Here is a 57,671-nt window from a genome sequence, read left to right as displayed (position 1 = left end):
TTTGGCTAGCAATACAGGTGGTCAAACAATGCGTTCAAACAATGTTGTCGAATAATGTAGCCAAAAAAAGCGTTCAACACAACATCGATAACAAGCTAAGCCGCAGCATACTTAAGCATTACATCAATAAATCATATACAGAAAAATATATTTATTTCACCTTATAAATCAATCACAAGTGAACACACTCACAATATTTCAGTCACTAATCTACACTTTACTTTGAAAGATATTGAGCCTCATCACGGTCAATACTAATAACTCCTAACAAGTGTGATAGCTGCAGCAAATCAATCTTGAGAGGAGTTTACAAGAATAAGCAGTCAATATAATAATCACAATGGTAAGGAATACATCATGAATACCAAAATTCAAACTAGCCTATCTGGCGCAGCATTAGCACTAGCAATGGCCAGTTTATCGGGTCAGGCAATGGCAGCAGAAACAGCACCAATGGCTGCTGGCGAAACTGATCTAGTTCATTGTTACGGCGTTAACGCTTGTAAAGGTCACAATGACTGTAAAACGGCTGACAATGCCTGTGGCGGTATGGCGAGTTGTAAAGGTACGGGTTTTGTTGGCATGCCAGCTAAAGCTTGTGCTGATGTTGGCGGTACGCAAAAAGATGATTGGGTAGGCAAGGTGACTAAAGCAGACTTAGTCCATTGTTACGGCGTTAACGTGTGTAAAGGCCATAACGATTGTAAAGGCGCAGACAACGCGTGTGGCGGCATGGCTAGCTGTAAAGGCACTGGTTTTGTTAGCACGACTGCAAAATCATGTGGCGACATTGGCGGTAAAGCAAGCTAAGTCGGTTTAGTCTGGTGGCTCTGTCCCGTATTATCCTTTCAGGGCCATCAACTTTTTAGAAACTACCAATTCAATGCTAAGCCAATATTAACTTAATGTTTGCCCCACTCAAGTTCGAAACAGTTGCATTTAAATAGGATATCCCATGCCAGATACGCGCATTACAGAAGACTTTCTCGGATTTGGCTTAGGCTTACGCACTGATCACTTCGAGCATATTTTACAGCATCAACCAGACATTGATTGGTTTGAAGTGCTGTCAGAAAACTACTTAGTTGCTGGCGGTAAACCGCGTTACTATCTTGAAGCGATTGCTGAACAATATCCTGTGGTAATGCATGGTGTGTCGATGTCAATTGGCAGCACCGACCCATTAGATATGGACTACCTTAAGGCATTAAAAAAGCTCAGCAATGACATTCAACCCAAATGGATATCTGATCATATTTGCTGGACCTCTATTCACGGTGTCAACAGCCACGACTTATTACCGCTGCCTTATACCGAAGAAACCGTTAACCATGTGGCACAGCGCGTTAAACAAGTACAAGACGTACTCGGTCGTCGTATTTTATTAGAAAATGTGTCGAGTTATTTGTCTTACCAAGACTCAACCATGGATGAATGGGATTTTTTAAGCCAAGTGGCTGAAGCGGCAGATTGCTTGATTTTACTCGACATCAATAATATTTATGTCAGCGCCCGTAATCATCATTTTAACCCTCTCGATTACCTTAAAAAAATCGATCCTCGCCGAGTACAACAATTTCATTTGGCCGGCCACACAGATTATGGCGACTATGTTATTGATACCCACGACCACGATATTCCGCCATCCGTATGGACCTTGTACCAAGCCGCACTTGAACGTTTTGGGCCAGTAAGCACCATGATTGAGCGCGATGCTAATATTCCAGAATTCCCGGCGTTATATAATGAATTACTTGAAGCAAAACATATTGCACAGTTAACCTTACCCGAGCATCCAGCATTAGCCCGCTCACGTTTTGGCTCAAGTACTCTGAACCCTAAAGGTAAGCCAGCGTCTGCATGCAGCCACCACGCTACTGCGCAAAGGATCAGGGGGTAAACATGAGCCGTTTAGCTGAAATTCAACAACAATTTATGCAATATTTACTCTCTGAAGAGACAAGTGATAACCACAGCCAACGTCAAGCGGCGATGCAACACAATGTCTCCGACCAAGCTGGGATTAGCGCTGATATTCGCCTTGCTATTTATGCCAACGCTTATCGAATTCGTTTAAAAGAAACCATCGAAACTGATCATCAAATTCTAGGGCTGTATTTAGGTGATGATCTGTTCGACAAAATGGCTGCGGACTATACCCGCGCACATCCTTCTAGCAATAAATCATTGCGCCAATTTTGTGATGCTCTGCCAGAATTTTTGCAACAAGATGACTTTTTTAAACAGCATCCAATCATTGCTGATTTAGCCAGATTTGAACGCCGCCTGCTAAATGCCTTTGATGCTGCAGACAGCTCGCGTGCAAGCTTTAACGACTTACAAGCAGTGCCACCCGAACAATGGCCAAGCTGTTGTTTACGCTTTCATCCTAGCGTGCAAGTGTTTACTTGCCATAGTAATGCCGTGGAAGCTTGGCAAGCATTAAAAGTGGATACAGCGCCGCCAGAACCAGACTATTTATCGCCTCGGGCATGGTTACTATGGCGCGGTCAATCACGCCTAACTGAGTTTGCCTCATTATCGGCTGCACAACATGCATTACTACTGGGGTTTATTCAGGGCAATGACTTTGCCAGCCAGTGCGAGCAAATGCTGGAATGGCATGATGAGCAGCATGCACCAATGATGGTATTACAAACCCTGCAAGCCTGGTTTCAACAGGGTTTAATTCGAGCTGTAGTGAGTAAGTAGCTAATTTACGTTAACTCATTTCTGGACGTGCTTGATAACTACCTTCTCGTCGTCCCAGCAGTGCTTTTGAGCCTGGATCCAGGTGTTTGTACTTTTGTGCTTCTTTATTTATGGCCTGCGCCACGAATGCTTTAGATCGCAAGGTTCTACCCTGCACGGGCCAAATACTTTGTCATTCCGGCAATGTTTTGAGCCGGAATCCAGGTGTTTGTCCTTTTTTTATGGCCTGCGGCCACTAACGTCGTGGCGCTTCGCCCACACCAGACCAAGAGGAAACCAACGGCTGTTCCCTCTTGGAACTCCCAGCCGCCACATCAAAATTATCTGAACAGCGATAATTTCGCGACGTGGTTGAATCCAGCTTTTAACTTCGTCAGTGTGTTCTTCGGCCTTATTCGAAAATGCTAACGCTTCAGATGGGGCGTCCCTTCCCCTCCAAAGCTAGCTCGCCATCCATGGCTAGCTCACGTCATTTTCTTCAACGGCCTCAAGTTCAGAGTTGAATTTTGGCATTTCAAGCTGAGGCATTTAACTCATTTATGGACAGATGTTAGCTTAAGTGGCAAGTTTTGAACCATTTTTATAAAAGTTTTACCTGACCCCACTAAATTAGTTTTGTGCATTAACAGGTGACAAGTGAGAGTCATTTTGATAAAACCTGTTTTGCATTCATTGCATTTACTCGTGGCTATTTTTGTTTGGCGATAAATTTGATTTCAAAATGCCATGAATGCTCCTCAGATTTCAACCTATCTTGTTATTTTTATTCATTATTTTATGGGTATTCGTCAGGCTCAGGGTAAAAGAACTCCCCTACAAAGACGCTTAGCATTAAAGGGCAAGCCTCTTAAAAATCTCGAAAAAAAAACGTCTCGATGTGAGACGTTTTTACATATAAGTTACATTATCGTAGATATGAAGCTAACTAAATGATAAAGACTTAAAATCATTGTAAACAATGAATATCGTTTAAGTTTATAGTTACTGATAATCGTTATATTAACAGTGACTTGAACTATATTACGTTTGTACATTTGGCCTCCTTATTAATATCGGAGGCACATTTATTTTTTGATATGCTTGCCATCGAATACTGACTTAACATATATTGGTTTCAACGGATTACCGTTGAACTTTCTAAGTACCCAATAAGTAAATGCGCCAGTGTTAACTTATTAATGTAGAAAGTATCGTTCCTAGGCGATACTTTCTACACCCCTTTTCTTGCTTGAATTGCTAACCTTCCTAAAAAATACAAACACAACATATAGATAAGATTAACCTTCGAGATACAAGATAGTGAGGTTTGAGCTGATTTGCAAGCCACAATTTCATTAACTTCTTGTGGATAAGTTGAGGATAAAGGCCAGGGTTAGTAACGGCTAACCCTAGACCCCAATTTATATAGTGTTTTTCATCATTGATGTTTATTTATGCGATAAATCAGAAGTTTTTGATCGCTAAAATAAGCAGCATTCAAAAACTTATGTCTATATTTAGATTGATTTCTACTGTTATTTGATCTGTTTTGAAATAACTTCGCACAATGAGAATTATGCAAACCTCAGCCCTTTCAGGGCTGTTTTTGAGTGGGATATTACGGTGAAACTTGACCCCATCAATATAATGGTGGATTAACGCCAAATAAGTCAGAACGTTTATATTGGAATGACTCTAAAACCATGGCCATTTTTACTTGACCACTTCGGTTCGTACTATTGTGTATTAGTAAAAGTAAGTTAACAGCCTTGTTACTTAACAATACGACTAATCTTTAGTAAAGCATAAAGGGGCATAAATGACTTACATTTATTGCTTGCAACAGTCCAAATTCAACTCTGGACTTGAGGCCGTTGAAGAAAATGACGTGAGCTGGCCATGGACGGCCAGCTAGCTTTAGAGGGGAAGGGACGCCCCATCTGAAGCGGTAGCATTTTCGAATAAGGCCGAAGAACACCGACACGCGGTCAAAAGCTGGATTCAACCACGTCGCGAAATTATCGCTTTTCAGATAATTTTGATGTGGCGGCTGGGAGATTCAAGAGGGAACAGCCGTTGGTTTCCTCTTGGTCTGGTGTGGGTGAAGCGCCACGACGTTGATGGCCGCAGGCCATATCTCTAAACAAACCTTGGGGTAAAAACGTTTTACGGCTTCAACTCACTTGGAAAATATTGCTCTAAATGATCAAACGTTATTATCAATAATCAGACATTATTATGATTTATCAAACTTTTATATAAACGCACAGTTAACCGTCACAGTTAAGCCTGATAAATCAAATGTTAGCCCTGCTGTACAGGCAACCATACTTTGACGCTTAAGCCACCCTCTACGCGGTTTTGCATGCTAATTCGGCCACCGTGCGCTTCGATAATTTCGCGGCATAATGGTAAACCTATGCCAGTGCCAGATTGCTTGGTCGAATAAAAAGGCAACAAAGCTTGTGATAACACTTCGCTAGACATGCCACTCCCTTTATCTTCCACTTTAATCAATAAGCCAACAACCGGATGAGTTATTTCCTCAAAAATTAGCGCGACACTTTCAGCACTTGCACCTGACTCATGGGCATTTTTAAGTAAGTTAATCAGTACTTGTTCTAACTGCACCGCATCAAGTTTTATTGGCGTTTGCGGTAAAGGTGATAACACCTTAAAGGGATATTGCTGCGCTAATTGCTGGGTCATCTTAGTCCAATCAATCAAGGCTTTTTGTGGCAACGGCAATTTAGCAAACTGGGCATAATGAGAGATAAATAGACTCAGGTGTGTGGTGCGATTTTCGATGGTATCAAAAATCAATTGTAGCTTGCTGTCGTCTAAGTGTTGAGTTAAAAACTTACCGGAGTTGACCATAGAAGCAATGGGTGCGACCGAGTTATTAAGCTCGTGGCTGATAATTCGAATCACCTTTTTCCACACAGCCACTTCTTGGCGGTTAAGTTCTTTGGTGAGCTGTTTAAGCAAAATTAAATGGTGCTGCTGATTGTTTTGAGTAAAGCGGCCACGAGAGATATGCCAGGTTTCAATATCGCCATCATCAGCAATGGTATCAACATTATGTTCTCTAGAACTATTATCGGTACTGCCATTCCCACTCCCATTATGATGAGCATGATTAGCGTTACCACCCATCGAAAACAGCCCTTCTTGCTCACTGTTTAACGCGGTTTTAAGTGCTTCTGGCAACATCACTATCAGCTCAGGCAACAACATACCTTCCACTTTTACGCCGTGATTAAACAAATGCCTTGCAGCACCATTGGCATAAATAACCCGCTGATTATCATCAATCAATAGCATGACATTAGGTGAGTTCTGAATCACCTTATCGAGCATTAACTCGCGCTGATAAATAAACTGTCGCTCACTACGCAATTTTGCCGACGCTTGGTTATATAAGCTCACTAGCGCATCTAATTGTGGTTCGCCGTAGGGATGCAGCGACACACTAAAATCATTATCTTTAAAGTTAAGTAGACCGATTTCCAGTGCTTGCAGACTTTCACTTAACCGTCTTGTTAGCCACATACTGCAAAAATAACACACCGCCAGCATCACAATAATAGCCAACCATAAGGTGTCATCACCCAATGTAAGCCACACTAAAGCCCCTGACATCGCCCCCAAAAGGCAGCTCAACATGTTACTGAACAGCAGTTTAGTGCGCAGTGATAACATCATTATTTAGTTACCTTAAGGCCATATTTCTCCATACGGCGATAAAGGGCTTGTCGGCTTAAGCCAAAGGATTTTGCTACTCTGGCAATGACACCATTGTATTGCACTAAGGCGTCTTCTAGCTGTTGCTTATCCGGTTCGCAAATCGACTGAGTATCATCAATGCCCCGTTCTTGTTGACCAAGTTGATGTTCAACAACAAGCGCATGCTGGGTAGCTGCGCCGCCATTAGCTATCGCCATCAAGCCAAAGTCATCAATGGTTAATTGTGGTGACTTAGCTAACAGCGCCGCCCTTTTGCAGGCATTTTCTAATTCACGCACATTACCCGACCAACTATGATTAATTAACGCCTGCTGGGTCGACTTATCAAGGCTAAAATTGGCACCAATAAAGTGTTTCACTAACGGTAAAATATCGTCCTGGCGTTGATTCAATGGTGATATGGCTAGCTCAATGACATTTAAGCGATAAAATAAATCTTCACGAAAACGCCCATGAACAATGTCATCGGCAAGATCGGCATTGGTTGCACTAATCACCCGCACGTTCACTTTACGGGTTTGATGGCTGCCTAAGCGTTCAAACTCACCGGTTTGCAATACCCGCAATAGTTTTACCTGGCCAGACAATGGCAAATTACCAATCTCGTCTAAAAATAATGTGCCCCCATCGGCGGCTTCAAATCGGCCCATGCGGGTTTTATTGGCGCCAGTAAATGCGCCGGCTTCTGCACCAAACAGCTCTGCTTCTAATAAGTCCATTGGTAACGCCCCAATGTTGACCTTAATAAAAGGTTTATCTTTAAGCGGGGAGTTAGCCTGTAAAATGTCGGCTATTTTGTCTTTACCCGCGCCATTTGGGCCGGTGATCATCACCGACACATCAGAGCGTGCCACTTGTAAGGCTAAATCGACACAACGCTGCATTGCCCCACTACCAAAAATTAAACCACATAAATCGGCGTCATTAATGGCCGACATGCGTTCACTGTCGATACGCGTTAATTGGTTGTTTTGTTGGGAAAGTCGATAGATAGATAATAGGTTGCTAATGCTGTTCAACAACTTAGCGTCATCCCACGGTTTACCCATGTAATCAGCTGCCCCAGCTTTAACTAACTCGACTGCGGTTTCTAACTGGGTCCATGCTGTCATTAAAATAATCGGTAAATTGGGCTGTAACTGACGCAATGCGTAAAACAGTTGCTTGCCCTCTTCACCCGAGGTGGTGTCGCGGCTAAAGTTCATGTCTTGGATCACCAAGCTGATCTCTTTGTTAGTAACAATCTCAACAGCCGCTTCAGGCGTGTGACAAAAAATTGCCTGATAACCATGCAGTTCAATCATTAACGCAAGCGCTTGGCAAATGGCGTGATTGTCATCAACAATTAAAATATTATCCATTAGAGTATGTTTTAGTCCAATTAGGTTATTGCTATACAAAAATATGTTTACACAACAGCATGTTTATACGATGAAATCATTAACAATAGCATGACAGAAGTAGTCATTGTCACACTATTGTTAAGTGCTAACGCCGCATTTAAGCAGATTACACACTGCGAGTTGCCATGGCGGGTGAAATATTCGCGGCTTTAGCGGCCGGCACGATTACCGCTAGCGTTGTCACTACCAGTAAGCCAATAACGGACGCAATAGGATAAATCACTGGCACCATAGGTAAGCTATACAGCGACATTAATTGCTGGCCCAAGACTAATGCCAACATGCCACCAATCACGCCACCGACGATACATATCAAATAGTTTTCGACCATAAAGTATTGAATAATATCGCGCTTGCGCGCTCCTAGTGCTCTACGTGTGCCTATTTGTTTGGTGCGGCGTTGAATATTAAACATCACCATACCGGTTAATCCTAGCGCGGTAATAAGTAGCAATAACACCACCATAATACTCAATACCGTCGCCATTAAACGGTGATTACTGTAGGTAAGATTTCTTAACTCGGTCAAGGTTTGAAAGTTATCAAACACCCGATTGGGGTTTTCAGCATGCAGCGCTTTACGGATCGCTTCCTCTAAAGCAGGAATATGTTCCGGTAATGCCCGTACCATATATGATTTGTTACTGCTGTTACCGCCAAAATCGATATTTTGGATCACACTGTATTCAAAATTTTCATTATCAACCCAAGCTCCTTGTAGCTTATCAACCACACCAATAATAGTAACTGTTTGTTCGCCTTGATACATGGTTTTACCCAGCGGTGACTCTTCACCCCAAAAGGCTTTGGCTAAGGGCTGCGACACTATCGCCATCATGCCACTGTCATCTAAGTTGGTATTTATTTCGTCGGCGGTAAAATTACGTCCGGCAATCAGTTTTGCGCCCATAACATTCAATAAATGTTCATTGCCCAAGTAAAAAGCAAATCCAGGGGTACTTTTAGCCGTATCAGGATTAGGCCCATCAACATAACGGTCCATCCAACCACTGTCGCTTAACGGCAACATATTACTCGAACTGGCGTCGATAACATTAGGCAGCGAACGTAAAATCTGTTGATCAACCTGATTTTGTTTGATGTTATCAACTGCAGGGTCGAAGTTATAAACACTAAAGGTGAGTATTTGATCTTCAGCATAGCCAGATTCTCGCTGCATTAACGACAAACGCTCGTTAATAATAAAACTGGCATTGGCGACTATCGCAACCGACAAAATGATCTGCAATAACAATAAAATCGGCGCACTTTTACTGCGCATTAAACTGGATAAAATCGGTTTGATATGTAACATGGTGATGTCCTTGTTTAATCCGTTATTGAGCTTTTAAATACACACTGGGTTTAGTGCGGCACACCACCCAAGCAGGGTAAACTCCAGCCAATACAGCGGTAGAAATAGCAATTAATGGCGTAATAATCCACATACTGGCATCAAGCCCAGTAACACTTTGGTCCATTGAAAAATAGCTGTGCAGCGCCGTTAACGATCCCCAAGCCCATAACAACCCCACTACACCACCGATAAAACCAATCATGCCCACTTCAACCATGTACTGACTAAAAATCTGTCCACGACTGGCACCAATTGCACGGCGAACACCCACTTCTGGCGCGCGCTTCAAAAACTTGGTCAGCAATAACCCGAGAATATTGACCAAACACACACTTAAAAACAACAAGCTTAAGCCAACTAATATTTTGTTATCTTTTGGCACTACATCGTTATCTTCAAGCCATTTATCGATATCGCTAATTTGTACTGACTCACTAGGGGTTTTAGCCGTATCAGTAAAGCGGCCGATCGCTCTTTGCTGCTCCACATAGCGGGTTAACCAACCTTGAAGACTCTGTCTTTCATCTTCACTATTCAATTCAGTCCAAAATTGAATCCATACTTTTTCTGACGCTAGTCGGTCGTTGTAAGTAATCATGGTTTCAAATTTCCAACCGCTGGTATTGCCCCAAACATCAAACTCTTCCTGGCCGGTTAGTGAAAATGGAATGAATATTTCTTCGGCATCATTAAACGCACCATTGAGTGGGTCGTAGTATTTAGGCTGTGGATTCCAGTCATCAATTATCCCGACAATCTGATACGGTTTTCGGTCTAAAAATACCGTTTTACCGACACTATTTTTCCCGTCAAAAAAGCGTAGATTCAATTTCTGGCTAATCACCACTTGGTAGGCGGGGCGTAAATCAACGTTAGCATCCCAATAGCTGCCGTATAAAAATGGCACTGAAAAAATCCTAAAAAAGTCACTGTCGGTCACCCGCACACTTTGTAATACAGGTTCAATTTTTGGATTGTCAGATTGCAACGCTAAACCAGTACGATAAGTCGCCGCTTTAAGGCTCAACTCATCGTTATTACGCAAATTCATCGCATCGGTATAAGTGATATTGGCAATAAACTCATCCCAAGTATCCAAGCCTTGGCTCCATAGCTGCACTGAGTTAATCACCTCACTGCGATCGCCAGCCGGATTGTAAGACATGGTTTTATACACATTTAAGGTCGTAATGGTAATGCCGATACCAATCGAAATCGCCAACACCATTAGCATAGATAACATCGGCGTTTTACGGATACTTCGCCACGCTAAATCACAATAGTAAAAAAACATAGTGTTCCCCTTAGCGAGTGCCGGTAGCCGCTGGTTGGTACATCGAAAAATCACATACTTGACCATCAACAATTTGAATATTGCGCTGGGCCCGACGCGCAAGCTCTGAGTCATGGGTCACCATAATAATGGTGGTGCCTTGTTGATTAATATTCTCTAAAAGCTCCATCACCTGGCGCGCCATTAAGCTGTCTAAATTACCAGTGGGTTCATCGGCAAGTAAAAATCGCGGTTCGCCTGCTAGCGCACGTGCAATGGCGACACGTTGCTGTTGTCCGCCAGACAATTGTGTCGGTAAGTGTTTCATCCGCGCGCCTAACCCGACTTGTTCTAATGCGGATTCGACTCGGCGCTTACGCTCGCTGGCATTCATACCGCGATAACGCAGCGGCACTTCGACGTTTTCGGCTAAATTAAGGTCGGGAATAAGGTTGAACCCTTGAAAGATAAAGCCAATTTTTTCATTACGGACTTTAGCACTTTTGTTATCACTTAAATTCGACACATTAACGCCATCAAGACTGTATTCGCCCGAACTAAAGCCTTCAAGCAGACCTGCAATATTCAAAAAGGTGGTTTTACCTGAACCAGACGGACCTGTCACCGCGACAAATTCACCTTCTTTCACTTCAAGGTTAAAGTCGCGTAGCGCATGGGTTTCAACTAAGTCAGTTTTGAATACTTTACTGATATTTTTCATGGATAACATAATGGCTTCCTTGGTTAATTCGGTTGTCGCATCCCAGCGCTTAGGGCTGATAATGTCAATCTTGCTAATCTGAATACAGTTGTTCTAAATACTTTTGTTTTTAATGCAATTGGCGTCAGTATCGTTAGTATTAGTCATGGCTAAAACAGCAGCTTAATGTTGACCATGTCGCTAATATCAATATGCAAACTAACGGTAGGACTAATATCTCTTAATCGATTCGAGACCTGGCTACTCATGTCAATTAACTGCAAACTAACCGATAACCAATCTGTATGATTATCAATGCGATAACTCACCGCTATTGCGAGAATAAATAAAGCGCCTAGCCCGATAAGCTGTCTGCGTTGAATAAAAGTCATAGAATGTCCTTACTCAGTTGAGTGTTTGGTTATTTGCTTGTTTATCGACTTAGCTATCGGATTTGAATTGTTGGATCATTTTTAAAGGTTTCGGTACCGGATATTACCCATACGTCACCTGCTTCACCACCTTCAAGCACTTCAACTTGGCTCATACTGCGTGCGCCCAATTTAACGACTTTTTTATGAGCGACAGCGTCATTCACTTGATACGCTACTTCGCCGCCCATATTGAGAAAATCACCGCGTTTCACTATCAATACATTGGGTCTGTTTTCCAGTAACACTCGGGCAGACAAACGCTGATTTTGGCGTAACGATAAAGTGTTACTGTCAGCAAAACGCACCCTTGCAGTCACTTCGCGGTTTCTAACTTCGGGTGAAATAGACGACAACTGCCCAACCACATTCAGGTTGCCAAAACTCAGCTCAACATCCATCCCTAAACCTAACTCATCGGCATAAGACTCTGGCACGGCTAACTCGGCTTCAAAGGCACTTAAATCGACCACAGTTAATATTGGCTGACTGGCGGCAATACGGGCTTTTTGTTCCACCAGCCAGTTACCAATAATGCCGCTAACCGGCGCGATAATGCTCAAGGCATTGGCTTGGCGGGTTAACTCTCTCACTACTAACGCTTGGCGTTGCACTTCAAGGTTACGGTTTTTAATTTCAAAACTGAGGGTGTCGCGCATAAGCTCAACTTCTTGTTGAGCATGTTTATGCAATAATTTGGCTTTGTGTAAATCATCCTTGCTTTTTTCATAATCGATTATGCTGATCAAACTCGACTCAATCAGTTGATCGCCACGACGGCTTTCACGATCAGCCGCTTCTAAATCGACTTTCGCCATGTCTAAAATCTGGCTAACACGCAGTTGCTCACGGCGGGCATCTAACTTGGCGCGCTCTAAATTACCTTGCATGCCTTCAAGCAACGACTGCTGTTGTTGCAATTCACTTTGCAAACGTGGGCTTTCAACCTTCGCCACTACTTGCCCAAGTTCAACTTCATCACCAGGTTGACTTAATAGCGTCACCACTCCTTCTTCCGTGCTATATAAAATGGGCGCATTGGCCGCAACAATTTTACCGGTAGTGGCTATATCACGTACCAAAGTGCCACGGGTAAGCGTTGCCAAGCGCAAATCTGCGCCATCAATCGACCGCACCGAACTGTCGTGACTAAAACTTGCCCACACTAACGCGCTCATCAAAATGGCACCACAACCTATCATCAAGGGTAAGCGCAATTTACGGCCTAACTTAGGCGCAATAACAGTATCTTGGCTACTTGTGTCTTTAATCATCTCAAGTCCTTAGGTAACGCGCTGACCGCAACCACCGCTTCACATTTATACCAAGATAAAGCACAAGCCATGCCAATAGTTATTTATTGTTATTTTTCATAATGATAATGATTTAAAGTGATAATCGAACACCCTAAAAGTGTCCGCGGACAGGCTTAAATACTGTCCGGTTATTGAGGAAGTGTCCGAGCGGACACTTTGTTTTGCTTTGTACTTATGTAACTTCTATGGCCTGCGGCCACTAACGCTTAAGATCGCAAGGTTCCACCCTGCACCGGCCTAATACGGCGTCATTCCGGCAATGCTTTTAAGCCGGAATCCAGGTGTTATTTTTGCTTTGTACTTATGTACTTTATGACCTGCGGCCACTAACGTCGTGGCGCTTCGCCCACACCAGACCAAGAGGAAACCAACGGCTGTTCCCTCTTTACTCTTTATAAAAGAATTGGCCCAGCCGCCATATCAAAATTATCATTCTTGTTACTAAACGATAGCTGCGATAATTTCGCGACGTGGTCAAATCCAGCTTTTAACTTCCTCTGAGTGTTCTGCGGCCTTATTCGAAAATGCTAACGCTTCAGATGGGGCGTCCCTTCCCCTCCAAAGCTAGCCAGACATCCATGCCTGGGCTCACGTCATTTTCTTCAACGGCCTCAAGTTCAGAGTTGAATTTTGGCATTTCAAGTTGAGGGAGAACTCGTTATAGTTTTGCTTTAACTCGAATCGTGTGGATTAGGAAAAATATGGCAATTTATTGATAGGCAACCGCAAAGTCTAGCCCCTTTGCAACATAGCACTAATCTAACAGGCGTAATAATTCAATAGACTGGTTGGATTTTTCTGTAAGTTTTTGAAGCATCGCTATTTTAGACTCGAACCAATGGTACTCCGTTAGTCCGTTACGGACTTCGCCTCTTATAAGTTTGTCATACCACGGTACGCTAGCGAGGTTATAATTTTCGATTAGCTCTTTGACCAATGGCTTCATATTAAGTGTCCACATGCTAGTTAAAACACCATTAATTAGATTAGTTTTCTCGAGAAAATATTTTATAAAATCATGAATTTCTGCGGTGTGTGAGCGTGCCTGATAGACCTCTAACTCATCGATATTTCGCTTAAGCTCACTCTCAAAGATTCCTATATAGCAAGGTTGTTTATGAAAATCATAGAGTGAATAAATTTCAGCAATTTGATGTAATGTTAACTTTTTAGAAATCTCTTCAATCGCTTGCCGCTTTTCATGCATTTTTTTAATTGCTTCTACTCCAAAAGCTGTACGAAAATCAAAAATTGAATAAGAGGAACGAGTGTATTTCTCAACGTAGTCAGTCATCGGATACACTTTGTCCAGTATATCAAAGAAAGTGACAAGTGATTTCAAATCAAGGTGTTTTGGTTGATTATCAATATTCAAGATATGATTTATGGTTTTGTCTTTCGCTGAGATTTTGATGAGTTGAGAGTATTCATTACTACTTATATTAAATTCTTTGAGTGTACTAACCTTTGCCCCCTTATAATAAGGAGTTTCATCACCCAGGAAATTCGCTGCGTGGTAAGTTGCTTGAATAATATCAAAGTGGGATAGGCTGTTAGTGATCTCTGACCAACTGTATTCGTAAATCATTTCTTTGCTAACTTTTTCGAGAAGCTTTAGAACCTCTACAAGATTAGCAAACCTAACCTTTAAAATCTCAATGTTAATAATAGGAGTATCATCTAGATGTACTTGGCTTTCATTACTAGCGGGATACCTAAATGTCTGCCCAGTTGAGTCCATTTCGGCTATATCATTAATAAAAGGCGTAAGTAAGCCTATCAATTTGACAAACCTAGTATCAATCAAAGGGGCATACTCTTCAACCAGATTCCAAATTATCCGAAGGTCATGGGTTGAAGCTTCGTCAAGATCAGGAAACGGTTTAATTTTACCTCGTAAAAATGGAGAAGCTTTGATTTTTCCATTTTTATGCTCAGTTAACCTTACCTTTCGATATTCAGCTAGTATCGATAAGTCTTTCCATACCTTTTTGAGCTGTAACTCAACGGCATGTCTCATGTTGAAACAAATTGGGTAAACTAAGTAATCAACACAGTTTTCGAGCTTTTGGCTTGTCAGTGCAACTTCAATGAGCTCTAATGCAGCACTAGAAAAACCTATAGCATAATCAATGTTAGATCGCGCCTCTCCCATAGGAACACCACTACCGTTGTTGCCGACAGTTGCATTAAAATCACTATTCATACCCACAGAAAATGTATTGTTTTCAAGCATGTAACATTTATCCAATAAAATACATCTACAGCCTAAAACTAAGCCACCCATTATTTGAACAAGTAACATAACTTGTTTTCATTACTTTGGCGATAGTTCTGCTCGATGTACAAAATGCATCAATTTTTATCTGTATAGTTAAAAGTTAGCGTTAAATGAGTGGTTTAATAATCATTTTCGAAATTCGGCACAGAAGAAAAACTTGATATGAATCAAGTATAAGGAAGATGGGGGCTTTTCAGGAATGAATGCTTACGCGCACAGCCTGCGCTGGCTGTTTACAGCGCCTTGTAGTCGTTTGGAGTTAACAGTTAAGTAGGCAATGCTTCGACAGCACCAAACTCTGTGGTGATTTTAGTTTTAAAATGTCCAAATTCAACTCTGGACTTGAGGCCGTTGAAGAAAATGACGTGAGCTGGCCATGGACGGCCAGCTAGCTTTAGAGGGGAAGGGACGCCCCATCTGAAGCGTTAGCATTTTCGAATAAGGCCGAAGACGGTTACAAACGCAGTAAAAAGCTAGATTCAACCACGTCGCGAAATTATCGCTTTTCAGATAATTTTGATGTGGCGGCTGGGAGATCCAAGAGGGAACAGCCGTTGGTTTCCTCTTGGTCTGGTGTGGGTGAAGCGCCACGACGTTAGTGGCCGCAGGCCATAAAGTACAAAAAGTACAAAGCAAAATAAACACCTAGATTCCGGCTCAAAGCATTGCCGAAATGACGCAGTATTTAACTCGTGTAGGGTGGAACCTTGCGATCTTATTTCAAACGAAGTTTGAACATTCTGGTGTGGCCGCAGGCCATAAGAAACAGTGCTCAAACTCACGGTAATACTTCCCCACCCATCATTTGAATACCGTTTGAGACAACATCTGTCTCCAGCATCATTCAAAGACAAAGTACCTTATTTTCGTTGCCGTTTCTTTCGCCGTAAGTCTCGAGCCATCGCTTCTGTCGTCGGGTATTTGGGTAACACTAACCATAAAACAACATAAGCGAATACTGGAATGGCAAAAAATAGGCTAGTTAACAAAAATGCTAACCTGATGCTGTTTTTTCGCAAATTATAATATTCTGCAATACCCGAGCAAACTCCAGCAATGATTGCGGATTCTCCACGTGTTAGTACTTTTATATTATCTAGACTTTCCATGCCGTTGGTTTCCTCAGGTCAGGTGTCATCAAAGCATCATTCGTTAGAAACCGTAAGTCATAAAAACTAACTCAACCGTTTTTAATAGACATATTATTTTTTAAGTTTCTTCTTTGATTTTGTTAGCATATTTACCAAAGACTTTACCCGTTGTGGCCCACACCATCACCCCGCCCCAAGCGATAAAAGACAGACCAGCAGGGATACAAGCCAATAGAATGTATTTGAAGTGTTTTCTATTAAAGATTAACGAAAGAAGTGCAGGGAGAAACCAAAGAATAAGTCCTCCTATCACTAACGCCGCCATAAACATATAATTGTCACTTGCCAACGTTTTATCTATAAAATCCATTTACTTAATCCTTTTAAAATCGATAAGTGTTACTTGTATTTAAACATAACGCAGCGTAGAGGAAATCGTCCTATGCTATTTTTGTTAGATCTTTTTTCAAGCCCCATTTACACTGAACTTACACCAATATAAATCACAACAACTTAGCAACATTACATTAATCATTACAGAATATGCAACAAAAACAGGTACAAGGCATTGTTCAACATTTGGATACTGAATTGAAAAAGATAGATTTGAATAAACATTACAAGCCGCCCCCTCTCAAAATACGACTTATTATTTAATTTCTTACTTTATCCAACGCCTCACAAACGGCATTAACACCTAAAATAGCTCTTGGGGTTGCACGGTGCAGTAAATCTGCATCAAACTGATATATATGGTGGTTTTTCACCGCGGGCAGCTCAGGCCAATCGGCCCAATTGATACCAAGAATATTGCCTTCATCTTGGCTTTGTAAAATCACTTCAGCGCCAGTTAGTAACACATTTTCGATGCTAATTTGTGGGTATTCGCTGGCAGCATCATAAAACACATTTTCACCATGACACACTTCAATAAGATTTTGGATCCAACTACCTTTAGCAACTGTCATCAACGGTGTTGACCATAATTGATAAAACACTTTTACCGCAGGCTTCATCTGGTTTTGCAACGTAATATCAGCCAACTGCTGACGATAGTCATCTGCCACTTGCTTGGCTTTAGCCAAATGTCCGGTGAGTTTACCCAACAGTTCAATATCAGTGGCGACATCAGCTAAGCTTTTAGGGTCGCTATTAAATAGCTTAAAGCCTAAATCGCGTAACTGATTAATGTCCTCTATTTTATTACCGCTTTGCCATACCACAATTAAATCTGGATTTAGCTCAATCACTCGCTCTATCTGAACACCATAATAACCACCAATACTGGGGATATTTTTAGCCGCTGCGGGATAGTCAGCATAATCAGTGGTTGCCACAATTGACTCGCCTGCCCCAATAGCAAACAGCATTTCAACCCCATGGGGTGACAAGGCGATAATTCGCTTAGCTGGTGGCTTATCTTGTAAATAATCTGAAGCAGTCTGTTCAGCCGCGGGTATAATGAGTGATACAGACGAGAGTCCAATCACTGTAATGAGCGTTAAAAATACACGTAGCAAAATACTGTCCTTAATCAAAGTGGGGGTTAATAGTAGTTAGTAATAGTGGTGACTAATGGTGGTTGCTATTAGTGGCTGCTATTAGTGGCTAACACTCGTTATTTAATGATGGTGTTAACACAGATTATTGCACCAGTTTATCGGGCCAACCATGGTTATCAATGTAATTTACTAAATTTTTCGGTCGATAATTACTGTCATTCAGCCAACGAGTTTTAACCGATTGATGTAATAATATCGGCGCTTGCTCAGGATCTAGATCGCGTATAAAGCGTTTTTTAACCCGATAAAAACTGCGATATGACTGTTCAATATCAGCCATAGGATTAGGCAATAATGTATCCGACAAATGTAATTCTACCGTTAAATCAAATACCTTTGCTTGGTTAATCATCCACTGCAATGCAATATCCGACAAAGTACTACCGTCTGAATTGGGCGCAACACTACCACCAATATTACTGTGAGCGCCCACAAACCATACTTGCTGAATATCAATACCCGTTCTAGGTTGCCAAATCGTCGGTTCAAAATCACTGCGATGTTCATCAATGGCTAAAGCATGGCGCGCCACTTTGACATTACGGCCTAGCTTGGTGTCATAAAATTCGTCTTTATCTTCAAACATGCCTAAAAAAGATAGCGGGATGCCCATTGCGCCTACCGTGTCCCACACGCCAACAAATGCCACATCTCGCGATGGATGCGAATGTTGCTGACGAAATGCCACCGAGCGATCACCTTCTGGCGCGAAAGGTTTAGTTTTCATTTTATAGTGGTCAAACGCTTGTTGAATAAGCCTGGCATCTGGGCGAGTCACAATACCGCAGTTATTAATAAGGCCACACAAACAACGCACGGTGTAGGCTCCGCGACTAAAACCGAATAGATAGATGTCATCACCAGGTGAATAGTTTTGTACGATATAGCGATAAGCATCCATAATATTTTTATGCAGGCCACGCCCTGTCGCGCCACCCATCATTGAGTCATAGTACGAACCAATTCCCCAATCGTAAAATACCTGTTGTGGCACACCATCATCTGCAATCGGCTTTATCGAACGTGCAAGCTTAAGCAAGTTCGTGGCGTGATCTTTTTCAAGATCTTTTTCGGGCCGATTCCAGGTTCCATCGGCACAAATAACAATACGTTTTTTCATATCAATCCCTGACACTCCAGCATGAACAATCATAACAATTAACATAGCCATAATAGACTAAATGCCTATTTTAACCATGGTCAAAATAGCCAATACTCAAAAGCTCACTAAATTGATTCGAGTAACTGACCATGATAACAGCAGAACAAAGTGTATTAATGATTGTCGACGTACAAGGCAAGCTTGCTCAAGTTATGCAGCAATCAGCCCAATTACACCAAAAGCTTGCGGTATTAATTCAAGGGGCACAGCTATTTGACATCCCGATTATTTGGTTAGAACAATTACCCGACAAATTAGGCCACACCAGCGATGAACTCGTACCATTGTTGTCGCAAACCACTCAGCCGATTGCTAAAGAGCACTTTAGTGGCTGGCATTGTGACGAAGTAAAACAACAGCTCACAACATTAAAGCGCAATAATGTCATTTTAGCGGGTATTGAAACCCATGTTTGCGTTTACCAAACCTGCAAAGACTTATTAGCCAATGACTATCAAGTACATCTTGTTGCCGATGCTGTTTCATCAAGGGGGACAGACAATAAAGTCCTAGGAGTGCAGATGATGCTTAATGATGGTGCCCAACTCACTAATGTAGAATCACTGCTGTTTGAACTGCAACATGTGGCCCAAGGTGATCGTTTTAAAGCCTTACTGAAATTGATAAAGTAGCCATAAGTTGCCAGTGTGAGTATGATGTTGAAATAATTATAACAATAACATCATACCGCTATGCACCTATTTGATCGGCCCATTATTATTTTATCCGCGCCCCGCTCAGGCAGTACTCTGTTGTTCGAGGTGTTATCAAAAAGTCAGTCCATATTCACTATTGGCGGAGAAAGCCACGCGCTAATTGAAACCATTCCTAAACTGAATATTGCCTACCGTAAATTTAGCTCTAATGCTTTAACCGAGCAGGATATTGATGATGATTTACGTCAGCAGTTATTGCAACGTTTTAGCGATGCGCTGCAAGATAGCCAAGGTAATCAGCCCGATAAAAATAGCGACACGAGTATCCGTTTTTTAGAGAAAACCCCCAAGAATAGCTTACGAGTCGATTTTTTTAATGCGCTGTTTCCCGACGCGTTATTTATCTACCTCGTCAGAGAACCAAAAGAAAATATCAGTAGTATTATGCAGGCTTGGCGGTCGAATAAGTTTGTCACTTACCCTAACTTACCAGGGTGGGATAAACGCAACTGGTCACTGTTATTGCCTGAAAAATGGCAACAGTTAAATCAGCAATCATTGCAATCTATAGCAGCATTTCAATGGCAAGAGGCTAATGACGCGATAATTAATTCATTACAAAAAATCGACCCTTCTCGCTGGTGTATGTTGTCTTATGATCAGTTAATTACCCAACCTGAGCAAACAGTTAAAAAACTATGCCAATTTACCGCTACCGAGTTTGACTCAGCATTGGCACAATTATGTAGCCAACCATTGCCGCATTCTCGTTACACCATCTCAACACCCAAAGCCGATAAATGGCTCGAAAACTATCATGATATCGCACAAATTTGGCCTAGCATTGCCGCTACACTTAACAAAGTAAATCACCATTTACATCAACACGGTCAGCCATTATTTGCCACACAATGGCAGCACCATGATATTGCCGAGCCAGCAACATCATTAATCACACCACAGGCCACAGCATTAACAAAGCCATTAACAAAAGATGCTATCTATAATAATGTGCCGCGTAACAGTCCCTGCCCTTGTGGATCAGGTAAACGATTTAAACAATGCCATGGTGCGTTAAGCTAAACAGCAGAGAGCCAAATTATGAAGTTACCCCATGAGTTTTATCAATTACCTTACACCTTTGATGTCAGCCAATTAGTCAAAGAAGTCGAGCAAATTTCCGAGTCCGACTGGGTCACTCATCATGAAGGTTTTCAAGGTAATTCAGCTATTCCATTAATTTCAGTTAACGGCGATTTTAATAATGACTTTAAAGGACCAATGAAGCCCACATCGGCGTTAGAGAAAAGTCCTTATATCAAACAAATATTAGCCTCATTTGGCGAAGTACTTAGTCGTTCACGATTAATGCGTTTAGCCCCTGGTGCACAAGTCCCTTTGCATTCAGACATTAATTACCATTGGTATAAACGCGTGCGGGTACATATTCCGATCACCACCACTGAACAAGTGCAGTTTTTTTGCCACGACAAACAAGTTCATATGGGCGCGGGTGAATGTTGGATTTTCGACTCATGGAAGCTACACAAAGTAGAAAACAACAGCGACCAATATCGAGTGCATTTAGTGGTAGACCTTGCGGGTTCTAGCCGATTTTGGCGCACTGTTTTTCAACACTCTCGCTCAATAGCGGACAATCAGTCAGTACCATTAAAATGCCAATCTATCGACTTTCAAACCAATTTAGCTCACGACATTACCACCGAGCAATTTAATGCCCCGGTGATCATGCCTGCAGCAGAGATTGAATATTTAACCAATGAGCTGTTAGCTGAAGTAAAACACAACCCCGAAAATCTAGTTGCTGATGTGAATGCATTTTCGTTATTAATAACAGACTTTGTTGCCGATTGGCGGATGTTATGGCTGCAATTTGAATGCACTAAAGCGGGCTGGCCGCATTATCATGCACTGCGAGAGCAAACCATGATCAAAGCATTACAGTGCGCTAAATCGTTACAGTTAATGCATTCAGGATCGGCGATAAAAGCCTTTGAACAATTAGTGATTGTCGCCTGTATGAATATCGAACTAAGTGATCAACACCAAGGTAACAATAGTTCAGCAGCAGCGCCTAACATAACGACTAAAAATACAGCTAAAGGTTCAGTAAAAGCTGCGGTAAGCACAAATCAAACACCTACTGAAGCGCCGAACACAGCAAGTACGAATACTTTTTCAGCACCACAGTCGCGTAACAGCCCTTGCCCGTGCGGCAGCGGCGAACGCTATAAAGCCTGTCACGGTAAAGTCAGCTAGCACTCACTTTAGTTGGCATTGCGTATTACGAATGAGCAAATGCTAGAAGTGCAAAAAAGTACAAAAGTCATCATCTCGCTAGAATAAAAATGGCGCCTTATTGGCGCCATTTTGTTAACCAAAAAATTGCTGCGAGGCTTTTTTTGCTATCGCATCCAGCTCGGCAATTTCCCCAGTAATAAAGGGTTGATACTTATCAGCCTGACCAATAGCCTTAGGGTTCATTGGTTGCCTAACCTGACTCGCACTTGGTGTTAATACTGCACGATCTGACTCATAAAAAGTAAAGCATTGTGGCTGCGTAGTTAACTCGCAATAGTCCAGCATACGTTGAATTTGCGACTCTGGTTCTCGCACCAGTTGTTCAAAACACACATGTAAAATCTCGTTCGGATACAGTGTGTCCCAATGGGCCATAATGTCTAAATAATGTTGCCAATAACTATTAATACCTGCAAACGAATACGAATAATCGTGACCGAAACTAAAAAACTGCTTAAACACACTCAAACCATTGTCGACCGTGTTACGCACCACATTAATAATTTTAGCGTGAGGAAATAAGGTTTTAATTAATCCAATATGTAAAAAGTTATTCGGATTTTTATCAATCACATAAGTTGGTGAATCGGTAAAATAGTGATTCACCTCGGCTAAATAACGTTGGCGGAATTGGATAATTTCATTAGTAGAAAGTTGGCTTAATCGCGATTGATAACCGCCAGCCATGTCCATTTGCAGCGCAAATCGCTCCATAAACGGTAACTCATCGGTAGCACCAACTTCGGTGTGACACGCTAAAATCTGTTCAACTAATGTAGTACCAGAGCGCGGCATGCCAACAATAAACACTGGTGTTTGACTCGATGTTGGCAAACTATCAATATGCGGCGACGGCGTATGTCCAAGCAAAGACAACACAATTTGGGCAAATAAAGGCTGCTTAAACGGTCGGTGAACCGCCATAATCTCATTGGCCAATAACATCGATTCACATGCTTTATCGATTTGCTGAGTTTGCTCATAGGCTTTACACAAGGCGAAATAAACTAATGCCTGATTTTGCTTACTCAGCGACTCATCCAATGTAAAATCTTGTAGTAATCCTAAATCCGTAGCGCTAAATCGATATTGTTTTAAATCGGCTAAGCTCCAGTAACCCACGCCAACTTGTTTTGGGCTTAATTGAATATACTGCTGATAAAAATCAGCTGCACGTTCAGTCTCCCCTTTAGCTTTATAAATGTGCCCTAAATTAAGCTGCACTTCAGGTTCTGCATAATCATGTTCTAAGCACCATTGAAAACATTGCTCAGCTAACGCCATATCGCCCACTTTAGTCGCGACTAACCCCAATTTATAACGATATCTCCCAACTAACGACTGCAGCTTAATCAACTGTTTTAAATAAGTTTTCGACAAGAAAAAGTCTTGTTTCACCTCCGCAATAGTCAGTAAACCCATTAATACTGATATCACCTCAGGATTAACCGCGGCCGCACTTGAAAAGCAGCGTTCGGCTTCAGCATATTGTTGCTGCTGTAAATGAATATGGCCTAATAAAGCTAGGGCACCGACATGTTTATCATCACGCTTAACCACTTTACGTGCATACATTCTGGCTGATGAATAATTTTTAGATTGAAACAGCGATTCCGCTTGGCTCAAATATTGGTCAATAATACTCAAACGAGAGTCCTTTTTATTATTATGATTGATCAACTATTGTCGACTGAATCCAAGTTCAATGACTTAGCTCAATGTATTAGTTCAATAACTCGGCCTAACTACTGAGTTCAATCATTTCTATTTCAATAGAATAACATAATTATCATTCTAATCTTGAGGCGACAAACCATGTTTAAATCTGTACTAATAGTGAACGAAATAATCAACTAAAGCGTACAATGGCTAAAATCGATATAGTACGGTAATAGTGCTGCGACAAAGTGAGAACTGATGAAAAATAATGAAGCCAAAGTGCCAACCAGCCGTTTATCTCGATTATCAAAAATGGGTGGACTGGCTTCACGCTTAGCGGGTAACGTACTGCTTGAAGGCGCAAAACAGTTAAGCCAAGGTAAATCACCCTCAATGCAACAACTGATGATGACACCCTCCAACATTGGCCATGTTGCCGACAAACTTTCACAACTGCGCGGCGCAGCGATGAAAGTAGGCCAGATGTTATCAATGGACGCCGGCGATTTAGTACCTCCCGAGTTAGCGGAAATATTAGCCAAACTGCGTTCAGGCGCTAAAGCCATGCCACATAAACAATTAACTCAGCTATTAGTTGAGCACTGGGGCAGCGATTGGATTACGCCATTTGCTCAATTTGAATTACGCCCTTTTGCCGCAGCCTCTATTGGCCAAGTGCATTTAGCCTATTTAGACACAGGTGAAAAGCTGGCAATTAAGATTCAATATCCCGGTATTAGAGACAGCATCGACAGCGATATCGACAATGTGGCCACCTTATTAAAAGTCTCTCGGCTTATTCCGGCAAATGTTAAACTGGACACCCTATTAGCTGAAGCTAAAGCACAATTGCACAACGAGGCAGACTATCATTTCGAAGCGGATCAAATTGCACTTTATCAACAACAACTGGGCGACGACAGTCATTTTATTGTGCCTAAGGTTTATCAACAACTTAGCAATAACAGTATTTTAACCATGCAGTTTGTTGAAGGCGTGGCTATTGAGTCATTAGTGCAATCACCGCAAGGGGTGCGTGACCAGGTAGCGACCTCGTTAATGGGTTTATGTTTTAAAGAGTTATTTGAGTTTAAATTAGTTCAATCGGATCCCAATTTTGCCAATTTTCAGTATCAAACCGACACTCAAAAAATTGTCTTGTTCGACTTTGGCGCTACCCGAACCATTAGTGATACTTTATCAAATGGCTACCTAGAACTGATGCTCGGGGCTGCACAACAAGACAAAACACAAATGGCATTAGCAGCCAAACAAATTGGTTTTTTTCAAGATTCAATTGATCCTGCCCAGCAGCAATTAATTATTGATATCTTTTATCAAGCTTGCGAACCACTGTGCTTTGATGGCGAATACGATTTTGGCCAAAGTAATTTAGCTAAACGCATTACCCAGGCAGGAAAAGTAATGAGTACTCAACAAAATGAATGGCATACCCCACCTACAGATGCTATTTTTATTCATCGTAAATTAGCAGGTATGTATTTACTGGCGGCAAAACTTAATGCCAAAGTAAACGTAGCAAAATTATTTTCTGTTTATCAAACTAAAACCCATGATAAACCTGTGTAACATGGCTACTTTAGCTTTTATTTCCTCGCCTGTTACCCAGGAAAATATGGACACTGTTATGATTAACCGTAATCTACACCGCTTATGGCGCACTATATGCTTAGCGACCTTTATGCTCAGCTTACCTAGCTATAGTCATGAAGTAGAGCCCACATCGACAACAATCCAATCAGTAACATCCAGCCTTGAAGGCCAATTAAGTATTTCCAAGCTTGCCGATGGCGTGTACTTACATCACTCCTATAAAAATGTCAGTAATTTCGGTTTAGTCGAAGCCAACGGCCTTGTAGTGATTAAGGATAAACAAGCATTTATTATTGATACCCCGTGGACCGACAACGATACCCAAAAATTAGTTGACTGGATAACTCAGCAAGGTTTTATCCCCGTCGCCAGTATTTCAACCCATTCACATCAAGATCGGGCTGGCGGTATCGGTTACCTTAATCGCCAAGGTATTACGACTACAGTGTCCGAAACGACTCAACAAATTTTAACCGAAAATGATAAAACTACCGCTAAAAGTACTTTTACAGGCATGCAATACATTATGAAAACGGATTTAGTCGAAGTGTATGACTTAGGTGCAGGGCATACCAAAGACAACCTAGTGGTATGGCTGCCGACACAGCAAATCTTATTTGGTGGGTGTTTAATAAAATCGCTTAACTCAAGCACATTAGGTTACACAGGTGAAGCGGACTTACAGCAGTGGCCCTTAACTATCGCCAAGGTACAAGCCCAATTTCCTCAAGTAAAAATAGTCGTACCCGGTCATGGACAGGTTGGCGATAAAGCGCTACTTGAGCATACTATCGAGTTACTAATACCAAAAAATGAAACAGTTAATAGCAGCAGTTAGCATTAGCCATCAATAATTAACAACCAACAATTAGCAATCAACATCTACCACAGAAATATGCGATAAATTATTAATCATCGAATTCAATTGAATTCACTCAAGGAGAGTTACCATGTTTAGTCACGTTATGATTGGTGTCAATAACATCGAAACGTCAAAGAAGTTCTACGATGCTATTTTAGCTGAATTAGGCCATGCACCAGGACAAATTGATCCAAAAGGTCGTTGTATTTACATGACGCCAACGGGTATTTTCTTACTCACTAAACCCATTAATGGTGAGCCTGCATGCCATGGTAATGGTACAACGATTGGTTTTGCTGCAGAAACCCCAGCATTAGCAGATGCATGGCATGCTGCAGGTTTAATCAATGGCGGCACAGCGTGTGAAGATGCACCAGGCGTGCGACCTGGACCAGCATTTGACTTATACCTAGCTTATTTACGTGATCCAGATGGTAACAAGATTTGTGCTTTGCACAGAGTGACAAAGTAATCGTTAACTAAGTACTAACAACTCAATAGGCCAAGTCATCGTACTTGGTCTATTTTTATGTAAATAAACCTTTTTTAACGCGATATTGACGAACATATTCGCTTGAATTTAATATCCCAAAAACCACTAATTCCCCCCTAACCTCTTAGATTAAATGCTTTCGCCAACGTAATTAATTGTAAACTTATGGGTATTTTATTGAAGCTCTCAAGGTGAATGTCTAGTATTGAGGACACAATGCATTCAAGTGGAATAACCAATGCAATTTAAAACATTATCATTATTGATATTCGCCAGCTTTACAACAGTCGCAGTGCCACTCGGTTATACCGGTACGGCACACGTTATTGAAGGCCAGGCAACGGTAACAAAAGCTAATTTATTTAGCTGCCAAAATGGTCAGTCGCGTCAATCACCTATTGGCACAAAAACTGATAAAGGCCAAGAATTTTCGGTACCTGCAGCGCTTCAATACCAGGAAAAATATTTCACTGCTGACCTTTATAATGAATGTTCTGGAGTCACTCCTGCATCTTTAGCCGAGGTTGATTTATCGTCAGTACCAGTCATTGAAGTAGACCAAGACGGCGAGATAATTACCGGTTATATTTTTGCCGATAATTACTTTGAGCTGTTTATTAATGGCAAGCTTATTGGCGTTGATCCAATCCCTTTTACGCCATTTAATTCCAATATCGTCCGATTTAAAGTCAAAAAGCCTTATGACATTGCAATCAAAGTCGTCGATTGGGAAGAAAACTCAGGACTGGGAACAGAGAATAATCGCGGTAAACAATATCATCCTGGCGACGGCGGCTTAATTGCCAGCTTCTCCGATGGCACAGTAACGAACTCCGATTGGTCAGCGCAAACATTTTATACTGCACCCATTTATGACTTAAGTTGCGCCACAGAAAAAGGCCAACAACGATTAACTAAACGTTGTGACACCGAAGGTAGAGATAGCTACGACAAAGCTTATTCGCTTCACTGGCAAATATCTCAAGATTGGCAAACGAATAATGAATACGTCACTTGGCCCAAATCGGTTGAATTTACTGAACAACAAATTGGCGTAGATAACAAAAAAGCCTATATGAATTTTCAACAGCAATTTTCAGGTGCGGGGGCAGCGTTCATTTGGTCAAGCAATGTCATCCTAGATAACCTGGTATTGTTTAGGTATCAGGTTAAATAGCCAAGCTATTACTCATTAAGGATGCTAATAATATTGGCATCCTTTTTCTATAATGGCTGTATTAGCATCTTTCTCTGTCAAAAAGAGCCCAACAGCAGAACACTTATAGATGCATCACAAGCCGCTACGAGGTAAAATAGCCGCCCTTTGGTGCTGTGAGTGTGTGTAATGGCTGTTAACAATACGTGTTTTATTCCTTTTAATGACAGTATTGCCGATCACCGCTTGCCAGAGTCGTTTACCTTTCCGTTTTATTATCAACCACATCCAATATGTTTACAGGCCGCAGAGCAGTTACAACAAGAGTTACTTAATCCGAATCCTTGGCAACATAACTTTGGTTTAGACAGCAAAAACGATCGCGGTATGGTGATTGGTAAAATGTTTGGTGTGCTAGTGGTGAACAATGCACAAGGGCAACTTGGTTTTCTCGCCGCATTTTCTGGTAAATTAGCCGATCAAAATATCTTGCCGCCCTTTGTACCGCCAGTGTTTGATATGCTGACTCAAGACAGTTTTTTTAGCGCTGAAAATAAGCAAATCAACCACATAAACCAGCAACTAAACCAACATCAAGCCGACCCTTTATTAGCGACGTTAACCGCCCAATTTGCTGAGCAACAACAGCAAGCGAGTACTGAACTGGAGCAATTACGCAAGGTAATTGTTGCAAGCCGTATACAGCGTAAAATAGAACGAGAGCAAGCCGATACAGCATTATTACAAGCGCATATCAGTACCAATGAGCATAAAACATTGTCGATTGAATTAAGCCGTCAAAGCGTGCAGCAAAAACATCAGCTTAATGCATTAAAGCAGCAATGGCAGGCACAAATAGAGGTAACACAATCACAACTTGGTACTTTGCAACAACAGATTAAACAGTTAAAAAATCAGCGCAAACAGCTGTCAAATAGCTTACAAAAAAAACTCTTTTCCCAATATCAGTTTTTAAATACCTTAGGCGAGGCGAGAGATTTAAACACTATTTTTAACGATGCTCCTAACCATCTACCACCGGCAGGTGCAGGCGAGTGCGCCGCGCCTAAGTTATTACAATACGCCTTTAGCCATCAATTAACGCCTATCGCAATGGCCGAGTTTTGGTGGGGTTCATCACCCAAGTCCGAAATAAAACAACACCAAAATTACTACCCTGCTTGCCATGGAAAATGCCGCCCCATTTTAACCCATATGTTAGCGGGCATGCAGGTTGATGATGACCCTTTACTGGTTAACCCTGGTAAAGACTCACAGATTGATATTATTTATCAAGATGAAGCGCTGGTGATTATTAACAAGCCAGCGGAACTGTTATCGGTGCCGGGCAAAAATATCACCGACAGCGTGTTTAGCCGCATGCAGCAACTGTTCCCAGATGCCACTGGCCCATTAATTGTCCATCGCTTAGATATGTCGACCTCGGGTTTGATGGTGATAGCGTTAACCAAAGAGGCGAACAAAGCCTTACAGCAGCAATTTATTCAACGCAGCATTACTAAGCGTTATATCGCCTTGATAGAAGGCAGCCCAGATAACAATCAAGGCGACATAAGCTTGCCACTTCGGGTCGATTTAGACGATAGGCCAAAACAGCTGGTATGTTATGAACACGGCAAACATGCCGAAACATTTTGGCAAGTATATCAACGACAAGGGCTGCGCACCTTAGTGTATTTATATCCTAAAACCGGACGTACGCATCAGTTACGCATGCATTGTGCCCATCACGATGGCCTGCATATGCCCATTGTGGGCGATGACTTATACGGGGTTGCTACTAACCGTTTGCATTTACACGCCCAATATTTGGCGCTAACGCATCCAATAACAGGTGAAGCTAGGGTATTTGAAGTAAAAGCAGATTTTGAATAGCGCATGAGTATTAATACCGAATCGCATTGAGTTAACAGCTGAGTCTTCGAACGCTTAAAGCTTTTAAAGCTATCAGAACTATCACAAACAATAAAACCGATATTGAATGAACAATATCGGTTTTGACTATAGCGTTAGCTATACGTTTTGAACGGCTAATTAGAAGTTGCTTGGTTGCTCTTCTAAATGCATTTGCTCTACCAAACCTTGCCCAGTTCGTTGCTGATACTTAGATTCAGCTTGCTGCATTCTAGAGCGTCCGCTGGTCAAAAGTGCTTGACCTTGCTCTGTTTCACTTTGGCCTTCAGCAACATTAGTATTACCGTCTTCGATAAGTTCTTTACCGTCGACGTACTTGTCGTCAGCATCTTCCCAAGCGTCAGCAATGTCATCTAATTTATCCACAAGTGCTGCAGCACGCTTACCATTTTGAGTGCCCGTTAACGAGCTCGCCATTGATTGGAATGATTGACGTTGCTTCTGCGCTTCTTCTCTGGCTTGTGCCATCAGCTTTTCGCCTTCACGAATTTGCGAATTACCTTTTGCCATTGCTTTGCGACCATCAGCTAAAAATTCATCACCTTTTTTAACGTCTTTTTGACCTTGTTCCCATTGCTGCGATAAGTCGATATGCTTTTCGCTTTCAGCTTTTACTTTTGAAGCAAAATTATTCTGAGGTGTGGCACATCCAGACATACCAACAACACCAACTACTAACAAACTACAAAGTACTGTTCTCATTTAACGCCTCCATTATACGGGGGTGGAATCGGCGCAATTAAACAGCTTCGCAACAAAAAATGCAAGTACTGTATAACATTAAATCGTGTTAATAAAACCCACTGCCTTCGCGGTATAGTAGCATTAACAACTGAATTCAAATCGTTCAAAAACAACAAAACTATCTAGCTTTAAATTCGAATTACAACAACTATTTAACCTAGCATCTGCCATATTAATCGTTGGAGCAATCTAGTCGATTCTCAGGATAAGCATAGCCATATTTTTTGCCATTAACGCCGATGTTTTTATGCCTCGGGTATGGGCCATCACTATCGAACCTTCGATCAATAAGCCTATTTGATCCGCTTTATCTGCATCTTGTGGAGGTAATTGTGCGCGAATAAGTTCGGCAATGGCTTGTTTATGTTGCGCCGAAAATACATGTATCGGGTTGTGCGCATCGGCATATTCCGCACTGGCATTAATAAAATTGCAGCCAAAAAAACGCTCGCCATTAAACCAGTCATTTAACGCATCAAAAATAGCCAGCACACCAGACTCACCCGCTTGAACCGCAGCATCTACTTTAACGTTAATTGAAGTAAGCACTTGTTGATGACGTTGCTGTAATGCCGCCAGAATTAACTCATCTTTGCTACGAAAATGTTTATACAGCGTCGCTTTAGACACACCTGATTGCGCCAAAATTAAATCAATGCCAGTCGCGTGGTAACCCTGCTGGTTAAATAACCCTAACGCAGTGTCGATCAAATGTTGTTTTCTGGGTTGCATGGCAATCTACCTCTATGGCTAAAAGTAAATTATAACAACTTTTAGCTTGACGTAAACAGTTCTGTTCACCTACGATAGTGTACAGACTTGTTCACCAACAACTAACACTCACCAATTAAGGGTTATAACTATGTGCAGCACAACCACTGATCCAAACTCAAGTACAACATCTTTTAGCACGTTAGGCATTCATCATCTCGGCCTAAGCGTGCCAGACATTAAACAAACAGCCGCATTTTTCATCGACCAATTGCATTTTAAGCCAGTGGGTGAAAAACCAGACTATCCAGCTATTTTTGTATCCGACGGCACCATTATGCTAACGCTATGGCAACTTAATGAGACTAACCAAATAGTCGGTTTTGACCGCCACAATAACGTAGGCTTACATCATTTTGCGCTAAAATTGGCTAGCCTTGAGCAGCTGCAACACATACATCAACGACTCGCTATGCTTGATAATGTAGACATTGAGTTTGCCCCAGAGCCATTAGGCGACTTACCGATTCATCACATGATGTGCACCATTCCCGGTGGTATTAGGCTTGAATTAATCGCCTAATCACGCGGTTGCATAAGGAAAAACAATGGACAAGCAACTGGCGCCTAGCTGGCATCAAGGTGAGCTAATCATGCAACAGCGAGCAGGAACCGATAAGCGCATGGCCGATATTGGACCTAAGTTTATTCGTCAATATCTGCCGCAACAGCATCGAGATTTTTTCGACTCACTGTCGATGATATTCATCGGCTATGCCGAACAACCATTGCACACCAATGCCAGTGTATTATTCGGTGCGCCAGGCTTTGTTCGATCGATTACCGATACAGAATTAGTGATAAACACTCAATATTCGATGGGTGATTTTATTAACCAGAATCTTAATGTAGGTGATCGGATCGGCTTATTAGGCATCGTTTTTGAAACCAAAAGACGCAACCGCATTAATGGCATTATTACCGACATTAATCAAAAAAGTATTTGCGTCAACGTATTACAAAGCTATGGTAATTGTCCAAAGTACATTCAACCCAAAGCGTTTATCCCTAATCGTAATTATGGTGAATTTTCGAGGTCAACACGTTACCAACTCAGCCCGACAGATAAACAACTTATTAGCAATGCAGATACTTTTTTTATTAGCAGTCGTTTTGATGATGGCCAGCAACTGAATAATCGTGGTGCCGATATTTCCCATCGTGGCGGTCCAGCAGGTTTTGTATCGATAAATGAGCAAGGACAATTACTGGTGAATGATTATGTCGGCAATGGTTTTTTTAATACCTTAGGTAACTTGCTCGAAAATCCCATTACCAGCTTATTATTTTGTGATTGGCAACAAGGGCATGCATTACACATAACGGTATCGAGTCAGATAATTTGGCAGGAGATAGAGCAAACAAACAGTGCAGAACTAGCAAATACAACAGATACACAGAGTAAAGACGCTGTCACCCAAACTGAGCGAACCTTGTGCTTTACCCCGCTAAAAGTAGAACAACTCATCAACGGGCTGGCTTATCGTCAAGCCAACCTGTTGTAATAACCTATGTTATAAGATTACCAGTGCTATAACTCAAACAATACATCGGTGCGAATAATGTATTTAATCCCTTGGTAAATAGGTTCAGAACTGTGAATACAATGCAGCGGATGCATTCCATGGGGGAAACACAGCACGCTGCCTGCAGGCGTTCTTACATCAACATTTTTTACATTATCGCCATGTTTAGCAGGTAAATGCGGATTGTCAGCGTTAACTAAAAATCGGGTTGCCCCACCTTCAAAGTCTTCTGTGAGTAAGATTAAAAAGGTTAATTGACTATAGCGATCGCCAAAAGCATCGCGCACTAATTCACCATCAATAACTTGGCTGCCCGGCCAAGAACCATCCGAATGCGGCTTAAAATAATCACCTTGGTTATAGCGATAAAAACGAAAACGATTATTTAAACCTAACGCCGCTTTGCCATCAAAAATGCCCAAGTTATCGTCCATTATATGCTTAATTCTATTCCATATAATTTGCTCGGTAGTATTATCAACCACCCAGGTTAAACTGTCGTTATGGCGCACATGACGCGGCAACGACACTGCAGCATCGGGTAAAAAGCCCATGGTCTCGCTCACAGTAATCAAGCGTTTACACTCATCGGCCGACAATACATTGAGTAATTGAAACGCCCCTGGCACTTCGGCTAACATTTTTTTGCTCACTTGCAACGGCTCAGTTTCAGTCAGTGCTACATCATTAAGCTGGGCGATATTGGCTTTATGATTAGCCCATGTTGGCAGCGCAGGATGCTCAGCGCCGGGTTCATGCGCCACCACAAAATAATCTGCATTTACGTTTGTTGTGTTCATTTATTATTTACCTTTAAACCTTAATCTAAATCTTATTATCTAAATCTTAGCGAAACCTTTAATAGGCCTACTCATAGCGCCGCTAAAATTAGTAACTCATGACTCTCACTTGAGCAAATTGGCGATGCCCTGCAGCAGTACCATGAAAACCTAAACCACTTTGCTTTGCACCAACCCAAGGTGCATTACCCGCACCAGCACCTTGGTTAACGCCAACCATGCCCGCTTCAAGTTGCTCGGCAACGGCTTTTGCACCTTGGCCGCCAAATACCACTGCAGCTAAACCATATTGGCTATCGTTAGCTCGATAAATGGCTTCAGCAATATCACTAAAGCGACTAATTGCGACTACTGGACCAAAAGTTTCTTCGCGTTCAAGCTGCATGTCTGGGGTTATTCCGCTCACTACTGTCGGTTGAATAAACGGTAATGAGTAGTCATCGCTACCCAATAAAAACTGTGCACCTTTGGCTTTCGCGTCTTGCAATTGTTGCAACACTTTTTGATGTTGCGCAGGGTTAACCATAGGGCCTATATTCACCTGTGCTTGGTCCCACTTACCCACTTGATAGCGGCTGGCCATGGCGACAACTTTTTGTTCAAACTCATCAGCAATACGCTCATCCACATAGACTCGCTCTGTTGAAGTACACATCTGTCCGGCATTTTCAAACGAACTGGCAACCGCGAATCTCACCGCGGCATCAATATTGGCTGTGGCCATCACTATCATAGGGTCGTTACCGCCTAACTCCATGACGAGACGCTTTAAGCCCGGTGCTGCATTGGCCATAATATGCTTACCTGCCGCCATCGACCCCGTAAACGCCACCATATTAATGTCTGCCGCCACCAATGCTTGGCCAAGCGCTTTGTCGCCTTGAGCAAGTTGCAGCACATTTGTTGGCAACACCTTATTTAAGGTATTGATAAATAATTCAGCAACTAATGGCGTTTCTTCTGACGGTTTTAGTATCACACTGTTACCAGCCATCAGCGCCGGCATTAACAAGTTATTCGCCATGGCTAACGGATAGTTCCAAGGGGAAATAACCGCAACAACGCCTAATGGTCGATATTGTAATTCGGTGCGGTTATCAAGTTTCTCTGTCGTTAATGCATCGCTTATTTCACCGGTAAAATAAGGCGCATTTTGTATCGTACCGCCTACTTCGTAAGTCGCGCGGCGATAATCTTTACCCATTTCTTGGCTGATTAATGATGCAAGCTCATCTTGCACGGCCTCAAGCTGCTGGTAGGCTTTAACAACATACTGTTGACGTTCAATAAGCGACAAACTCGCCCAGCTTTTTTGGGCCATCCGGGCATTAGCGACCACTTCTGGTAATTGAGATATCGCTAAGATTTCAACACTGCCAACCGCAGTGGCTTCAATTTGTTCGCCACCAGCAACCTTGTGATAACTCGAGGGATCGTAAGAGGTTAATACTGCCATGAAGACACATTCCTTAAATGGAAAAAAATGGAGTTATTCTAATTAACGCCTATTCTGATACAATGGGATACAAAAGCAACCAGTATACTTTTAGTAACCTAGGTGTAAACATTGAAAACAACAATTGAAACAATGGATAACGGCCAGAAAAAAGTTATTAACCCTTGTGCCGAACCCTGCTCGGTAGAGCGCGGTATGCGAGTATTAGGCGGTAAATGGAAAGCATCGATTTTATGGCATTTACAAGATGGGCCGGTGCGCTTTAATGATCTAACACGCATGTTGGGCGGTGCCAGTAAGAAAATGGTCGACCAACGTCTTAAAGAATTAGAAACGCAAGGATTGGTGACACGCCATGTCATTAGTGATCGGCCAATAGCGGTGTCTTATACCATTACTGAACTTGGCCGTACTGCATTGGATATTTTAGAGCGCTTAAAAGAGTGGGCAGAAGAATACGTAATATAATTCAATTTCCACATCGCAATAATCTATAGGGCGCCAACAAAAATGGTGTTGCAACAATTGCTTAGTTAAATCGATTAGAGTAAAAACACTAATTAGTAAAATAAGTGTGACACTGATCAATAAATTATAATCGTTCCGTACGTTCATATCCCTGCCAACATGCTATAAAATCCGCCGTTGATTCAGAACTAGGTAACCCATCAATGCTCAGGTATATAGCCACAATTATTGTATTTGCTGCCGCAACACTGATCTCGCCAGCTATCAGTGCAACACAAAAAGTGACTTTTTACACCGAGACTTACCCTCCATTTCAAGCCATTGACGCTCAGGGGGATTTTGTCGGCTTTGCCATAGATATTTTACAGGCAACTCAAGCATACCTAAACTTTGATATTGATATCCAAATGCAACCCTGGAGTCGGGCATATCGAAATGCTAAAAAGCATCCTAATACGTTTATTTTTTCGATTGGCAGAACCGATAAACGCTTAGCGTACTTTAAATGGGTGAGTGATTTTTACACGGTACAAGATGCGATATATAAAAGAACGACTAGGACTGATATCAATATTTTAAGTACCAAAGACGTGCATAATTACAGTTTGGCGTTATCACGCGATGATGTGTCTTTTGATCGCTTAAACATTGATCCCAACCATACAAATGTCTATATAGTCGGTAATCAAGCCACTGCTGTTAAAATGCTTAACTTCGGCAGAATTGATTTAAATTACAACAATCAAATTGGTTTTAGAGAAGCCGTTCAGGCTTTGGGCATTAACCAAGACGAATTCACACCAGCCTATATTATTAGTCAAATGTCATTAGGATTAGCCACTCATAAAGACACTAATAGCGAGCTGTATAATCAGATGCTACAGGCGTTTGACACTATTAAACAAAACGGCGAATTTGATCATATTGTGGCGAAGTGGTTTCCAGAATCTATCGACACCAGCATTAACCTAGGTGTAGAAACCAATACAAACAAAATAAGCCGTAAATGGGCGGCTAAATAAAAGGTTAAATTGAGCGATAATTTAGCCTAGATTGTCGCTAAAACCAATGTATGGGTTCAGCGACAGAGATTATTTAATAATCAAATCCTAATTGCGCTTTAATGCCGTCATTAAACGCATGCTTAATCGGTTGCACTTCACTTACGGTATCGGCTAATTCGATAATGTCACGATGACAAGCGCGGCCGGTGATAATCACGTGTTGCATCGCTGGGCGATTTCTAAGTGCCGTTAACACCCGCTCAAGTTCGATATAATGATAACTGACCATATAAGTTAGCTCATCAAGCAACACCATGTTAATCGATTCATCTTTCAGTAGTTTTTCAGCTTCAAGCCAAGCTTCCATGGCCGCTTGGGTATCTTTCTCTTTATCTTGAGTTTCCCAGGTAAAGCCAGTGCCCATGACATGAAACGGTACACCTGCGCCTTCTAACAAGTTACGCTCGCCACAAGCCCAGGTGCCTTTAATAAACTGCACTACAGCCGCTTTATGACCATGACCGACAGCGCGAGCAACCGAGCCAAAACCAGAGGTTGATTTACCTTTGCCATTGCCGGTTAGCACTAACAAAATGCCTTTTTCATCTTGTGCGGCAGCAATTTTGGCATCCACGCCCACTTTAACCTTCTGTTGACGGACTTTATGACGATCCGCTTTTACGGCATCGTGTGAACTGGCTTGGGTAGTGTCGCTGCTCGTTGAATTTGTGGTGTTTTCATCAAGATGATTTGTCATGCAATTATTCCTGTCAAAGTGTTTATATCCAAATGCGTCTCTAGCACGTCGGCAAGACGTTCAAGTTGCTGCTCGCGGATCTGATTAATATCAATATGTTGTGCATCGGCTAAACCTGCCCAACCTAAAATGAGTTGGCAAGCCTGCGGTGAATCAAATAAACCGTGTACATAAGTGGCTAAAATTTGTTGATCGTCACTGACAATACCATCAAGCTTTACGGTAGCAAGAGGTTGGTCGGCCACTGGTTCAATCGACAATGGTTCAATCGACAATGGCTGAGTAACGCCCTGTTGGGAAAGTAAGGACTCACCACAATGGATTTCATAACCGCTAAACTCGACCTGTTGTTGCTGTAAACGTAAGTGACCCCTTACTTGGGTTAAGGTTTTACTGGCAGTTAATACGGTACGGATCGGTAATAAGCCCAATCCGATACTGGATCCTGCGCTACCTTCAATCCCCAAAGGATCATCTATTAATTCGCCCAGCATTTGATATCCGCCGCAAATACCAATCACTTTACCGCCATAGCGCAAATGATTTTTAAGGCGTATATCCCAACCTTGCTGACGCATAAAGGCTAAATCACTGCGGACATTTTTACTGCCAGGTAACATAATTACATCAGCATTTGGCCAGCTCGCACCGCAGCTATCACTTTGCATGCTGACATAATGAAAATCAATTTGGGGATGTAAGCGCAGTGGATCAAAGTCAGTATGATTACTGATCCTTGGGAACACTAATACTAATACGGTTAACCGAGCTTGGTTAGATAATGAGTGGGTAGGCGCGTCAATCAGTGCATCTTCGGCGTCTAAATGTAAGTCGTGTAAATAAGGAAGCACGCCTAATACGGGTTTTTGGGTATAGGCTTCAAGCCAGTCGATACCCGGCTGCAACAAGCTAATGTCGCCGCGAAAACGATTAATAACAAACCCTTTAACCCGCGCTTGTTCAGACGGACTTAATAGCGCTAGTGTGCCCACTAAATGCGCGAACACGCCACCTTTATCAATATCGGCAATAATGATTACCGGACAATCAGCCACTTCAGCAAAGCCCATATTGGCAATATCGCCTTCACGCAAATTGATTTCAGCTGGGCTGCCAGCACCTTCAATCACCACCAGCGAATAGCGCTGCTGTAAGCGCGAGTAAGACTGCATCACTGCCGCTAACGCTAAGGTTTTATATCCTTGGCTTTGAGGTCCGAAAAAGGCTTTCGCGTCTAATGTACTTAACGCTTTACCGTGAATAATTACTTGGGCGCTAGTATCTGAGCTTGGCTTTAATAATACCGGGTTAAAATCGGTATGAGGTGCGACACCACAAGCAATGGCTTGCAGTGCTTGTGCTCGGCCAATTTCGCCGCCATCAATGGTAACAGCACTGTTTAACGCCATATTTTGTGGTTTAAACGGCGCAACATTAACACCCTGGCGGGCAAACAGGCGGCATAATCCAGCTACAAGGGTGCTTTTACCCGCATCAGAAGTGGTGCCTTGCACCATTAATGCGCCCGATATGTTATCTATTGAAGGGATGACAGCAAGTGAAGCCAACACTAGGCCTTTAACACTAAAGGAAGCCCCGCGACCACTAAAGTCACTTGGTCTGATATCGCGGCCACCGCTTGATTTAACCAACCGGCTTCATCAACAAAACGGCGGTTTAGCTCGCCCATAGGCACAATACCTGAGCCTACTTCATTGCTCACTAACACCACATCGCTTTGTAAAGATGTCAAACTGTCCAGCAGTAATATTTTTTGCGTAGCCCACGAAGCGCCATCATCTAACAATAAATGATTGGTTAATAATAACGTGAGGCAATCGAGCAGTATGACTTGCTGTGGTTTATCAATGGCTACCAAGGTTTGGGCTATATCAAAAGCTTGTTCATGCAGTGTCCAGCCATGGGGGCTGGACACTCTATCTTGTTGGTGTTGGTGAATACGTTGCGACATTTCAGTATCCAACGCGGTTGCCGTTGCTAAATACACGCATTGATAACCAATAGCGGCATATTCGGCAACGCATTGCTCAGCAAAGCGACTTTTACCGCTGCGCGCACCGCCCAACACCAAATGAATCATTAGCTTAACCCAACTGCTAAAATAACTAAGTAACAACACACTTCGCTAATTTGTTGCGCTGCGCCTAACGTGTCGCCGGTGTAACCGCCAATTTGTTTACGGAAAAAGCCACCTAACAAAATACGCACTAACCACAAGGTAATAAACAATACAAAAGCAGCGACCCCATTAAGCCATAACAACACAAAAATACCGCTAGCAATCAAAATGAATAAATCGTTTAACTGTCGATTTTGCGCAATCGGTTTCGACTTGCTGCTGTCGTCATCGCGAACATATTGTTCACTAAAAATTAAGCTAGAAGCTACCACTCGACTTAATGTATGGCCCGCCACCAGCGCACTTACTGCAGCCATTGGGCTGTATAACGCTAACTCGACTAACAATTGCCACTTTAGTAATAACACCAAACCCAATGCTAAAGCACCATAACTGCCCAAACGCGAATCTTTCATGATCCGCAGTTTATCTTCTACCGTCCAACCGCCACCAAAACCGTCAGCTGTGTCGGCTAAACCGTCTTCATGAAATGCTCCAGTGATTAATACACCGGCCACCATCGACAGTAAAATAGCAATACTTGCCGGTAAAATCAGCTGAGCTAACCAAAACACTAATGCACAAATTAACCCAATCACTAAACCGACCAAGCCAAAATAACGGCTGGCTTTGTTTAGTTTGTCATTGTCTATTACTACCCACGATGGAACTGGGATCCGAGTAAAAAAACTCATCGCCACAAAAAATAAATTTAACTGCCGCAACCACTTTATCTCGCCAGACATGTTGTACCCTTAAACCACATTATTAACACCAGCATCATCGAAACTGGCCATTTGATTGTAAAAATTAATTGCAGCTTGAATTAACGGTAACGCTAACGCAGCGCCAGTGCCTTCTCCAAGTCTTAATCCCAGCGACAACAATGGTGTAGCTTGTAGCTGTTGTAACAGAAGCTTATGTCCCTGCTCTTGCGACTCATGAGCAAAGATTAAATAGTCTCTTGATTGTGGGGATAATGTTACCGCAACTAATGCTGCAGCAGTAGCGATAAAACCATCTATCATCACTAATATTTTTTGTTCCGCAGCCGCCAAAATCGCCCCGGTCATTTGTACTATTTCAAAACCGCCCACGTGAGCCAAAATAGCCTCAGGAGAAATTAACTCATGTTGATGTAATTCAAGTGCTTGATTAATTAATTGGCTTTTAATTTTCAGCGTTGCATCATCAATTCCAGTGCCTCTACCAACACATAACTCAACATCAATATTGAGCATAGCTGACATTACCGCAGTCGCGGCTGAAGTATTGCCAATCCCCATTTCGCCTAAGGCAATCAGGTTGCAACCCTCATCCACATGACGGCTAACCAATTGGCGAGCAAACTCAAACCCTTGGGCTACTTGTTCAAGCCCCATTGCAGCCGTTAAATGCATTGCGTTAGTGCCAGCGCCTAAGCGCTGATTTATAACGTTGGTTTGGCCACTAAGCGCTTGTAATATGCCGCAATCAATTATTTCTAACTCAAACCCAACTTGGCGACAAAAAACATTAATGGCTGCACCGCCTTGAACAAAGTTATGCACCATTTGGGTAGTCACTTCACTCGGTGCAATCGACACTCCGTAAGCGGCAATACCGTGGTCGGCAGCAAACACCAGCATGGTCGGTTTATTGATGTGCAGTGGTGTGCTTAACCGCTGTTGATTACCACTATACTGCACTCGAGCAATCTGTAATGCCAATGATTCTAGTTGCCCTAAAGCTCCCAGCGGTTTAGTTTTTTGATTAATCTTATGCTCAATGATGCTATCAACATCTGGGTTAACGGCTTCTATTACAAACATTACCACTCCAATAACTCGGGCGAAGAAATATCAACATAATGCGTATAAAAGTGCGCATCACTATGCTTATGCAATTAACGGCGTTGACGTAAAATAAACAAGAAAAACACACTGCCTAATGCTGCAGTAATAATACCAACCGGTAATTCTTGGTTAAATAAAATACATCGCGCTATCACGTCAATCCACACCATAAATAATCCACCCAACATCGCAGTTAAGATCATCGGCTGACGTCCAGAAAACAATAGCCTAACAGTGTGCGGGATCATCAATCCCACAAAACCAATACCACCACAAGTTGCCACCAACATCGCGGTGATAAGTGAACACAGTAACAACATACTTAAACGCAACTTAGCAACGTTAATCCCTAAGGTGTGAGCGGTTTCGTCGCCCGCTTGCAGCGCCATAATTTGCCGTCTAAACGCCAACATAATCAATAAACTAATAACCACAGTAACACTGGGTAACAGTAAATTAGACCAACTGGCTTTAGCAAAGCTACCCAAGCTCCAAAATAATACTGACGCCGCGGCCTGCGGACTAGAGAAATACAGTAATAAACTGGTCAGTGCGCCGAACAAAAATGAGGTGGCCACACCAGACAACAACATGCGTTCAACCTGGCTACTTCGACCAGGACCCGACAAAACAAATACAATTAATACCGACAAACTGGCACCAATAAACGCCCCAATAGGTATGCTTAACGTCGACCAAGACCACCAAGGTTGAGCAGTAAAACTAGGGGCTATGGCTAGTCCCCCAGAAAATATATCGGCAAACAAACCGGTTTGACTGAATAATGACACTACGACCACAGCGCCAAATGACGCCCCAGAACTAATACCAAATAAATAAGGATCGGCTAACGGATTACGGGTCACGGTTTGCAATACACTGCCAGCAATAGACAACCCTGCACCAGCCACAAAGGCCAATAAAATCCGCGGTAAACGTAATTCAAGCACAATTCGCTCAGTTAACTTAATCGCATGGTCACTGCCATTAATAGCACTCGCCATGTCGCCACCTAATAAAGTATTAAATATCATCAATACGTCATTAAGATGAATATTAGCGGCACCAAAACTCGCGGCAAAAATAGGCGTAAGTAGGGTGGCAAACACTAACAAACTAAAGCAAACATAATATCGGCGTTGGGATGCATCAATCATTATTAGGACACCCTTTTTGGCTTGCTTGGTAGCCATAAAAATAACTGATTAACGGTTTACCATGCTGTGGATGCACATTGATGTCGCAGCACACGCCAAACACCTCGCTAATTTGCCGCTCGGTTAACACCTCTGTTGGGGTGCCTTTTGCAATTAAACGTCCCTGGTCGAGTAGTAATAACTTGTCGCACATTGCGCTGGCTAAGTTTAGATCATGTATAGACGCAATAACGCTAATGCCTAATGACTTAACCAGTTCAAGAATTTGAATTTGATAACGAATATCTAAATGATTGGTAGGTTCATCTAAAATAAGAATATGCGGCTGCTGCACAATAGCGCGAGCGATAAGTGCACGTTGCTTCTCACCGCCAGATAACAGTTCATATTGTTGTTGCGCTTTTTCATACAAGCCTACTTTGGTCAATGCACTTAATACACGCTCTCGATCTTGGGCAGTATTAGGATCAAATAAGCCTTTATGCGGTGTTAGTCCCATAGTGACTAACTGTTCGGTTGTCATGTCAAAATAATGCGGCGTATCTTGTTGCACCACCGCAATATTTTGCGCTAGTAACTTAGATGAAAACTCGCTGATAGATTGAGAAAAAATATCAATATCGCCGCTAGTCGGCACAATATAACGATATAAACAACGTAATAGGCTCGACTTACCCGCACCATTAGGGCCAATTAAGCCTAGCATTTGCCCTTTAGGTAGGCTGAAATGAATATCAGCCAGAATCGTTTTATTATCAACTTGCCAAAAAAGATGATTTACATCTAACACAGATTCAGACATGTAAGTTACCTCGCCATGTCTCATTAATTAACACATACATCTATTTAATAACTCCCCTAAGTCACCCGCTTAGGCATGGATATTGAGGCGATTCAAAGCTGGTATCTGACTTATGCACCAATAGGTAATAGGTCCATTTACAGTTGCGGGTACAGTTTGGGCTTATCCCAATTCCCAATACCTTGAAAGGCACTATGATTTTGAAACTATAATTTTGAAGCTATGATTTTGAAACTACGAGCTTGAAACTACGAGCTTGAAACTACGAGCTTGAAACTACGAGCTTGAAACGACAGTTTTAATACTACAAACCTAAAGCTATAATTTTAAAATAATAATCTTAAACAATGGATTTAAAATAATATCTTAGATAAATGGTCATAAAGCAACGACGACGGTGCAATGATTATGACGCAAATAATAGCCTAATAGCGATAACATTATAGGCGAGGCGACGATGCTTCAATTTATAACGCTATAACACCGTTTTATTATCATCAAGCCTTAGGCCAATGTAGTGTAAAACTCACGTTAGCGGCCTTATTATTCACAACCTCAGGTTGAAAACTATCAATATTATCAACACCGTCAGGCCAATAAACATCGAGCGCCATAATAGCAGCATAGGGGATCGCTAGGTTAGCAAATAATCCGCTACATTGGCCTGCATTAAGCACATATCCCATAATACATCTCATTACACCACCATGAGTTACCACCAATGCCTGAGGAATTGATTCATCTGCCTCATTCAACACTTGCTGCAAACTGTCGACAACTGTCATTAACCCCTGCTGCACCCGCTCAGCAAAATCGACCACACTTTCGCCCTTCTCGGGGGTGTTTTCAACCTTCCATGGATCCTGCCAATAAGCATCAAATTGGCTTGGGCTTGCATGATAAATCTCATCAAATGCTTGGCCATCCCACACGCCAAAATTGACCTCTTGTAAGGTTGGTAAAACTTGCAACGGTACCGATAACTGTTGCGACAAAGCCTGTGCAAACTGGTGACAACGTATTAAAGGCGAACTAAATAGCTGGCTTATGGGTTGCGGCACGCAAGTAAAGGCGCGCTGCATTTGTTCGCGCCCCAGCGCCGTTAATGGTACATCAATTTGGCCTCGTGCTATTTCGCCGCCTTCGCACTCACCGTGACGTAAAAACACTATCCTGGCTTGTTTCATGTACATAAACCTCTGCTAAATATAATAAATAATTATCAAACAGTAATTTACACGGCTAGCAAATGGCAAATTTGATATCACTTGGATTAACTATTCTAAGGTTAACTTACTGCGTCGCCCTATCTATATAAGTCAAATTATACCAAATTGAAGCTCACGGAGCCTAAATCAACCTTGCTCTAGCGGTAAAAATTCGCGTACTATGGACGTCTATACGTTTATATGTCCAAAACACTATCTTAACAGATAAGCATTTAGAAGGTCATCATTGTAGGCAATAGCCCTGCTCCACAGTTGCAACTAACCATTGCATACAACAGCTGTCATCAGCAATGATGTTATCGCCCTACTATTTAAAAATAAGGGTATGCTTATCTTAATCAAGGTATCAAGTAACATAGTGATAAAAAGGTAACAGTTATGGCGAAGTCGACTTCTCACAGTCAAACACTTGAACAACTTAACGCATTGTTAGCAGAGCGTATTGTGATTTTAGATGGTGCGATGGGCACCATGATCCAAGATCATAAGTTGGAAGAAGAAGATTATCGCGGCGAACGTTTTAAAGATTGGCATTGCGATGTTAAAGGTAACAATGACTTATTAGTGCTCAGCCAACCAGGGCTGATTAAAGCCATTCATGTCAAATACCTGCTTGACGGTGCCGACATCATTGAAACCAACACCTTTAACGCCACCACCATCGCCATGGCCGATTACGACATGCAAGCTTTGTCGGCTGAAATTAATCTTGAAGGTGCCCGAGTCGCCCGCCAGGCGGCAGATGAAGTGGCAGCGCAAACAGGTTATCAGCGTTATGTAGCAGGGGTTTTAGGCCCAACCAACCGTACCTGTTCTATCAGCCCAGATGTTAACGACCCTGCTTTTCGTAATGTCAGTTTTGATCAACTGGTCGAAGCCTATGTAGAATCGACTAGCGCGCTGATTGAAGGTGGCGCCGACATCATTATGGTTGAAACCATATTTGATACCTTAAATGCCAAAGCCGCCCTATTTGCTATCGAAACCGTGTTCGACAACATAGGCGAACGCCTACCGGTCATGATATCAGGCACCATTACTGACGCCTCTGGCCGTACACTCACAGGCCAAACTACCGAAGCCTTTTATAACTCACTGCGCCATATTAAGCCGTTATCGATTGGCCTTAACTGCGCCCTTGGGCCAAAAGAGTTACGCCCATACGTTGAAGAATTGTCGCGTATTGCCGAATGTTATGTGTCTGCCCACCCAAATGCCGGTTTACCCAACGAGTTTGGTGGCTACGACGAAACCCCAGAAGAAATGGCCGAAGTCATAAATCAATGGGCACAAGAAGGCATGCTCAACATTGTCGGTGGTTGCTGTGGTAGTACGCCAAGCCACATAAAAGCCATTCGTGAATCAGTATTACGCCACGCACCACGGGTATTACCCGACATTCCTGTTGCATGCCGCTTATCGGGTTTAGAGCCGCTAACCATTGATAAAAACTCGCTATTTGTCAACGTGGGCGAACGCGCTAACGTGACCGGATCAGCCAAATTTTTACGTTTAATTAAAGAAGAAAAGTTTGAAGAAGCCTTAGATGTAGTGCGCGAGCAGGTTGAAAACGGCGCGCAAATTATCGACGTCAACATGGACGAAGGCATGCTAGATGGCGCGGCGTCGATGGCTAAGTTTTTAAACTTAATCGCCTCTGAGCCTGATATATCACGCGTGCCTATCATGATCGACTCATCAAAATGGGAAGTGATTGAAGCCGGCCTTAAATGCGTGCAAGGCAAATCGATTGTAAACTCAATTTCAATGAAAGAAGGCGAAGAAGCCTTTATAAAACAAGCCACTTTAGTTAAACGTTATGGCGCCGCAGCCATTGTTATGGCGTTTGACGAGCAAGGCCAAGCTGACACGCGCGAGCGTAAAACTCAAATATGTACCCGTGCTTACCGTATTTTGGTCGATGTGGTTGGCTTCCCGCCAGAAGACATTATTTTTGACCCTAACATCTTTGCCATTGCCACCGGTATTGACGAGCACGACAACTATGCCGTCGACTTTATTGAGTCTATTAAAGACATAAAAAATACCCTGCCCCATGCGATGATCTCGGGCGGTGTGTCTAACGTGTCATTCTCGTTTCGGGGTAACAACCCAGTACGTGAAGCCATTCACGCGGTATTTTTATACCATGCGATTCAAGCTGGCATGGACATGGGTATTGTTAACGCCGGCCAGTTAGCCATATACGATGATATTGACCCAGAGCTTAAAATACGGGTTGAAAACGTAGTACAAAACCTACCTTGTCCGATTGCCGACTCTAGTAATACCGAACAGTTATTAGACATAGCAGAGCAGTTCCGTGGCGACGGTCTGCTGGTGAGTAAAAAAGAAGATTTAGCCTGGCGTAGTTGGCCAGTATCAAAGCGTTTATCGCACGCATTGGTTAAAGGTATTACCGAATTTATTGACGAAGACACCGAAGCCGCCCGCCAAGAAGCCACTCGACCACTTGACGTGATTGAAGGGGCGCTTATGGATGGTATGAACGTAGTTGGCGACTTATTTGGCGCGGGCAAGATGTTCTTACCGCAAGTGGTAAAATCGGCTCGGGTAATGAAAAAAGCGGTTGCTTACTTAAACCCTTATATCGAACTTGAAAAAGTGGCTGGCCAGTCAAACGGCAGAATTTTAATGGTCACGGTAAAAGGTGATGTGCACGACATCGGTAAAAATATCGTCGGCGTGGTGCTTGCCTGTAACGGTTATGAAGTGGTCGACCTTGGGGTAATGGTATCGGTTGATAAAATTCTCGATGCAGTTAAAGAACATAATATCGACATCATCGGTATGTCAGGGCTTATCACGCCAAGCCTGGACGAAATGGTGCATAACGTCAAAACCTTCCACCGCGAAGGCTTAACCATTCCGGCCATTATCGGCGGTGCTACTTGCTCTAAAATTCATACGGCTGTGAAAATAGCGCCGCATTATCCACACGGTGCTATCTATATTGCCGATGCATCGCGCGCAGTGCCTATGGTATCGAAACTGATTAACAACGCCACCCGCCAGGCCACTATTGATGAAGCCTACGCCGAATACGACATCATGCGCGAAAAACGCTTGTCGCAAACTAAGCGTAAAATTATTGTGTCAATTGATGCGGCACGTGAAAACCGTTGCAAACACGACTGGGAAAACTACACCCCGTTTACGCCTAATGTGTTAGGTCGGCAAGTATTTGATGACTACCCGCTGGACGACTTAGTTGAACGTATCGACTGGACACCCTTCTTTAGAAGCTGGGAGTTACACGGCCATTACCCAGAAATTTTAAAAGACAAAGTGGTCGGTGAAGAAGCGGTTAAATTATTTGCCGATGGTCAAGCTATGTTGAAGCAAATTATTGCTGAAAAGTGGCTTACCGCCAAAGCCGTGATCGGTTTATTTCCAGCCAATACCGTCAACCATGACGACATTGAACTGTATACCGATGAAAGCCGCACCACATTAGAAATGACCACTCATCATCTGCGGATGCAGCTTGAACGCGTCGGTAACGACAACTTCTGTTTATCAGACTTTGTTGCACCAAAAGATTCAGGTGTTGCTGATTACATGGGCGGTTTTGCGGTAACGACGGGGCACGGTATTGATGAACATGTTGCCCGCTTTGAAGCCAATCACGATGACTACAACGCGATTATGCTCAAATGCTTAGCAGACCGTTTAGCCGAAGCTTTTGCCGAGCGTATGCACGAACGTGTTCGTAAAGAGTTTTGGGGTTATGCCGCAGATGAGGTGTTAGATAACGAAGCGTTAATTCGCGAGCGTTATAAAGGCATTCGCCCTGCACCAGGTTACCCTGCTTGCCCAGATCACACCGAAAAAGGCTTATTGTGGGATTTACTCAAACCCGATGAAACTATCGACTTGAACATCACCGAAAGCTTTGCCATGTACCCCACCGCAGCGGTTTCTGGCTGGTACTTTGCCCATCCCAAATCACGCTATTTTGGCGTGACTAATATTGGTAAAGATCAGGTTGAAGATTATGCCAAACGTAAGGGCATGACGCTTGAAGAGACTGAACGATGGTTGTCACCAATATTGGACTATGATCCAGAGTAAAGAATGATCCAGAGTAGAGAATGACCCTGAGTAGAGTGCGATCCAGAATAGATAGCTGCACAGAGTAGACAGTGATCATGAATAAAGAGTGAAGCTGAATATGAGTGTTCCTGAACAATCAGGAACACTCATTATTTACGGCCTAATAAGCGTAAAAGCCCACGCGACATTAATCAAATCAACTTTCATTCCGGCAATGCTTCTGAGTCGGAATCCAGTTTTAAACCCCAAATAAACTTAGCAAAAATCGACAGATTTACTGATAAGCGTTGCCATTATGTTTCAACCAGCCGCCCTGATGATGTTCGCTTGGGTAAATTCATATGTGATGCCTACAGTTTTATCGTATTTCCGCTACATTCTGGTATTGGTTCATTGCGAATAACTTTGCTTTGAATTTCAATCGCTGCGGTGTCACTCATTTCAATAGCCTTTTTTAACCAAGTTAAACTGTCGACCTTTTGATTTAAGCAATAATAGTAAATGCCTAACTTAGTATATGCATCAGTGCGTCCCTGTTCAGCGGCGCGAGTAAGATACTTTATCACTTCAATCGAATCACTTTTGCCCAATAACATCTTAAATACACTATATGAAGCATCAGCATTTTTAAATTTCTCAGACATTATTTTTAACACATCAATACTTTGATCTAGCTGCCTTGTCACTTTAATGCTTTTTTTGTGGCCATGAGATACATTCACTTGATTATCAAAATCAGACAAATAGTAAAAATATACCCCATGTTTAAAGGCATGTAGAATATTCTCTAGCTGCTCAAATTCTAGTGATTCAAGATTATTAGATTGTCTAACATATAAATCCTCAACATCTTGCTCTGTAATAAGAGTATGAGATCTATCTAGTAAGTTTTTATGTTTAGCATTTTTTTCAATGAGTTTTATCGCTAACTCTATAGCTTGATTTTTTTGCTTTGTTGTAGTCGGCTCAGATCTTAAAATAGAATGAATGTTAATTTTCATTGCGGGTTCAAATCCACTATCCGCAGCAATAGTTAACCAATGCTCTTCCTCGTTATAAAAAATATTAGCAAGGGATACGCTCTCGCTTGTTACTGATTGATAGATAATTTTTAACATAACCCAATAGAGTTGTTGATAGAATGGTTCGCCTGACTCAGCTTTTTGTTTTATTAACATAGCCTCCGCGGTCGGGCTCTGGAATGTGCCAAATGAATTGATTAAAACGTCTTCATCTGCGTCAAAAAACGCCTCTAATGTGTTGTATTTATCAAATGTGCAACTTGCAACTATTGATGATTTATTGTTCGATTCGATATCTTCCAAACATTTACTTGATTTATTTGTCCAGAGATATAGCCCAATAGTCACAATGAAACTAATAGACAAAAGAGGAATGAATATTTTTTTTACGTTCGAATCAACTTTAACATCAAAAGGTTTTAGTAAATGATGTTGTATAGCAAACTCTTGGCTTCTTGATAATTTAACTCTACTGATTGTATATAAAACGGCCGCAGATATAGGCATAACCAAAAACCAAAATGTTTTGGCTTCCGAATAAATACCAAACCAAAAATATAAAAATATATAAACCATGGTTAAAGGAACACGAGATGCACCTGAATATAAACGGCCAAAATAACGCACAAAAAAACCCATGATTGCTGGCATACAAAATATAATTGCTACCACATTAAGTATAAAATATTGTTCAACAACATTAACTAAAAAGAGCGCAGGCAGAAAACTGATAATAACCGTAAATATAGCTGCTATTGGTCTTTCCCGTTTGACCAAGTCAATGAAAGCTAACTCCAATTCTTCTACTTCGTATCGCATTAAAACGTTCCTTTGTTAAAAATCGATTGTTCAATTTTTATAACATTTCTATATAAAACGTAATGCATTAAACATCACAGTAAGATTGGAAAAACTAAATATATTAAGCCTTCTGCCATTTACTGATAGACACTGCCATTGTGCTTCAACCAGCCGCCTTGGTGCTTTCCGCGTGGGTCGTGGTGAGTCCAATGGATGACACCACCTTTGTTATTAAATTCATAAACACCGTAAAACTCGACGGTATCGCCAACATTTAGGCCGTCTATACGTGATGCTAAATCGATATTATGAGCAACCAGCAAGGTCGTTCCACTGGCTATTTTTAAAATAAACCGTTGATGACGACTGCCTTTTAGATCATCGGAGAGCATTTTTGTTACCTCACCAGTCCCCGCTACTTGAACATTACTTTGTCGATTATCAATGGCATTTTGTAAGGCACTATTACTTTCACTATCAACGGTATAGCCAGCATAAACATTTTGTACAATTTGGGTGGTTTGAACGTTTTTGTCTAAATAGCTAAATAACGCGATGCCGAGTAAGCCAATGAGCAGTATTTTTTTCATGATTATCAAAACCCTTGTGATAACAAGCTAATCTTTTCTTGTTCTAAAATCTTACTATGTTGAATTAACAGCAAATCTAATACCTCAGGCGATATGCTAAATATTTGCACCACATACTCACCAGAACGTGAATGTGTTGCTTGCTCACCTTCATAGGTAATGTGTAAGCCTAATCGCTTTAAGGTTTTCTGATCATAACTAAATAACTGCGCGTCTCTTTTATCGTGTAACCCCGGCATCATACCTATCACCGTCACAATCTGATTCACCTTTACCTTGTTGAAAAAGTCGAGCTCGGCTTGCTGCCACCTAGTCAAGAAGTCATTTGCATCTTTGCGCAACCTCTTGTTAGTACGTTGGTTATTAAAAATCGGGGCATAAATCGGTTGTAATGCACCGCCATGCCAGCCTAATAGGCCGCCTTCTCTGACCGTGACATCATTACTGGCTGTAGCAATATAATTAGCACAAGATGATGCACAGGCTTTGTCAACTATCACCTTTAACTTGTATTGATATACCAGCTCACCAAATCGAATGCCTGCGAATACTTCACCGCCACCACTATTGATGATCAGTGATTCTATTTTTGTTGGGCTGTTAGTGAGGAGTTGCTCAAAAGAGGCGACATTATCAGCGGTGATTTCGCCACTATAAACAATTGTGTTTGCTGAGAGTGGATCAATCACCACACTGAAAGGTTCTGGCTGGCTTGCACATCCAGTTAAGGTGAGAAGTAAAACGAAAAGTAAATTACGCATTCATATTCCATTATGATGTTGAGTTAAGGATAAATTATCACGAATAACTGCTTTTACGTAAATTTATAAACATTAAAAAATAACACATTTGGTTATTAATATTAAGGCTAACAGCCGACATCATTGTGACGCTTAACTCACTGCAAATACCCAACAATATGGCTAATGCCAGCAATACTTGTGAGACTCATAGGCTATGTAAATTCATACTCAGTGATATTCAGATTACTCATAAAAAAACGCGAAATATTATCGCGTTTTCTATCATACCCGGAGCCTGATCATAACTTTTTAGAGATTATTTGAGCGACTCTAGCCATTGGTTAAACGACGATGCTGGCATGGCACCGGATTGTTGGGCAATCACTTTACCTTGTTTAAATACCATTAACGTTGGGATCGAGCGGATATTAAACTGCGCAGCTAAAGCTTGTTGCTCTTCTGTGTTGAGTTTACCAAAACGAAATTTGGGTTCCCAGGTTTTAGCAGCTTGGGTAAACACAGGCGCAAAGCTTTTACACGGGCCGCACCAACTGGCCCAAAAGTCGACGACTAATGGCAATTCAGACTTATTAGCATGGTGGGCAAAGTTCGTAGTGGTTAACTCTATCGGTTCACCAATAAAGACAGGCTTTTTACATTTCCCACAAGTAGGTTGTTGTTCAAGACGTTCTTCAGGAACACGATTTAAGGTATCGCAGTGTGGGCAAGCTATTATCATGTTTAGACCTCATCAACTTCATTATTGAGACGATTAAATCATAAACCTAGTTGGTGTGTTAATCGAATAATCGTTTTAATTTATTATATGATGGCCTGCGGACAACAACATTGTGGTGCTTCGCCCACAGCAGAATTTTCAAACTTCGTTTGAACTAAGATCGCAAGGTTCCACCCTGCACAGGCCAAAAGGGGATCAACAGCAATCCCCTCTTGGATCACCCCTGCCGTTCCGGCAACATTTTCTGAAGAACGAAAAGGTCGCGACGGAAATTGATCCAGCTTTTAACTTCATTTTAGTGTTCTTCGGCCTTATTCGAAAATGCTAACGCTTCAGATGGGGCGTCCCTTCCCCTCCAAAGCTAGCTGGCCATCCATGGCCAGCTCACGTCATCTTCTTCAACGGCCTCAAGTTCAGAGTTGAATTTGGACATTTGAAAGCTAAGACTAACTCGTTATTGGACAAAAACGTGTTAGATAATTCATTCTTATTAGCTAGATTCGGATTAGCTATTCTATTAGTAACGGCTCTTGGGGCTACAAACTAATTAACGCTAGATATAACTAGTTGGAATGGGCATAACAGGGACATGAATCAGTTCTCTAGATATTTGATTCATCTTAAAGGAAAACACCGCCCCAGAATAGCCGCAAACGGGGGATCGGGACGGGTTTTAGGGGCTCGCGTGAATCAGTCTGGTGTAGAGTGATTCACTAACTGATTTTTTGGACAGAAGTAAGTTAAAGTATCTGGTCTATTGCGAGTAACTTAGATGATAAAAAGTATCTCAAATTCGCTCCGAACCCCTTTATCTTTAGCTACACGGCTGAAACACTTTGGATAATTAGAGCTAGGTTTGACTTACCCATTAGGATCGCAGACCTTGCCCATTACTAGTGAATTCAACACAGTTGAATACCTAGCATTGAGGCTCAGGAGACTATTCAACAAAGCAAGTTAATCTGTACGCATCAATTTAAGATTTCGGTATGGATCAACTCTTCCAAAGTAGGCACTTTACCTGCTTGTAAGACCCAAATAGGCCCAGAAAACGCTAGTGTATTCAACACGATTTTGTGGAATAGGTTTAAGCAGGACAATACTTTCTCTCGTTCCAGTTTTTCTTTAGCCAAATTATCTTCTCGGACCTTAGGGTGAGCACTTTCATTGCGAAGCTCTTTCCACAACTTCTTATCTGCACTTGTTATTACACCATGTTCAATCAAGTAATCTAAAGCTTTAGTTGCTGTAATATTCTTCCAGTAACTCACGCTTCCCAGAATCCGATTGCGTTGGTCATCGTTTAGATCAAGCGTTTTAATCTGTTGTTTGACCTTCTTTATTTCAGCTTCCAACTCTAAGTTATTTTGTTTTACCTTGATAGCAGGTATATAGATATCATTTAACAGTCCTTCGATAGCGACCGATAAGGTTAGAGTCATAATGCTATTATTTGACTGGAATGAGCACCACACCCTCTCCCATTGAGAATATATACTCTCAAATTGCCTAGGGTCCTTCTTGTGCAGGCTGATTATATTGTCTAATAACTTGTAGTGGTAAACCGAGTCTCTGTACTTTTTATCAGCAACAATTTCGACCATTGGGCTAGATGATCGCTGGCGCTTTTGATTGTTAGCTATACTGGAAATAATCTCTTGTTCGTCTTCACCCATGCGCTTCAGCATATAAACAAACTGAGGCATAGATGCGCTAGAAAACCCAATATAGAACTTTAAACATGTCAAGAGTTCTTCAGGGTCAAAGCATCCCGTTACACTCACTTCTGTGTAATCTAGCTTTTTGATCATAGATATTGAATAACCATCCATTTCCAGTACTGTCTGATTCCGACTGTGTGACTCACCACCAAGGCTAGAAACCACTGAATTAGACTTGTTTGCAGGGATATTGAAATGCTCTGTAAATTCAAAGTAAAGGTAATTACCTTCTTTTGATTGATGCGGCTCAGCGGTAGAACAGCAATTAATCGACGATAAGAAGATGTAGTGATGGACTGGTGGGAACGATGAGTTCATATTGATTTTGATAGAAAAACCGTCAGACACATACACGTCGCCGCTAATTGTTTGAGCACGGAGATACAACTTGTGTTCTTCATTTAAAGGGTCTTTAGGTAGACTTTCACTAAACATCGCACGAGGTACACTTTCACTAGTGGTGCAAATGAACTCCATGTAGATTGTCCCGACATCGTTAACCTTAATAGTGCCGTGACCCGACATTTTGAGTCCATCATCCATTATTTGAAACACTTCGACCTGAACGCAATGCAGAACCAAATCACCGGTACGAAGCTGTTCGGTTTTCTTACCTATTATCATACCAACACCACCATTAAATTTACGGGTATTATCGCACTAAATGCAAACAATGATAAATATCTGAATTACCTTACATAATGTTCCTACTTTAAACTTATGTTCCCTCGATTCTGTAGACGAATGTCATGCATAAGCAAAATTTGGTCAAATGACGAGTTAATGAAATGAGGAGAAATCTTTGTTCTAACCAATAAAGGGGCATTGCTGTGTTACAAAGATCGAATGAAATTTGGTTTTCAGATAACTTCTAGTGTCCCAATTACTTAAAAACGGCAAGCCAGATTTGCTGGACCATTACATTGTGACATTGTTGAAACATGTGCATGATTCATCAATATTTTTCATGGTTCAAAAGAAAGCGAAGATAACGGGCTTCACACCCGAAGATTTTTGCTAGGTCAACATCACCTTTTATGGCATCAATAGCTTTCAGATATGAAAGAAATAACAAAAATCTTATTCTCAATAGCACTCTACTTCTTTAAAAAAGAGCCCTGAAATATTATTATTTTTAACTATTGAATATAAGCTATTTTCTGCATCTGTAGTGTAATAAAAAAGACCTGTTTCGCGTACTCTAAATAGGTTCGGATTAGTTATACCACTCTTGTTAAATACCATACGCTTAAACTTACGAATCCTATCAGGTCGACCATTACGCATATTTCTTTCACTAAGTTCTTCATTCAAAGCGTTATCAAACCCTAACACATTAAATGCAAACCATTTTTTTCCGTCCTTATTACATTCTAGAAGCTCAATATTGTCTCCAAAATCATTAAAGAATAAGTGCGAATACATTGGAGAAACAACAAAAGTAGAAGCTCCTAAGCCAGCTATACCTGGTACTTTAAGTTTCTGTTTGTTCGAAGGTTCAACTTGCCAAACCACATTAAGTAATCCCCAAAACTCATTCATTGAAGTATTACCGTTAAATGAAAGCAATTTATTTTCAGTCAATTGCAAAACATGCTCAAATGCAGATTCATTCAAAAGCATAAATTCATCGGGGTCAAGATATACGCTAAACACCTTATTAAATTTTGAAGTCATTATATTAGTATTACCCTGCTGCAGCTAAAGATGAATTAATTGGAAATACACTATTTTTGAGGTCTTCTGCCACATCACGTAACGTTTCAATAATCCCACGATGGCCTAATCCCTCGGCTATAGTATCCTCAAGTAAATATTCGACATTCAGATAGTATTTACCGGAGTGTATCTTTGAGTGAGAATAAGCATCAGGCATTGAATCCATTGGGACATGCTTTTGAAATCTAGGAAGGTAAACACCATTCGCTTCATGATCTATATCTATACCAAAAGCTGCTAATCTTAATCTGGATCTAGCGGCGCGCATATCACTCCAAGATACAATATGATGAGCAGCAATATTTTTAGGCCTCTTTCCGCGATTAGCTGCAGACATGTTCTCAGCTAATTTAGTAGAGTGCATCTTCATGTGTTCCCAACGCACTCGACGGGATTGCAGCAAGTCTGCTTGTGAAATGATGCCTTCTTTATATTTTACCGAGTCAATGATTTCACCGCGATAATAAATACTAAGAGTATTGAGCATGAGCTTTTGCGAGGGTACGGTCACCTGTTATGCGAGTTAAATCATCCTCAATGTCAATGACCGATACTTCATATATTTTTTGTTGACTATTCATCTATCTAAGTTCCTTTTAGATTTTAGAGAGTTACTATTAAAACTGATAAGATTATCGATTGTATCAAAGTTCAATATAGATACGGATATAGCATAACAACATGTAGAATTAAGGCAATTGGTGTAACCAATGTTTTAACTCACTAACTTATTTTTTGTCTCTCTGTAGCATTACTAAAATTTGGTCAATAGTTGCGTCCCAGAGTTGGCCTAAAGTCACGCTACTAAATCATTTTGGGGCATAAACGTGTCTGATATACTGACTTTAAAAGGGACAAATTCAACTCTGAACTTGAGGCCGTTGAAGAAAATGACGTGAGCTGGCCATGGACGGCCAGCTAGCTTTAGAGGGGAAGGGACGCCCCATCTGAAGCGTTAGCATTTTCGAATAAGTCCGAGGAAAACTCAGATGAAGTTAAAAGCTCGATAATTTTCCGTCGCAATTTTTTCGCTGCTGTTGTTTGGTTAAAAAGCGAAAATTTTGCCGGAACGCTGAGGGTTTGCAAAGGGGTACAAGCGCTTTACCCCTTTGATCTGGTGTGGGTGAAGCGCCACGACGTTAATGGCCGCGGGCCATATTTGAAACTCACTTTGGGGCAAAGACGTGTTTCAAGGTGGCCTAGTGAATGACCGTAAATTGCACCGAATTACTAAATCTCTACTACGTTCTGCCCTGATAATGTTAAAATCTCCGCATCAGAATTACCGAGAAACTCAATGTTTATCCATCATGTTAACGGCATCGACTGGCTAGTGATCACAGCTTTTGAAGAACTGAAAACTATGTTTATCGAAGAAGCCGGTACGATACCCTCTTGCTTCTCTACCGCCAGCGAATTGAACCTGATTGATCAAGCCAAGCGCACTTATAGATATTTGCCTACTCTCAGCGGCGTAATCACCGATATCGGCACATATCAAAGACAGGGTAACGAAGAAGATTTGACCCCACAGCTTGCCTGCTTAGTTGAGGGGCGTGGTCGAGTATTTATCTATCACGGCGGCTTTGTAGCTTTTGTGGATGACGAGCAAACCTTTATTACCCGAATAGACTGAAAATTATTCAGTAAGTTGAAATCGGCGAATTGGCATCCCTAGCAAGGAATCGGGCAAAAATGAGCTAGTCACTGCTTTAAAATGTCTAAATTCAACTCTGAACTTGAGGACGTTGAAGACTCTTTATAAAAGAATGCGTGAGCCTGACAGGACCTCAGGCTAGCTTTCACGGTACAGGTCGTTCCTTGGCATCCTGCCATCACGACATTCGTGAATCCATTCA

The 57,671-nt window shown here is 41.9% G+C and carries 50 protein-coding genes and 1 riboswitch; of the genes, 17 read left to right on the top strand and 33 right to left on the bottom strand.

The annotated features are described in order from the left end of the window. Nucleotides 1-357 precede the first annotated feature (357 nt). The 3 genes from bufA2 (at nucleotide 358) to EGC82_RS06205 (ending at nucleotide 2,712) form a co-directional block, all read left to right on the top strand. Nucleotides 358-810 carry a BufA2 family periplasmic bufferin-type metallophore gene (gene bufA2, locus EGC82_RS06215; RefSeq protein ID WP_124729994.1) on the top strand — a complete coding sequence of 151 codons (453 nt, stop codon included), beginning with the start codon at nucleotides 358-360 and terminating at the stop codon, nucleotides 808-810. Between the two features lie 145 nt (nucleotides 811-955). After that, nucleotides 956-1,900 carry an MNIO family bufferin maturase gene (gene bufB / locus EGC82_RS06210; protein ID WP_124729993.1) on the top strand — a complete coding sequence of 315 codons (945 nt, stop codon included), beginning with the start codon at nucleotides 956-958 and terminating at the stop codon, nucleotides 1,898-1,900. Between the two features lie 2 nt (nucleotides 1,901-1,902). Continuing rightward, on the top strand, nucleotides 1,903-2,712 hold the full coding sequence (locus EGC82_RS06205) for an HvfC/BufC N-terminal domain-containing protein (protein WP_124729992.1): 810 nt from the start codon (nucleotides 1,903-1,905) through the stop codon (nucleotides 2,710-2,712). A 10-nt stretch (nucleotides 2,713-2,722) separates the two neighbouring features. Here EGC82_RS06205 and EGC82_RS21715 read toward each other — a convergent pair whose 3' ends face one another. The 13 genes from EGC82_RS21715 to EGC82_RS06145 form a co-directional block, all read right to left on the bottom strand. Further along, entirely contained in the window at nucleotides 2,723-2,854 is a 132-nt protein-coding gene (locus EGC82_RS21715; protein ID WP_279630026.1) for a hypothetical protein, read from the bottom strand. Between the two features lie 2,141 nt (nucleotides 2,855-4,995). Beyond that, on the bottom strand, nucleotides 4,996-6,393 hold the full coding sequence (locus EGC82_RS06200; RefSeq protein WP_124732574.1) for a sensor histidine kinase: 1,398 nt from the start codon (nucleotides 6,391-6,393) through the stop codon (nucleotides 4,996-4,998). 2 nt (nucleotides 6,394-6,395) lie between these two features. Then, complete coding sequence (locus EGC82_RS06195; protein WP_124729991.1) at nucleotides 6,396-7,799, bottom strand: sigma-54-dependent transcriptional regulator; 1,404 nt, start codon at nucleotides 7,797-7,799, stop codon at nucleotides 6,396-6,398. A gap of 148 nt (nucleotides 7,800-7,947) precedes the next feature. Beyond that, nucleotides 7,948-9,156 (bottom strand): FtsX-like permease family protein, encoded by a 1,209-nt coding sequence (locus tag EGC82_RS06190; protein ID WP_124729990.1) that lies wholly within the window; start codon nucleotides 9,154-9,156, stop codon nucleotides 7,948-7,950. Nucleotides 9,157-9,178: 22 nt separating this feature from the next. Next, nucleotides 9,179-10,492 carry an ABC transporter permease gene (locus EGC82_RS06185; RefSeq protein ID WP_124729989.1) on the bottom strand — a complete coding sequence of 438 codons (1,314 nt, stop codon included), beginning with the start codon at nucleotides 10,490-10,492 and terminating at the stop codon, nucleotides 9,179-9,181. Nucleotides 10,493-10,502: 10 nt separating this feature from the next. Continuing rightward, a complete protein-coding gene (locus EGC82_RS06180; RefSeq protein ID WP_124729988.1) occupies nucleotides 10,503-11,201 on the bottom strand; it encodes an ABC transporter ATP-binding protein in 699 nt (232 codons plus the stop codon). A 140-nt stretch (nucleotides 11,202-11,341) separates the two neighbouring features. After that, nucleotides 11,342-11,563, bottom strand: a complete 222-nt coding sequence (locus EGC82_RS06175; RefSeq protein ID WP_124729987.1) for a hypothetical protein — start codon at nucleotides 11,561-11,563, stop codon at nucleotides 11,342-11,344. A 53-nt stretch (nucleotides 11,564-11,616) separates the two neighbouring features. Continuing rightward, entirely contained in the window at nucleotides 11,617-12,876 is a 1,260-nt protein-coding gene (locus EGC82_RS06170; RefSeq protein ID WP_124729986.1) for an efflux RND transporter periplasmic adaptor subunit, read from the bottom strand. 796 nt (nucleotides 12,877-13,672) lie between these two features. Further along, a complete protein-coding gene (locus tag EGC82_RS06165; RefSeq protein WP_124729985.1) occupies nucleotides 13,673-15,223 on the bottom strand; it encodes a transcriptional regulator in 1,551 nt (516 codons plus the stop codon). An 836-nt stretch (nucleotides 15,224-16,059) separates the two neighbouring features. Then, on the bottom strand, nucleotides 16,060-16,308 hold the full coding sequence (locus EGC82_RS06160) for a PspC domain-containing protein (protein WP_124729984.1): 249 nt from the start codon (nucleotides 16,306-16,308) through the stop codon (nucleotides 16,060-16,062). Nucleotides 16,309-16,408: 100 nt separating this feature from the next. Continuing rightward, on the bottom strand, nucleotides 16,409-16,660 hold the full coding sequence (locus EGC82_RS06155) for a superinfection immunity protein (protein ID WP_124729983.1): 252 nt from the start codon (nucleotides 16,658-16,660) through the stop codon (nucleotides 16,409-16,411). A gap of 283 nt (nucleotides 16,661-16,943) precedes the next feature. Then, nucleotides 16,944-17,753, bottom strand: a complete 810-nt coding sequence (locus EGC82_RS06150; RefSeq protein WP_244212574.1) for a cobalamin-binding protein — start codon at nucleotides 17,751-17,753, stop codon at nucleotides 16,944-16,946. Between the two features lie 181 nt (nucleotides 17,754-17,934). Further along, nucleotides 17,935-18,972 (bottom strand): DUF2235 domain-containing protein, encoded by a 1,038-nt coding sequence (locus EGC82_RS06145; protein WP_124732573.1) that lies wholly within the window; start codon nucleotides 18,970-18,972, stop codon nucleotides 17,935-17,937. A gap of 131 nt (nucleotides 18,973-19,103) precedes the next feature. Between EGC82_RS06145 and EGC82_RS06140 the strand changes: the two genes are divergently transcribed. Genes EGC82_RS06140 through EGC82_RS06130 form a run of 3 tightly spaced genes read left to right on the top strand, consistent with a single transcriptional unit; the run spans nucleotide 19,104 to nucleotide 21,950 of the window. Further along, on the top strand, nucleotides 19,104-19,646 hold the full coding sequence (locus EGC82_RS06140) for a hydrolase (protein ID WP_124729981.1): 543 nt from the start codon (nucleotides 19,104-19,106) through the stop codon (nucleotides 19,644-19,646). A gap of 60 nt (nucleotides 19,647-19,706) precedes the next feature. Next, entirely contained in the window at nucleotides 19,707-20,753 is a 1,047-nt protein-coding gene (locus tag EGC82_RS06135) for a sulfotransferase family protein (protein WP_124729980.1), read from the top strand. An 18-nt stretch (nucleotides 20,754-20,771) separates the two neighbouring features. Next, nucleotides 20,772-21,950: an aspartyl/asparaginyl beta-hydroxylase domain-containing protein gene (locus tag EGC82_RS06130; RefSeq protein ID WP_124729979.1), complete on the top strand. Its 1,179-nt coding sequence runs from the start codon at nucleotides 20,772-20,774 to the stop codon at nucleotides 21,948-21,950. A gap of 114 nt (nucleotides 21,951-22,064) precedes the next feature. Here EGC82_RS06130 and EGC82_RS06125 read toward each other — a convergent pair whose 3' ends face one another. Then, a complete protein-coding gene (locus tag EGC82_RS06125) occupies nucleotides 22,065-23,639 on the bottom strand; it encodes a tetratricopeptide repeat-containing sulfotransferase family protein (RefSeq protein WP_164839100.1) in 1,575 nt (524 codons plus the stop codon). Nucleotides 23,640-23,909: 270 nt separating this feature from the next. On the opposite strand from EGC82_RS06125, the gene EGC82_RS06120 reads away from it, so the two are divergent. From EGC82_RS06120 to EGC82_RS06100, 5 genes are all read left to right on the top strand, one after another. Continuing rightward, nucleotides 23,910-25,241 (top strand): ABC1 kinase family protein, encoded by a 1,332-nt coding sequence (locus tag EGC82_RS06120; RefSeq protein ID WP_124729977.1) that lies wholly within the window; start codon nucleotides 23,910-23,912, stop codon nucleotides 25,239-25,241. 58 nt (nucleotides 25,242-25,299) lie between these two features. Beyond that, complete coding sequence (gene blaDIM, locus EGC82_RS06115) at nucleotides 25,300-26,103, top strand: DIM/SIM/IMP family subclass B1 metallo-beta-lactamase (RefSeq protein WP_164839099.1); 804 nt, start codon at nucleotides 25,300-25,302, stop codon at nucleotides 26,101-26,103. A 112-nt stretch (nucleotides 26,104-26,215) separates the two neighbouring features. Then, nucleotides 26,216-26,599 carry a VOC family protein gene (locus EGC82_RS06110; RefSeq protein ID WP_124729975.1) on the top strand — a complete coding sequence of 128 codons (384 nt, stop codon included), beginning with the start codon at nucleotides 26,216-26,218 and terminating at the stop codon, nucleotides 26,597-26,599. Nucleotides 26,600-26,858: 259 nt separating this feature from the next. After that, complete coding sequence (locus EGC82_RS06105; protein WP_208646932.1) at nucleotides 26,859-27,797, top strand: hypothetical protein; 939 nt, start codon at nucleotides 26,859-26,861, stop codon at nucleotides 27,795-27,797. A gap of 168 nt (nucleotides 27,798-27,965) precedes the next feature. Beyond that, nucleotides 27,966-29,672 carry an RluA family pseudouridine synthase gene (locus EGC82_RS06100; RefSeq protein WP_124729974.1) on the top strand — a complete coding sequence of 569 codons (1,707 nt, stop codon included), beginning with the start codon at nucleotides 27,966-27,968 and terminating at the stop codon, nucleotides 29,670-29,672. Between the two features lie 159 nt (nucleotides 29,673-29,831). On the opposite strand, the gene EGC82_RS06095 is transcribed toward EGC82_RS06100, so the two are convergent. Beyond that, entirely contained in the window at nucleotides 29,832-30,413 is a 582-nt protein-coding gene (locus tag EGC82_RS06095) for a hypothetical protein (RefSeq protein ID WP_124729973.1), read from the bottom strand. Between the two features lie 231 nt (nucleotides 30,414-30,644). Continuing rightward, on the bottom strand, nucleotides 30,645-31,187 hold the full coding sequence (locus EGC82_RS06090; RefSeq protein ID WP_124729972.1) for a TetR/AcrR family transcriptional regulator: 543 nt from the start codon (nucleotides 31,185-31,187) through the stop codon (nucleotides 30,645-30,647). Nucleotides 31,188-31,317: 130 nt separating this feature from the next. On the opposite strand from EGC82_RS06090, the gene EGC82_RS06085 reads away from it, so the two are divergent. Both EGC82_RS06085 and EGC82_RS06080 read left to right on the top strand, forming a co-directional pair. Then, the gene (locus EGC82_RS06085) at nucleotides 31,318-31,749 is read left to right on the top strand and encodes a VOC family protein (RefSeq protein ID WP_124729971.1); all 432 of its coding nucleotides are present in this window, start codon (nucleotides 31,318-31,320) and stop codon (nucleotides 31,747-31,749) included. A gap of 25 nt (nucleotides 31,750-31,774) precedes the next feature. Further along, nucleotides 31,775-32,731, top strand: coding sequence for a pyridoxamine 5'-phosphate oxidase family protein (locus EGC82_RS06080; protein WP_124729970.1), 957 nt, complete (start codon nucleotides 31,775-31,777; stop codon nucleotides 32,729-32,731). 26 nt (nucleotides 32,732-32,757) lie between these two features. Here EGC82_RS06080 and EGC82_RS06075 read toward each other — a convergent pair whose 3' ends face one another. Beyond that, nucleotides 32,758-33,552, bottom strand: coding sequence for a 2OG-Fe(II) oxygenase family protein (locus EGC82_RS06075; RefSeq protein WP_124729969.1), 795 nt, complete (start codon nucleotides 33,550-33,552; stop codon nucleotides 32,758-32,760). 88 nt (nucleotides 33,553-33,640) lie between these two features. Then, nucleotides 33,641-35,008 (bottom strand): aldehyde dehydrogenase family protein, encoded by a 1,368-nt coding sequence (locus EGC82_RS06070; RefSeq protein WP_124729968.1) that lies wholly within the window; start codon nucleotides 35,006-35,008, stop codon nucleotides 33,641-33,643. Between the two features lie 111 nt (nucleotides 35,009-35,119). On the opposite strand from EGC82_RS06070, the gene EGC82_RS06065 reads away from it, so the two are divergent. After that, the gene (locus tag EGC82_RS06065) at nucleotides 35,120-35,476 is read left to right on the top strand and encodes a winged helix-turn-helix transcriptional regulator (RefSeq protein WP_124729967.1); all 357 of its coding nucleotides are present in this window, start codon (nucleotides 35,120-35,122) and stop codon (nucleotides 35,474-35,476) included. Nucleotides 35,477-35,679: 203 nt separating this feature from the next. Further along, nucleotides 35,680-36,498 carry a substrate-binding periplasmic protein gene (locus EGC82_RS06060; RefSeq protein ID WP_124729966.1) on the top strand — a complete coding sequence of 273 codons (819 nt, stop codon included), beginning with the start codon at nucleotides 35,680-35,682 and terminating at the stop codon, nucleotides 36,496-36,498. A 73-nt stretch (nucleotides 36,499-36,571) separates the two neighbouring features. Here EGC82_RS06060 and cobO read toward each other — a convergent pair whose 3' ends face one another. The 8 genes from cobO to EGC82_RS06020 form a co-directional block, all read right to left on the bottom strand. Further along, nucleotides 36,572-37,237 (bottom strand): cob(I)yrinic acid a,c-diamide adenosyltransferase, encoded by a 666-nt coding sequence (cobO, locus tag EGC82_RS06055; protein WP_124729965.1) that lies wholly within the window; start codon nucleotides 37,235-37,237, stop codon nucleotides 36,572-36,574. Beyond that, a complete protein-coding gene (locus tag EGC82_RS06050; RefSeq protein WP_124732571.1) occupies nucleotides 37,234-38,754 on the bottom strand; it encodes a cobyric acid synthase in 1,521 nt (506 codons plus the stop codon). The genes cobO and EGC82_RS06050 overlap by 4 nt, the downstream gene beginning before the upstream one ends. 53 nt (nucleotides 38,755-38,807) lie before the next feature. Next, nucleotides 38,808-39,338: a bifunctional adenosylcobinamide kinase/adenosylcobinamide-phosphate guanylyltransferase gene (cobU, locus tag EGC82_RS06045; RefSeq protein ID WP_124729964.1), complete on the bottom strand. Its 531-nt coding sequence runs from the start codon at nucleotides 39,336-39,338 to the stop codon at nucleotides 38,808-38,810. Further along, entirely contained in the window at nucleotides 39,338-40,123 is a 786-nt protein-coding gene (locus tag EGC82_RS06040; RefSeq protein ID WP_124729963.1) for an adenosylcobinamide-GDP ribazoletransferase, read from the bottom strand. The genes cobU and EGC82_RS06040 overlap by 1 nt, the downstream gene beginning before the upstream one ends. A gap of 9 nt (nucleotides 40,124-40,132) precedes the next feature. Beyond that, nucleotides 40,133-41,188 carry a nicotinate-nucleotide--dimethylbenzimidazole phosphoribosyltransferase gene (cobT, locus tag EGC82_RS06035; protein ID WP_124729962.1) on the bottom strand — a complete coding sequence of 352 codons (1,056 nt, stop codon included), beginning with the start codon at nucleotides 41,186-41,188 and terminating at the stop codon, nucleotides 40,133-40,135. A gap of 74 nt (nucleotides 41,189-41,262) precedes the next feature. After that, nucleotides 41,263-42,369 (bottom strand): FecCD family ABC transporter permease, encoded by a 1,107-nt coding sequence (locus EGC82_RS06030; RefSeq protein WP_124729961.1) that lies wholly within the window; start codon nucleotides 42,367-42,369, stop codon nucleotides 41,263-41,265. Beyond that, a complete protein-coding gene (locus EGC82_RS06025; protein WP_124729960.1) occupies nucleotides 42,362-43,171 on the bottom strand; it encodes an ABC transporter ATP-binding protein in 810 nt (269 codons plus the stop codon). The genes EGC82_RS06030 and EGC82_RS06025 overlap by 8 nt, the downstream gene beginning before the upstream one ends. A 79-nt stretch (nucleotides 43,172-43,250) precedes the next feature. Beyond that, nucleotides 43,251-43,371, bottom strand: a riboswitch (cobalamin riboswitch). A gap of 297 nt (nucleotides 43,372-43,668) precedes the next feature. After that, nucleotides 43,669-44,358 carry a histidine phosphatase family protein gene (locus tag EGC82_RS06020; protein ID WP_164839098.1) on the bottom strand — a complete coding sequence of 230 codons (690 nt, stop codon included), beginning with the start codon at nucleotides 44,356-44,358 and terminating at the stop codon, nucleotides 43,669-43,671. Between the two features lie 420 nt (nucleotides 44,359-44,778). Between EGC82_RS06020 and metH the strand changes: the two genes are divergently transcribed. Then, the gene (gene metH, locus EGC82_RS06015) at nucleotides 44,779-48,495 is read left to right on the top strand and encodes a methionine synthase (RefSeq protein WP_124729958.1); all 3,717 of its coding nucleotides are present in this window, start codon (nucleotides 44,779-44,781) and stop codon (nucleotides 48,493-48,495) included. 332 nt (nucleotides 48,496-48,827) lie between these two features. Here the strand turns inward: metH and EGC82_RS06010 are convergent, their stop codons facing one another. From EGC82_RS06010 to EGC82_RS05980, 7 genes are all read right to left on the bottom strand, one after another. After that, on the bottom strand, nucleotides 48,828-50,318 hold the full coding sequence (locus EGC82_RS06010; RefSeq protein ID WP_124729957.1) for an SEL1-like repeat protein: 1,491 nt from the start codon (nucleotides 50,316-50,318) through the stop codon (nucleotides 48,828-48,830). A 119-nt stretch (nucleotides 50,319-50,437) separates the two neighbouring features. Next, the gene (locus EGC82_RS06005) at nucleotides 50,438-50,890 is read right to left on the bottom strand and encodes a DUF3465 domain-containing protein (RefSeq protein ID WP_124729956.1); all 453 of its coding nucleotides are present in this window, start codon (nucleotides 50,888-50,890) and stop codon (nucleotides 50,438-50,440) included. Nucleotides 50,891-50,895: 5 nt separating this feature from the next. Then, on the bottom strand, nucleotides 50,896-51,651 hold the full coding sequence (locus EGC82_RS06000; protein WP_124729955.1) for a Clp protease/crotonase-like domain-containing protein: 756 nt from the start codon (nucleotides 51,649-51,651) through the stop codon (nucleotides 50,896-50,898). A gap of 298 nt (nucleotides 51,652-51,949) precedes the next feature. After that, nucleotides 51,950-52,372, bottom strand: a complete 423-nt coding sequence (gene trxC, locus EGC82_RS05995) for a thioredoxin TrxC (protein WP_124729954.1) — start codon at nucleotides 52,370-52,372, stop codon at nucleotides 51,950-51,952. Nucleotides 52,373-53,343: 971 nt separating this feature from the next. Then, a complete protein-coding gene (locus tag EGC82_RS05990) occupies nucleotides 53,344-54,717 on the bottom strand; it encodes a hypothetical protein (RefSeq protein ID WP_124729953.1) in 1,374 nt (457 codons plus the stop codon). Between the two features lie 462 nt (nucleotides 54,718-55,179). Next, nucleotides 55,180-55,770 (bottom strand): hypothetical protein, encoded by a 591-nt coding sequence (locus tag EGC82_RS05985; RefSeq protein WP_124729952.1) that lies wholly within the window; start codon nucleotides 55,768-55,770, stop codon nucleotides 55,180-55,182. 10 nt (nucleotides 55,771-55,780) lie between these two features. After that, nucleotides 55,781-56,323, bottom strand: coding sequence for an AHH domain-containing protein (locus EGC82_RS05980; RefSeq protein ID WP_244212545.1), 543 nt, complete (start codon nucleotides 56,321-56,323; stop codon nucleotides 55,781-55,783). Nucleotides 56,324-57,109: 786 nt separating this feature from the next. Here EGC82_RS05980 and EGC82_RS05975 point away from each other — a divergent pair. Then, a complete protein-coding gene (locus tag EGC82_RS05975) occupies nucleotides 57,110-57,448 on the top strand; it encodes a hypothetical protein (protein ID WP_059746565.1) in 339 nt (112 codons plus the stop codon). The last annotated feature ends 223 nt before the right edge of the window (nucleotides 57,449-57,671 follow it).

The organism is Shewanella livingstonensis (assembly GCF_003855395.1).
GTDB lineage: Bacteria > Pseudomonadota > Gammaproteobacteria > Enterobacterales > Shewanellaceae > Shewanella > Shewanella livingstonensis.
The sequence above is the reverse complement of the archived record's forward strand: the minus strand, read 5'-3'. Positions and strand labels throughout refer to the sequence as shown.

Excerpts from the sequence above, each read along its gene's own strand:
- EGC82_RS06025 (WP_124729960.1), bottom strand. The coding sequence starts at position 43,171 with ATGTCTGAATCTGTGTTAGATGTAAATCATCTTTTTTGGCAAGTTGAT.
- EGC82_RS06030 (WP_124729961.1), bottom strand. The coding sequence starts at position 42,369 with ATGATTGATGCATCCCAACGCCGATATTATGTTTGCTTTAGTTTGTTA.
- EGC82_RS05985 (WP_124729952.1), bottom strand. The coding sequence starts at position 55,770 with ATGACTTCAAAATTTAATAAGGTGTTTAGCGTATATCTTGACCCCGAT.
- EGC82_RS06145 (WP_124732573.1), bottom strand. The coding sequence starts at position 18,972 with ATGAAAAAACGTATTGTTATTTGTGCCGATGGAACCTGGAATCGGCCC.
- EGC82_RS06000 (WP_124729955.1), bottom strand. The coding sequence starts at position 51,651 with ATGCGTAATTTACTTTTCGTTTTACTTCTCACCTTAACTGGATGTGCA.
- EGC82_RS06070 (WP_124729968.1), bottom strand. The coding sequence starts at position 35,008 with ATGGCAGTATTAACCTCTTACGATCCCTCGAGTTATCACAAGGTTGCT.
- cobU (WP_124729964.1), bottom strand. The coding sequence starts at position 39,338 with ATGATTCATTTGGTGTTGGGCGGTGCGCGCAGCGGTAAAAGTCGCTTT.
- EGC82_RS06060 (WP_124729966.1), top strand. The coding sequence starts at position 35,680 with ATGCTCAGGTATATAGCCACAATTATTGTATTTGCTGCCGCAACACTG.
- EGC82_RS06205 (WP_124729992.1), top strand. The coding sequence starts at position 1,903 with ATGAGCCGTTTAGCTGAAATTCAACAACAATTTATGCAATATTTACTC.
- EGC82_RS06190 (WP_124729990.1), bottom strand. The coding sequence starts at position 9,156 with ATGTTACATATCAAACCGATTTTATCCAGTTTAATGCGCAGTAAAAGT.
- bufA2 (WP_124729994.1), top strand. The coding sequence starts at position 358 with ATGAATACCAAAATTCAAACTAGCCTATCTGGCGCAGCATTAGCACTA.
- EGC82_RS06185 (WP_124729989.1), bottom strand. The coding sequence starts at position 10,492 with ATGTTTTTTTACTATTGTGATTTAGCGTGGCGAAGTATCCGTAAAACG.
- EGC82_RS06140 (WP_124729981.1), top strand. The coding sequence starts at position 19,104 with ATGATAACAGCAGAACAAAGTGTATTAATGATTGTCGACGTACAAGGC.
- EGC82_RS06075 (WP_124729969.1), bottom strand. The coding sequence starts at position 33,552 with ATGAACACAACAAACGTAAATGCAGATTATTTTGTGGTGGCGCATGAA.
- EGC82_RS06200 (WP_124732574.1), bottom strand. The coding sequence starts at position 6,393 with ATGTTATCACTGCGCACTAAACTGCTGTTCAGTAACATGTTGAGCTGC.
- metH (WP_124729958.1), top strand. The coding sequence starts at position 44,779 with ATGGCGAAGTCGACTTCTCACAGTCAAACACTTGAACAACTTAACGCA.
- cobT (WP_124729962.1), bottom strand. The coding sequence starts at position 41,188 with ATGTTTGTAATAGAAGCCGTTAACCCAGATGTTGATAGCATCATTGAG.
- EGC82_RS06010 (WP_124729957.1), bottom strand. The coding sequence starts at position 50,318 with ATGCGATACGAAGTAGAAGAATTGGAGTTAGCTTTCATTGACTTGGTC.
- EGC82_RS06195 (WP_124729991.1), bottom strand. The coding sequence starts at position 7,799 with ATGGATAATATTTTAATTGTTGATGACAATCACGCCATTTGCCAAGCG.
- EGC82_RS05975 (WP_059746565.1), top strand. The coding sequence starts at position 57,110 with ATGTTTATCCATCATGTTAACGGCATCGACTGGCTAGTGATCACAGCT.
- EGC82_RS06135 (WP_124729980.1), top strand. The coding sequence starts at position 19,707 with ATGCACCTATTTGATCGGCCCATTATTATTTTATCCGCGCCCCGCTCA.
- EGC82_RS06160 (WP_124729984.1), bottom strand. The coding sequence starts at position 16,308 with ATGGAAAGTCTAGATAATATAAAAGTACTAACACGTGGAGAATCCGCA.
- EGC82_RS06165 (WP_124729985.1), bottom strand. The coding sequence starts at position 15,223 with ATGTTACTTGTTCAAATAATGGGTGGCTTAGTTTTAGGCTGTAGATGT.
- EGC82_RS06180 (WP_124729988.1), bottom strand. The coding sequence starts at position 11,201 with ATGTTATCCATGAAAAATATCAGTAAAGTATTCAAAACTGACTTAGTT.
- EGC82_RS06005 (WP_124729956.1), bottom strand. The coding sequence starts at position 50,890 with ATGAAAAAAATACTGCTCATTGGCTTACTCGGCATCGCGTTATTTAGC.
- EGC82_RS06155 (WP_124729983.1), bottom strand. The coding sequence starts at position 16,660 with ATGGATTTTATAGATAAAACGTTGGCAAGTGACAATTATATGTTTATG.
- trxC (WP_124729954.1), bottom strand. The coding sequence starts at position 52,372 with ATGATAATAGCTTGCCCACACTGCGATACCTTAAATCGTGTTCCTGAA.
- EGC82_RS06100 (WP_124729974.1), top strand. The coding sequence starts at position 27,966 with ATGGCTGTTAACAATACGTGTTTTATTCCTTTTAATGACAGTATTGCC.
- EGC82_RS06170 (WP_124729986.1), bottom strand. The coding sequence starts at position 12,876 with ATGATTAAAGACACAAGTAGCCAAGATACTGTTATTGCGCCTAAGTTA.
- EGC82_RS06040 (WP_124729963.1), bottom strand. The coding sequence starts at position 40,123 with ATGTCTGGCGAGATAAAGTGGTTGCGGCAGTTAAATTTATTTTTTGTG.
- EGC82_RS06085 (WP_124729971.1), top strand. The coding sequence starts at position 31,318 with ATGTGCAGCACAACCACTGATCCAAACTCAAGTACAACATCTTTTAGC.
- EGC82_RS06130 (WP_124729979.1), top strand. The coding sequence starts at position 20,772 with ATGAAGTTACCCCATGAGTTTTATCAATTACCTTACACCTTTGATGTC.
- cobO (WP_124729965.1), bottom strand. The coding sequence starts at position 37,237 with ATGACAAATCATCTTGATGAAAACACCACAAATTCAACGAGCAGCGAC.
- bufB (WP_124729993.1), top strand. The coding sequence starts at position 956 with ATGCCAGATACGCGCATTACAGAAGACTTTCTCGGATTTGGCTTAGGC.
- EGC82_RS06050 (WP_124732571.1), bottom strand. The coding sequence starts at position 38,754 with ATGGTGCAAGGCACCACTTCTGATGCGGGTAAAAGCACCCTTGTAGCT.
- EGC82_RS06095 (WP_124729973.1), bottom strand. The coding sequence starts at position 30,413 with ATGAGAACAGTACTTTGTAGTTTGTTAGTAGTTGGTGTTGTTGGTATG.
- EGC82_RS06105 (WP_208646932.1), top strand. The coding sequence starts at position 26,859 with ATGCAATTTAAAACATTATCATTATTGATATTCGCCAGCTTTACAACA.
- EGC82_RS06080 (WP_124729970.1), top strand. The coding sequence starts at position 31,775 with ATGGACAAGCAACTGGCGCCTAGCTGGCATCAAGGTGAGCTAATCATG.
- EGC82_RS06175 (WP_124729987.1), bottom strand. The coding sequence starts at position 11,563 with ATGACTTTTATTCAACGCAGACAGCTTATCGGGCTAGGCGCTTTATTT.
- EGC82_RS06110 (WP_124729975.1), top strand. The coding sequence starts at position 26,216 with ATGTTTAGTCACGTTATGATTGGTGTCAATAACATCGAAACGTCAAAG.
- EGC82_RS06020 (WP_164839098.1), bottom strand. The coding sequence starts at position 44,358 with ATGAAACAAGCCAGGATAGTGTTTTTACGTCACGGTGAGTGCGAAGGC.
- blaDIM (WP_164839099.1), top strand. The coding sequence starts at position 25,300 with ATGATTAACCGTAATCTACACCGCTTATGGCGCACTATATGCTTAGCG.
- EGC82_RS05990 (WP_124729953.1), bottom strand. The coding sequence starts at position 54,717 with ATGATAATAGGTAAGAAAACCGAACAGCTTCGTACCGGTGATTTGGTT.
- EGC82_RS06120 (WP_124729977.1), top strand. The coding sequence starts at position 23,910 with ATGAAAAATAATGAAGCCAAAGTGCCAACCAGCCGTTTATCTCGATTA.
- EGC82_RS06090 (WP_124729972.1), bottom strand. The coding sequence starts at position 31,187 with ATGCAACCCAGAAAACAACATTTGATCGACACTGCGTTAGGGTTATTT.